Source organism: Achromobacter sp. RW408 (assembly GCF_003184165.1).
GTDB lineage: Bacteria > Pseudomonadota > Gammaproteobacteria > Burkholderiales > Burkholderiaceae_B > Achromobacter > Achromobacter xylosoxidans.
The window spans coordinates 1,298,275-1,344,305 of record NZ_QHHO01000046.1 but is presented as its reverse complement, the minus strand read 5'-3'; the positions used below and the strand labels follow the sequence as shown (position 1 = coordinate 1,344,305).

Sequence of the window (46,031 nt, the reverse complement as noted above, 5' to 3'; positions counted from 1 at the left end):
AGAACCCCACCGCCCCAATGCAAAAAAGGCCTTCCAATAAAGAAGGCCAAAAAAAAATACTCACCCAACCGACAACACACAATCCAACGCCTCAGGCCCACTCAACCGAACCTGAAACACCCGCAACTCATCCCGCCTGAACACATGCACGCTCACGCGATCCCCCACCCGATACTGGCCCAGCAACACTTCGACGCCCGCGGCCCCCTCGACCTTCAAGCCATCGATCGCCACCAGCACATCCCCGGCCGACAGCCCGCCCCTGTGCCCGGCGCCGCCTTCCAGCACGGTCGCCAGCACCAGTGAATCCCCCTGCTTGCGCGTGCGCACATCCAGCGAAGGAATATTGACCGAGGCTTTCCATTGCAGCTTGACGCCTTGAGCGGCCAGCAGCTCCGCCAGCGGCACATCCGCCGTCCCGTAGGCATGCCGCGCAATGAAGCGCCGCGCATCCACCCCGGTCGCCTCCTTGATCAGCGCCGGCAGGCCATCCTCCGCCAACCCCTGCGCCTTGCCGCGATAGAAATCGCGCCCATACCGCTGCCACAACAGCCGCATCACATCGTCCAGCGAATGCGCGCCCGCCGACTCCTGGCGGATCAGCAGGTCCAGCCCCAGCGCCACCAGCGCGCCCTTGGTGTAATAGCTGACCAGCGCATTGGGCGAATTCTCGTCCTGCTTGTAATAGCGCGTCCACGCGTCGAACGAACTTTCCGCCACCGACTGCTTGTGGCGACCCGGCGTGCGCGCCACGCTGGTGATGGTCTTGGCCAGCAGGCGCAGGTAATCGTTCTGCGTGATCACGTTGGAACGCAGCAGCAGCAGATCGTCGTAGTAGGACGTGAACCCCTCGAACACCCACAACAGCCGCGTCAGGTCCGGCTGCGCCAGGTCGTAGGGAACGAACGCCTGCGGCTTGATGCGCTTGACGTTCCAGGTGTGGAAATACTCGTGGCTGACCAGTCCCAGGAAACCGCGATAGCCTTCGCCCTGGCCCTGCTGGCCCAGCACCGGCAGGTCCTTGCGCGCCGTCATCAGCGCCGTGCTGGCGCGGTGCTCCAGGCCGCCGTAGCCGTCGCCCGTCACCATGGTCATGAAGACATAGCGATCGCTGCTGTCCAGGAACGGCGCGCGCCTGCCGCGCGGTTCGAAGAAGGCGATCTGCGTTTCGCAGATCCTGCGCACGTCGTCGGTGATGCGGGCCAGGTCCAGGTTGGGCGCCACGCCCGTGAACACCAGTTCATGCTCGGCGCCATGCGCCGTGAAGCTCGCCACCTGCGGCGTGCCCATTTCAACGGGATGATCGATCAGCGCGTCGTAGTCCGGCGCCAGGTACAGGCCGAAGCCATGGCGGCGCGCCGCGCCCTTGTGGCCGCGGGCCTCGGGCAGGCTGGTGTAGACCTTCCAGCCATCGATGCCGCGCGGCGGCGCCAGGTCCACCAGGCAGGGCAGGTGGTCCTGCCCATGCACCCGCAGGAACACGCTGGTGCCGTTGAAGAAGCCGTGGGTTTCGTCCAGGTGCGCGCCGCGCACCGACAGGTCCCAGGCATACACCGTGTACTCCACCCGCAACGGGCCGTCGCAAGGCGCGGCCTGCCAGGTGTGATTGTCTATTTTGTCGACAGGCACGCGGCGGCTGCCCGCATGGGCCGTCAGCGACTCGATCTGGCGCGAAAAATCGCGGATCAGGTAGCTGCCCGGAATCCAGGCCGGCAGCGACAGGCGCTGGCCATCCGGCGAGGGCGCCTGGACGGTTAGGGTTATCCGGTAGCGGTGCCCCGCGGGGTCGTGGGGCGCGAGGCGGTAAAGTATGGGGAAAGCATCGGTTTTTTCCATGCGTATATCTTATTTCATCCCATCCTCTGGAGACAGGTAATGAGCGAGTCGTTTGTGCTGGTCGAAACCCGCGGCCGCGTCGGTCTGCTGACGCTGAACCGCCCCAAGGCGCTCAACGCGCTCAACGATCAACTGATGAACGAACTCGGGGCGGCGCTGCTGGCTTTCGAGGCGGACGCGGACATCGGCGCCGTGGTCATCACCGGCAGTGAAAAGGCCTTTGCCGCGGGCGCCGACATCGGCGCCATGAAAGACTGGTCGTACATGGACGTGTACGGCAGCGAATACATCACCCGCAACTGGGAAACCCTCAAGCGCATCCGCAAGCCCGTGATCGCCGCGGTCGCCGGCTACGCCCTGGGCGGCGGCTGCGAACTGGCCATGATGTGCGACATCATCATCGCCGCCGACACCGCCAAGTTCGGCCAGCCGGAAATCAAGCTGGGCGTCATCCCCGGCGCCGGCGGCACGCAGCGCCTGCCGCGCGCGGTGGGCAAGGCCAAGGCCATGGACCTGGCCCTGACCGCCCGCATGATGGGCGCCGAGGAAGCCGAGCGCGCCGGCCTGGTGTCGCGCGTCGTTGCGGCCAACAAGCTGATGGAAGAAGCCATGGACGCGGCCACCGTGATCGCGTCGATGTCGCTGCCGTCGGTCATGATGGCCAAGGAATGCGTCAACCGCGCCTTCGAGGGTTCGCTCAACGAAGGCCTGCTGTTCGAGCGCCGCGTGTTCCATTCCCTGTTCGCCACCGAGGACCAGAAGGAGGGCATGGCCGCCTTCACCGAGAAGCGCAAACCCGACTTCAAACACCGTTAATTCTTGTTACGCCCGCTCCGGCCCCCCGGGCCGGGCATGCCAGGACCAGGGCATCCGCGTTCGACGCCCTGTTTCCGACACGCGCCCACCCCGGGCGCGTTTTTCATGGCTGCGCGATTCCGCGCGGGCGTTGCGCCTTGAAACTTTTGGACAGCACCTTGTTGCAGGGATCGGCCCTATCCTGAAAAGGCGTCACTCTGAAAACGAGGTGCCGCGCCAGAGAGGCTTGCCCGAACTGGTAAGCCTCATGCGCGGCGGCTCGTCTGCAAACAATAGCAACAAGGAGCCTTGCATGCGTACTTCCCCCTTCAATCGCCGGTGGTCCGCCGCCGCGCTCGCGGGCGCGTTGAGCGTCTGCTTCGTGACCGCTACGCAAGCCCAATCGCCGCGGTCGACGCTGCGGCTGGTGTCCGAAACGCCGTATCCCGCCGCCGCCGCGCCCGCGCCGCAGATGAGCGCGCAGGAATTGCGCGACACCGCGATCGATGCGTACGTCTACGCCTATCCCATGGTGCTGATGGAACTGGCGCGCCGCAAGGCCACCGCCGTGCAGTCGCCGCTGGATGGCAAGGCGCCGATGAACCAGTTCGGGCACAAGGCCGCGTTCCCCGACCCGCGCGCCGCCGATACGCCGTGGCCCAGCGCCGACGCGCTGTATTCCAGCCTGTGGTTCGACGTGTCGCGCGCGCCGCTGATCGTGCGCTTGCCGGATACCGGCAAGCGCTACACGGTGCTGTCGGCGCTGGACATGTGGAGCGACGTGTTCGCCTCGCGCGGCACGCGCACCAACGGCCCCGGCGCCCAGTCGTTCGCCATCGTCGGCCCGAACTGGCAGGGCGCGCTGCCGCCGGGCATGGACGTGATCCACAGCCCGACCTCGACCGGCTGGCTGATCGGCTGGACCCAGACCAGCGGTCCGCAGGACTACGCCGGGGTCAACCAGATCCAGGCCAACATGACGGCCAGTCCGATGGTGGCGGCGGCGCCGGTGCCCGGCCGTCATCGTGGCGCCGGCAGCGCCTCGCCTTATCCGCAGACCGGCCCGGGCGTCGGCTCGGCCCCGATCGGCAGCGACGTGCCCATGCCGATGCCGGTGAACCTGCCGGAAGGTACGCCGGCCGAGCAGGCCGCCAGCATGGACGCCGCGTCGTTCTTCACCTTGTTCTTCGACGTGCTGCGCAACAACCCGCCGCATGCCAATGACACGCCCATGCTCGATCGCATGCGCCGCATCGGCCTGGATGGCCGCCAGCCGTTTTCGTATGGCCGCCTGAGCCCCACCGTGCAGCAGGCCCTGGCCGACGCGCAGCCGCTGGCCGGCCGCCGCATCGCCGACGGCGTGTCGCGCCTGGCCACGCCGATCAATGGCTGGAACACCGTGCTCACCGGCATCGGCACCTACGGCACCGACTACACGCGCCGCGCCGCCATCGCCTACGCCGGCCTGGGCGCGCCGACGCCGGAAGACGTGCTCTATCCGGTCACGGTGGCCGACAACAAGGGCCGCGCGCTCAACTCGAACGAAGACTACGTGCTGCACTTCGAGAAGGGCCAGCTGCCGCCGGCCAATGCCTTCTGGTCGCTGCATGTCTATAACGACAAGCACGGCTTCCCGGACAACCCCGCCAATCGCTACGCGCTGCGCAGCACCGACGACCTGAAGTACAACGCCGACGGTTCGCTCGACATCTACATCCAGCGCCGCGATCCGGGCGAGCGCAAGCGTTCCAACTGGCTGGCCACGCCGGCCGCCGATGGCCCGTTCCTGCTCAGCATGCGCCTGTACTGGCCGCAGGACGTGGCGCTGGACGGGCTGTGGGCGCCGCCGCCGGTCAAGGAAGACTGACGCGCTGCGCGCGGCCGGGCGGCGTGTGGGCGCCACCGGCCGGGCAGCTCCACGCGGCTCCTTCGGGAGTCGCATTTTTTCGTCCCGCGGGCGCGCGCTTTGGCGCGGTGGCCGACGTCATTCGCGTCCCCAATTTCCGTCCCGATGCGCCGTCCGGCCGGGCCTGTTGTCGCCTTACAAACCCCCTAAAGTTCATTTGCTTGGGCAAAAAAAAACACGCTATACTCTGCGGGTTTGACGCTTGCGGGATAAGAACACAGGGCGATGATTTCGCCGGTTCTGACAGGGGCAAGGCTCGTAATGAACGGCTGTAGGACGGCTAGTGCGCGGCTACTGATACGGCTTTTAATACGACGGCTTTAGGCGGGGAAGTTTGATGCAGCAGAACACAGTGCGGCACGAACCTGCGCGCGGTTGGGGTGGAAAGGCCCGGGACGAGTCCTGTGGAATGAACCAGTCCCTTGCGCAACAGGGCGAGGCACGCCAGGTTCTGGCGGGTCAGGATCCGGTGGACCGGGTGCTGGTTCTCAGTGACGCGGATCGCGCGGCGCTGGATGCTCAGGCGGGCCGCGGTCTCCTGTTGGCACTGGCGGCGCAAGGCGCCATGGGGCTCGCAGCAGCAGTAATAGCGGGGGTTGTCGGAGGGGCGGCGGCAGGTTGGTCGGCGCTGGCGGGGGCAGGAGCGTATTTCATACCCAATGCGTTGTTCGCATTGCGCCTGGCTGTCAGTGTTCGGGCCGGTAAAGCCAGTCCCTTTACCTTTCTCTCTGGTGAGTTGATCAAGCTGTTCGCAACGGCATTGCTGTTGTGGCTGCTTTCGCGTGTGGCGCAGGACAGCCTCGTCTGGCCCGCCGCGCTGCTGGGTCTGATACTCACCCTGAAGGGATATCTCCTGCTTTTGATGTTCCGCAAGTTGTCATAGCGCTGCCGGGTAGGTTACGGCAAACGGAATCGTGGAATCGTCCGGCTCGCAAGGGCTCGGGCATACAGCAAATAGGGTAGGATTCAAATGGCTGCTGCCAGCGACGTGTCGCCTCAGTCCGCTTATATTCAGCACCACCTGGTGCACCTGAACAATACGGGCGAAAAACAGACTGCAATTGCTCAGTTTGACATCATCAACTACGACTCGTTGTTCTGGTCCGGCCTGACGGGCCTGATCGTCATCTTCTTCCTGTGGCGCGCCGCCCGCCGCGCGACCGCCGGCGTCCCGGGCCGCTTCCAGGCCTTCGTGGAAATGATCGTCGACATGGTCGACGACCAGGCCAAGGGCATCGTCCACAATGCCAAGAGCCGCCTCTTCATCGCTCCGCTGGCCCTCACCGTGTTCCTCTGGATCATCCTGATGAACGCGCTGGACCTGCTGCCCGTCGACCTGATGCCGTCGATCTGGCGCCTGACCGGCCTGGGCGCGCACCATGGCGACCCCCTCTACTACCACCGCGTGCTGCCGACCGCCGACCTGAACGTGCCGATGGGCATGTCGCTGGGCGTGCTGCTGCTGATGTTCTACTACGGCATCAAGATCAAGCACCCGGGCGGCTTCGTCAAGGAACTGTTCACCGCGCCGTTCCATGCGCATGGCCTGGGCGCCCTCGTCCTGGCTCCGTTCAACCTGCTGCTGAACCTGATCGAATACGCCGCCAAGTCCGTGTCGCTGGGCATGCGGTTGTTCGGCAACATGTTCGCCGGCGAATTGATTTTCATGCTGATCGCCCTCTTGGGCGGTGCCTGGACCGGTTTCAACGGCGCCAGCATCGGCTTGGGAATCGGCCACGTGCTGGCCGGCTCGATCTGGGCCATCTTCCACATCCTGATCGTGTTGCTCCAGGCCTTCATCTTCATGATGCTGACCCTGGTGTACCTCGGCCAGGCGCACGAAGGCCACTGATCCCCCGAATTTCCGGCGTCGGCCACCCGGCCGGCGCTGGATAGCAAGATCATCTTGCATTGAGCAGTACCCCAATCTTTTTATTTTTTGACTTCAGATTTCTAACCAAGGAGTTGTCATGACCAACGTCGCTTTCGTTGCTCTCGCTTGCGGTCTTATCATCGGTCTGGGCGCTATCGGCGCTTGCATCGGCATCGCACTGATGGGCGGCAAATACCTGGAAGCTTCGGCTCGTCAGCCTGAACTGATGAACGCTCTGCAAACCAAGATGTTCCTGCTGGCTGGCCTGATCGACGCGGCATTCCTGATCGGCGTGGGTATCGCCATGCTGTTCGCCTTCGCCAACCCGTTCGTCGGCTAAGGCACGCCCGCCGGCGAAAAGGCGGGTCATGACGCTGGCGGCGATGCGGGCTTGAGCCCCGTCGCCGGCCGGCAAAGTATCGAGTGCTCCGCGTTGCCCGTCCCGGGCGCCGTCGGAGCCGCAAGGTGTTAAAGGAACGACCGTGAATCTGAACGCGACGATCATTTTCCAGATGCTCGTGTTCTTCGTTCTGGGCTGGTTCACGATGAAATTCGTGTGGCCTCCTCTGACGAAGGCGATGGACGAGCGCCGCCAAAAAATCGCCGACGGCCTTGCCGCCGCGGAGAAGGGCAAGGCCGATCTGGCCCAGGCCCAGGCGCGTGTCAGTCTGATCGAGGCTTCTGCCAAGTCCGAAAACCACGCCCGCATCATCGAGGCCGAGAAGCAAGCCGCCTCCCTGATCGAGCAGGCCCGCCGTGAAGCGGAAGCCGAGCGTGCCCGCATCGTGGCGCAAGCTGCACAGGATGCCGCGCAGGAAGTCCAGCGCGCCCGTGATTCGCTGCGCGACGACGTCGCCGCGCTGGCCGTCAAGGGTGCTGAGCAGATCCTCAAGCGCGAGGTTGACGCCCGCGCCCACGCCGAGCTGCTGAACCAGCTTCGCGCGCAGCTTTAATCCGGGACCGTCATGGCTGAACTTTCCACTGTTGCCAGGCCGTACGCCGAAGCCCTGTTCGCCGCCGCGCGCGACGACAAGGCGGGCCTGCAGGCTTGGGCCGACCTGGTCAGCGAGCTGTCGCAGGTCGCCTCCAACCCCGACGTGCGCGAGGCCATGGCCGATCCGCGTCTGGGTGACAAGCAGCGCGTCGAGCTGTTCACCGGCCTGGTGAAGGCCGAACTGCCCCAGGCCGCCCGCAATTTCATCGAGCTGCTGGTCGAAAACGACCGGTTGCTGCTGCTGCCCGAGATCGCCACGCAATTCGTGGTGCTGCGGAACCGTCACGACGGCACGGCGCAGGCGGAAATCACCAGCGCGTTCGAGCTGAGCGACGCCCAGGTCCAAGAACTGGTCGCCGCCCTCGAGAAGAAATTCGGCCTGAAGCTCAAGCCCGTCGTCACCGTCGACCAGTCGTTGATCGGCGGCGTGCGCGTGGCCGTCGGGGACCAGGTGCTCGATACTTCCGTACAAGCCCAATTGGCCCGCATGCGCGATACGCTCGCCGCTTAAAGGCAGCACTAACAGGATTCCAGGAGTCAATATGCAACTCAATCCCTCCGAGATCAGCGAACTGCTCAAGAGCCGCATCGAGGGCCTGGGCGCTTCGGCTGATGTCCGTACTCAGGGCACCGTCGTGTCCGTGACCGACGGTATTACCCGCATCCACGGCCTGTCCGACGTGATGCAGGGCGAAATGCTCGAATTCCCCAACAACGTCTTCGGTCTGGCGCTCAACCTCGAGCGTGATTCCGTCGGCGCCGTTATTCTCGGTGACTACACCGGCGTGTCCGAAGGCGACGCGGTCAAGACGACCGGCCGCATTCTGGAAGTGCCGGTCGGCCCCGAGCTGAAAGGCCGCGTGGTCAACACGCTGGGCGAGCCGATCGACGGCAAGGGCCCCGTGAACGCCAAGGCCACCGACATCATCGAAAAAGTGGCCCCCGGCGTTATCGCCCGCCGCTCGGTGTCGCAGCCGCTGCAAACCGGCATCAAGGCTATCGACTCGATGGTTCCCATCGGCCGTGGCCAGCGCGAACTGATCATTGGCGACCGCCAGACCGGCAAGACCGCCGTGGCCGTCGACACCATCATCAGCCAGAAGGGCAAGGGCGTCACCTGCGTGTACGTCGCCATCGGCCAGAAGGCTTCGACGATCAACAACGTGGTGCGCAAGCTGGAAGAGCACGGCGCGATGGAATACACCATCGTCGTGGCCGCCTCGGCTTCGGACTCCGCCGCCATGCAGTACCTGGCCGCCTACGCCGGCTGCACGATGGGCGAATACTTCCGCGATCGCGGCGAAGACGCCCTGATCGTCTATGACGACCTGACCAAGCAAGCCTGGGCCTACCGCCAGGTCTCGCTGCTGCTGCGCCGTCCGCCGGGCCGCGAAGCCTACCCGGGCGACGTGTTCTACCTGCACTCGCGCCTGCTGGAACGTGCCGCCCGCGTGAACGAAGACTACGTCGAGAAGTTCACCGATGGCGCCGTCAAGGGCAAGACCGGCTCGCTGACCGCGCTGCCGATCATCGAAACCCAGGCGGGCGACGTGTCGGCCTTCGTTCCGACCAACGTGATCTCGATCACCGACGGCCAGATCTTCCTGGAAACCGACCTGTTCAACGCTGGTGTGCGTCCCGCCATCAACGCCGGTATCTCGGTGTCGCGCGTGGGCGGCGCCGCCCAGACCAAGGTCGTCAAGAAGCTGTCCGGCGGTATCCGTACCGACCTGGCGCAGTACCGTGAACTGGCCGCCTTCGCGCAGTTCGCCTCGGACCTGGACGACGCCACCCGTCGCCAGCTCGAGCGCGGCAAGCGCGTGGTCGAACTGCTCAAGCAGCCGCAATACCAGCCGCTGCAGGTGTGGGAACTGGCCGTCACGCTGTACACGGTCAACAACGGCTACCTGGATGACGTGGACGTGGCCCAGGTGCTGTCGTTCGAAAAGGCGCTCAAGGACCAGCTCAAGGCCAAGCACGCCGCCCTGATCCAGCGCGTCGAAGACACCAAGGAACTGTCCAAGGACGACGAAGGCGAACTCGCCGCCGCCATCCAGGAATTCAAGAAGCACGGTGCTTTTTAAGAAAGTGATGGGTTAGGCGTCAGCTGCGCCTCACCCATCCTTATCGGATGGTTGAGGCGCAAGCGCCAACCCATCGGCCAGTCTTCACAGGAAAGCGCAATGCCCGGAATTAAGGAAATCCGAACCAAGATCAAGAGCGTGCAAAACACGCGCAAGATCACCAAGGCGATGGAAATGGTCGCCGCATCCAAGATGCGCAAGGCGCAGGAGCGGATGCGCGCGGGCCGTCCGTACGCCACCAAGGTGCGCGAGATCGCCGCGCACCTGATGCAGGCCAACCCCGAGTACAGCCACCCGTACCTAGTCGAGCGCGAAGTCAAGGCGGTCGGCGTGGTCATGGTGACGACGGACAAGGGTCTGTGCGGCGGCTTGAACACCAACATCACCCGCGTGGTGCTGTCGAAGCTGAAAGAGTTCGAGAAAAACGGCATCGCCGTTCAAGCGACCGCTTTCGGCAACAAGGGCGTGGGCGTGCTGTCCCGTATCGGCGCCAAGCTGGTTTCCCAGGAAGTGCAACTGGGCGACAAGCCGCAACTGGATCGCCTGCTGGGCGCGATCAAGGTGCAGCTGGACGCCTACCTGGAAGGCCGCATCGACGCGCTGTACGTGGCTTCGACCCGCTTCGTCAACACGATGAAGCAGGAGCCGCTGTTCCTGCGTCTGCTGCCCCTGGCCAGCGGTTTGGAAGATCCGTACCAGACGGGCGCCGAAAGCCTGGCCAAGACTTCGGAAGTGAAATCGGATTACAGCTGGGATTACATCTACGAACCCGACGCTCGTAGCGTGATCGACGACCTGCTGCAGCGTTACGTGGAAGGCCTGCTGTACCAAGCCGTGGCCGAGAACATGGCTTCGGAGCAGTCGGCCCGGATGGTCGCCATGAAGGCGGCGTCGGACAACGCCAAGAAGGTCATCGGCGATCTGCAGCTGGTCTACAACAAGACCCGCCAGGCCGCGATCACCAAGGAAATTTCGGAAATCGTAGGGGGCGCTGCCGCCGTCTGAGGCAGGCAGCATCCCGTCAAAAGCTATCAAGCAAGGAATCGACATGAGCAACGGAACCATCGTTCAGTGCATCGGCGCCGTGGTGGATATTCAGTTCCCCCGCGATCACATGCCCAAGATCTACGAAGCGCTTACTCTGGTCGACGAGGGTTCCTCGTTCGCCGAAAAGGGTCTGACGCTGGAAGTGCAGCAACAGCTGGGTGACGGCGTGGTGCGTACCATCGCCCTGGGCTCCAGCGACGGCCTGCGCCGCGGCATGAAGGTCGCCGGCACCGGCGCCCCGATCTCGGTGCCGGTCGGCACCGGCACGCTCGGCCGCATCATGGACGTGCTGGGCCGCCCGATCGACGAAGCTGGCGAAATCCAGCACGACGAAAAGCGTGGCATTCACCAACCGGCTCCCCGTTTCGACGAGCTGTCGCCGTCGGTGGAACTGCTGGAAACCGGCATCAAGGTTATCGACCTGGTGTGCCCGTTCGCCAAGGGCGGCAAGGTCGGCCTGTTCGGCGGCGCCGGCGTGGGCAAGACCGTCAACATGATGGAACTGATCAACAACATCGCCAAGCAGCACAGCGGCTTGTCGGTGTTCGCCGGCGTGGGTGAGCGTACCCGTGAAGGCAACGACTTCTACCACGAAATGGAAGAGTCGAACGTTCTGGACAAGGTCGCCATGGTGTTCGGTCAGATGAACGAACCCCCGGGCAACCGTCTGCGCGTGGCGCTGACCGGCCTGACGATGGCCGAGAAGTTCCGCGACGAAGGCCGCGACATCCTGTTCTTCGTGGACAACATCTACCGCTACACCCTGGCCGGTACCGAAGTGTCGGCGCTGCTGGGCCGTATGCCGTCGGCGGTGGGCTACCAGCCCACGCTGGCCGAGGAAATGGGCAAGCTGCAAGAGCGCATCACGTCCACCAAGACCGGCTCGATCACCTCGATCCAGGCCGTGTACGTGCCCGCTGACGACTTGACCGACCCGTCGCCCGCCACCACCTTCCAGCACTTGGACTCGACCGTCGTGCTGTCGCGTGATATCGCCGCCCTGGGTATCTACCCGGCCGTGGACCCGCTGGACTCGTCCAGCCGCCAGCTCGACCCGCAAGTCGTCGGCGAAGAGCACTACGCCGTGGCCCGTGGCGTGCAGCAGACGCTGCAGCGCTACAAGGAACTGCGCGACATCATCGCGATTCTGGGCATGGACGAACTGTCGCCGGAAGACAAGCAGGCCGTGGCCCGCGCCCGCAAGATCCAGCGTTTCCTGTCGCAGCCGTTCCACGTGGCCGAAGTGTTCACCGGTTCGCCCGGCAAGTACGTGCCGCTGGCCGAAACCATCCGTGGTTTCAAGATGATCGTGAACGGCGAGTGCGATGCGCTGCCGGAACAGGCCTTCTACATGGTCGGCTCGATCGACGAGGCCTTCGAGAAGGCCAAGAAACTGCAATAAGGAACCGATATGGCTACCCTGCATGTGGATGTCGTCAGCGCAGAGGAAGCGATCTTCTCCGGTGAGGCGAAGTTCGTGGTGCTGCCTGGCGAGGCGGGTGAGCTGGGCATCCTGCCCGGCCACACCCCGCTGATCTCGCGCGTACGCCCCGGGACGGTCAAGATCGTCCGTGCCGACCAAGGCGAGGAGAACATCTTCGTCGCCGGGGGCATTCTGGAAGTGCAGCCGGGCAGCGTGACGGTCCTGGCCGACACCGCCATCCGCGCCGCCGACCTGGACGAGGCCCGTGCCCTGGAAGCGCGCAAGCGCGCCGAAGAGGCCCTGGCCAACGCCAAGGACAAGGCGGACATCGCGGTTGTCGAGGCCGAGCTGGCCATGCTGGCGGCGCAAGCCATCGCGGCGCGCAAGCTGCGCCAAGGCGGCCGCTCGCACTGAGCGCAAGCATGACCTGCCGGGGTTCGCCCCGGATCCGGGAAAAGCGGCCATGGGCCGCTTTTTTCATTTGCGCGGCCACGGCTGCGCAACCCCTCGGTCAGCCGCAGGCCGGCCTGCGTTCGCTACGAATGGCGGCCCGGCTGGCGCGCCGGTAGCCTTCAGGCATTGCAATTCGAAGCTGGAGGGTGGCGTGCGAGAAACCATGGATTGCGGGGTGCTGCTGGCGCCCGGCCACGAAACCGCCATGGGCGACTGGGTCGCGCGCGACCAGCCGCGGCTGGCGCGGGTGCGTTTGCATCTGGTGCACCTGCGGCTGCCGGGCAGCGGTCCGGGTGGTCCGGATACGCACGCGCTGGCGGGGCTGGCGGTGGGGTTGCGCCGCTACGATCACTGCGTCCTGCCGGTCGCGCCGGCTTCGCTGGCGTGGACCCGCATGTCCTTGCAGCAGGCCCGCGGCACGCTTGCCACGCCCATCCTGCTGCTGGTGCACGACATGACCGCGCCCGCCATCGAAGACCTGCTGCGCCTGGGCGCCGCCGATTTCATCGCGTCGCCGTACTGCCTGGAAAGCCTGCGCGTGCGGCTCGGCCGGCTGGCGCGGCGCGCGCCCTTGCCGGGCGGCCTGGTGGAAGAACCCGGCGTGATATACGCCGCCGCCGCGCCACGCGCCGTTGGCGCGGCCGACGTCCGGCCGCGGGTGCCTCGGCAGGTGTTGCAACAGGGGCTGGCGGGGATGCGCTACCAGCCGGGCCGCGAAGCCCAGGAACCCTTCCGGCAGGCCAAGGCGCGCGTGGTCGATGGTTTCGAATCCGACTATATCCGCCTGGCGCTGTCCCGCCACCAGGGCAACGTGGCGCGCGCCGCGCGCGCCTCCAGCAAGCATCGGCGGGCTTTCTGGGCGCTGATGCGCAAGCATGGCATCGATGCCGGACCCTACCGCCGGCAGGCCGAGCAGGCGCGAGACTAGCGCCGGCGGCCCTGCCCGGCAGCGGTTGCGCGGCGGTCGCGGCGCCGCGTGTCGCCAACCCGTGACGAAAGCGCGGCGGCTTGCGTCACGGCAAGCCCGGATCGCGTGCGCGCCGCACCCTGTCAGCTTGGGGCAGTAAAATCACGGCTTCCGATCATCGAGGATAGTCGTGTCCGCTTCCGTCTTGAAGAACGATGTGTTCTTGCGCGCGCTGCTGCGCGAGCCCGTGCCCTACACCCCGATCTGGCTGATGCGCCAGGCGGGCCGCTACCTGCCCGAATACCGCGAGACGCGGGCCCGGGCCGGTTCCTTCATGGGCCTGGCTCAGAATCCGGACTACGCCTCGGAAGTCACGCTGCAGCCGCTGGAGCGTTTCGACCTGGACGCGGCCATCCTGTTTTCCGACATCCTGACCGTGCCGCACGCCATGGGCCTGGGCCTGGACTTCGCCGAAGGCGAGGGGCCGCGCTTTGCCCGTCCGGTGCGTACCGAGGACGACGTGGCGCGCCTGGCGGTGCCCGACATGGACAAGCTGCGCTATGTGTTCGATGCCGTCGGCACCATCCGCCGCGACCTGGACGGCAAGGTGCCGCTGATCGGCTTTGCCGGCAGTCCCTGGACCATCGCCTGCTACATGGTCGAAGGGCAGGGCAGCGACGATTACCGGCTGATCAAGACCATGCTGTATTCGCGTCCGGACCTGCTGCACCGCATCCTGGAAATCAACGCCGAAGCCACGCTGCAATACCTGAACGCCCAGATCACGGCGGGCGCGCAGGCCGTCATGCTGTTCGACAGCTGGGGCGGTGTGCTGGCCGACGGTCTGTTCCAGCAGTTTTCGCTGGCCTACACCCGCAAGGTGGTGGCCGGCCTGACGCGCGAACACGAAGGCCGCCGCGTGCCGGCCATTGTCTTCACCAAGGGCGGCGGCCAGTGGCTGGAAGACATCGCCGCCTGCGGCTGCGACGCCGTGGGCCTGGACTGGACCGTCGACCTGGCGGCGGCGCGGCGCCGCACCGGCGACTGCGTCGCGTTCCAGGGCAACCTCGACCCGATGGCCCTGTTCGGCGGCGCCGACGCCATCCGCGCCGAGGCTCGCCGCGTGCTGGACGCTTTCGGGCCGGTGGGCAAAGGTGGGCATGTGTTCAACCTGGGGCATGGCATTTCGCGCTTCACTCCCCCAGACGCGGTAGCGGAATTGGTGGATGAAGTCCACCGTCACAGCCGTTCGCTCAGAGGGTAAGTGAGTGAACGCTTCGGCCCGCAGGGCCGGGCGTCGAGGCCTCCCGAGCGCAGTTGTGCACAGCAAGATTGCGCTCGGGGAAAACCCTTTATAAGCTATTTTACAATCTTGGAAGTTTGTACAAGTCGTTGTTTTTAATGGAATAAAATAAGTTTTCAACAGGATTGCAAGACTTGATGCAATCTTGCCTTATTCCAATATTTAACGTTGCCCCGGCCTTTTCCCCAAAGTTATCCACAGGCTTCCCCTGGCGTTCTGGAAGGGGTTGAGGCGACAATCCCCTCTGGCCGGCCCGGCCCATTTTCCCGACACCGTTTTCCCGACTTGCGGGCCCGCACCGTCCATGTTCCGTTTTCTCCTCCATGTCTGAAGTCTTCGCGCTGGTCGAATCCACGCCGGCCGCGCCCGCGGCGGTCTGCTGGGTGCGCGTCGCGCTGGACGTGCCCTTGCCCGGCCCATTCGATTACCGCCACCACGAGCCGATCGCCGCCGGCCTGCGGGTGATCGTGCCGTTCGGCCGCCGCAAGCTGATCGGCGTGGTGGTGGACAACCCGGCCGAGCCGTCCTACGAGCCCAGGCAGATCAAGCCGATCGAGGAAGTGCTGCGCGACCTGCCGCCCTTTGACGAAGGCTGGCTGCGCCTGGCGCGCTTTGCCGCCGAGTACTACCAGCGGCCGCTGGGCGAGGTGATGCTGCCGACGCTGCCGCCGCCGCTGCGCAAGCCGACCGCCTACCAGGGCAAGCGCTCGGCCGGCGGCCCGGTGGCGCGGCTGGACGGACGCAAGCGCAAGGCGGTCCGCGACCCGGCCACGGCCGACCAGCCGCCCGAGCTGAACGATGCGCAGCGCCAAGCGGTGGACACCATCGCGGGGCTCGCCAGGTTCAAGCCCGTGCTGTTGTATGGCGTGACTGGCAGCGGCAAGACCGAGGTCTACCTGCGCGCCGCCGAAAAAGTGCTGGCCACGGGCCGCCAGGTGCTGCTGCTGGTGCCGGAAATCAACCTGACGCCGCAGCTGGAAGGCGCGTTGCGCGCCCGGCTGGAAGGCCTGCTGGGGCCGGACGGCCTGGCGGTGCTGCACAGCGGCCTGTCCGATGGCGAACGACTGCAGGCCTGGGCGCGCGCGCAGCGTGGCCAGGCGCGCATGCTGCTGGGCACGCGCATGGCGATCTTCGCGCCCATGAGCGAGCTGGGCCTGATCGTGGTCGACGAAGAGCACGACGCCTCGTACAAGCAGCAGGACGGCCTGCGCTATTCCGCGCGCGACCTGGCGGTGTGGCGCGCCCATGATCTCGACATTCCGGTGGTGCTGGGCTCGGCCACGCCGTCGCTGGAAACCTGGCAGCATGCCGAGCGCGGCCGCTACCTGCGGCTGGCGCTGCCGGCGCGCGCCCGCGCCAGTTCGCTGCCGGCCATGAAGCTGGTCGACACCCGCCGCCTGCAGATGAAGCACGGCATGTCGCCGCAGTTGCTGGAGGCCCTGGGCGAACGGCTGGCGCGCAAGGAACAGTCGCTGATCTTCCTGAACCGCCGCGGTTACGCGCCGGTGCTGCATTGCCAGTCCTGCGGCTGGGTCAGCAATTGCCCGCGCTGCACCGCCTTCACGGTGCTGCACCGCGCCGCCGGCCGCGGCCACCGCCTGCAATGCCACCACTGCGGCTACCAGGCGCCGGTGCCGCATGCCTGCCCCGAATGCGGCGACCAGGACCTGGCGCCGATGGGGCGCGGCACGCAGCGGGTCGAGGAACACCTGGCCGAACTGTTCCCCGAGGCGCGCATCCTGCGCATCGACGCCGACAGCACCCGCAAGAAAGGCAGCGCCGAGGCGTTGTTCGCATCGGTGCATGCGGGCGAGGTCGACATCCTGGTCGGCACGCAGATGGTGTCCAAGGGCCACGACTTCGCGCGGCTCGGGCTGGTCGGCGTGCTCAACCCCGATTCGGCATTGTTCGCGCATGATTTCCGCGCGCCCGAACGCCTGTTCGCCCAGTTGATGCAGGTGGCGGGCCGCGCCGGCCGCCACCAGGGCAACGGCCAGGTCATCATCCAGACCGGCTATCCCGAGCAGCCGGTGTACCAGGCGCTGCTGCGCCACGACTACGCGGGCTTTGCGCGCCATGCGCTGCAAGAGCGCGAAAGCACCGGCCTGCCGCCGTTCGCCTACCAGGCCCTGCTGACGGCCGAGGCGCGCGAGCTGGCGGTGGCGCAGGCTTTCCTGCAACAGGCGCGCGCCCTGCCCGAAGGCGAGTGGGCCGCCGATTTTCCGGGGCTGGACGCGATCATGCTGTACGACCCGGTGCCGTTGCGCGTGGTGCGGGTGGCCAATATCGAGCGCGCCCAGCTGCTGGTGGAGAGCACCAGCCGCCCGGCGTTGCAGGCCTTCCTGGCGTCGTGGTCGCACCACCTGCCGTACCTGGCCAACGAGGCCCGGGTGCGCTGGCAGCTGGAGGTCGACCCGCTGGAAATCTGACCCGCGCGCCGCGCCCGTCCGATTACTCTATGTCGTTCCCCTTTCCCCGAATCCCATGTCCGCACACGAACCCATCGGCCACGGCCTGAACCCCGCGCAGAAAGAGGCGGTGCTGTACCTGGACGGTCCCTGCCTGGTGCTGGCCGGCGCCGGCAGTGGCAAGACGCGCGTCATCACGCAGAAGATCGCCTACCTGCTGCGCGAATGCGGCTACATGGGCCGCAACGTGGTGGCGCTGACCTTCACCAACAAGGCCGCGCGCGAAATGGACGAGCGCGTCAGGACGCTGGTGGACCGCAAGCTGGGCAAGGGCCTGACCATCAGTACCTTCCACTCGCTGGGCGTGAAGCTCCTGCGCGAAGAGGCGCGCAACGCGGGTCTCAAGCCGACGTTCTCGATCCTCGACGCCGATGACGCCATGGCGATCATCCAGGAATTGCTGGCCACCACCGACAAGGGCCGCCTGCGCCACGTGCAGGGCATCATCTCGCTGTGGAAGAACGCGCTGATGGAGCCCGACGATGCCGCGCGTGAAGCCATCACGCCGGGCGACGTCGAGGCAGCCAACGTCTACCGCAGCTACGCCGCCACGCTGGCCGCCTACCAGGCGGTGGACTTCGACGACCTGATCCGCATCCCGGCCATCCTGCTGGCCAACAACGAAGAAGTGCGCACGCGCTGGCAGAACCGCGTGCGCTACCTGCTGGTCGACGAGTACCAGGACACCAACGTCTGCCAGTACCGCCTGGTGCAGCTGTTGACCGGCCCGCGCGCCATGTTCACCGCGGTGGGAGACGATGACCAGGCCATCTACGCCTGGCGCGGCGCCACCATCGAGAACCTGGCCAAGCTGACCACCGACTATCCGAACCTCAAGCTCATCAAGCTGGAGCAGAACTACCGTTCGGTGCAGCGCATCCTGGCCGCGGCCAACCAGGTGATCGAGAAGAACCCCAAGCTGTTCGAGAAGAAGCTGTGGTCGGACCTGGGCGTGGGCGAGCCGATCCTGGTGTCGGCGATGGACGGCGAGGAACACGAGGCCGAGTCCATCGCCATGAAAATCTCGGCCTCGCGCTTCGAGCGCCAGGCGCAGTGGAAGGACTTCGCCATCCTGTATCGCGGCAACCACCAGTCGCGCATCCTGGAGCAGGCGCTGCGCAACCTGAAGATCCCGTACACGATCGCGGGCGGCCAGAGCTTTTTCGACAAGGCCGAGGTGCGCGACATCCTGGCCTATCTGCGGCTGCTGGCCAACGACGAGGACGATCCGGCCTTCATCCGCGCCGCCACCACGCCCAAGCGCGGCATCGGCCAGGCCACGCTGCAGACGCTGGGCCAGTATGCCGCCAGCCGCGAGCTGTCGCTGCTGGCGGCGGTCGACGAGACCGGGCTGGAAAGCCTGCTGGCGCCGCGCCAGCTCGAACCGCTGCGCACCTTCACCGAATTCATCCGCCGCATGCAGTGGCGCGCCGGCCGTGGCGCCACCGCCGGCGCCGATGGCGCGCCGGCCGAACCCGCCGGCGTGATCCTGGACGACCTGGTGCAGGCGATCCAGTACGAACGCCATCTGTTCGAGCTGTTCGATGAGCGGCCGGCGCAGACCCGCTGGCAGAACGTGCTGGAACTGACCGGTTGGCTCAAGCGCAAGGCCGAAGAGGACAACATGTCGCTGTTCGAGCTGGTGCAGCACGTGGCGCTGGTGACCATGCTCGAGCGGGGCGAGGAAGAGGAACCGGACGCGGTCAAGATGTCGACGCTGCATGCCTCCAAGGGCCTAGAGTATCCGCACGTGTACCTGGCGGGCGTCGAAGAAGGCCTGCTGCCGCACCTGGGCAAGGACGACGAAGTCGGCGACCCGGCGCGCGCCGCCGAGAATCTGGCCACCCGCATCCAGGAAGAACGGCGGCTGATGTACGTGGGGATCACCCGCGCCCAGCGCAGCCTCAACCTGAGCTGGTGCAAGCGCCGCCGCCGCGCGCGCGAGGACCTGGTGCGCGAGCCGTCGCGTTTCATCGAGGAAATGGGCCTGGACGCCCCGGGCATCCAGGAAGACGAGGCCACCGCGGCCATGAATCCCAAGGAGCGCATGGCCATGCTCAAGGCCTTGCTGAAGAAATAGCGCCGCAATAAATTACATGACGGGAGGCGCGTCCAGGACCTATACCTGCCGCTTTGCATCATGGCGCCAACGATGAAGGACGATGTGCGTTACCAAGCGGTGTCCGGCACGCCCGGCCTGGTGCTGGGCGTGGCGCGCCTGGTCGACTTCCAGTTCGACCGGCACTACCACGTCGACTATCACGTCGGCCTGGTGACCCAGGGCGTGCAGCGCCAGACCTTCCGTGGCCGCAGCACGCTGCTGGGGCCGGGCGGTATCGCCCTGATGCCTCCCGGCGAGGTGCATGACGGTGCTGGCGTGGCCGACTATGGCCAGTCGTATACCCTGAAGACCTTCCGCATCGCGCCCGAGTTGATGCGCGATTTCATCGCCGAGGTATCGGGCGGCGCGCCGGACGAACGCTTCCTGGGCACCCTGATCGAGGATCGCGCGCTGGCGGCCCGCTTCGTGGCGCTGCACGCATCCTGGATGGCGGACGCGGCCGCCGGACCGCTGGCGCACGAGGCCGCGTCGCTGGCGTTGATGGGCGCGCTGTTCGCGCGCACCGGCACGGTGGCGCCGCAGGCGGTGCGCGGCGGCCTGTCGCCCGCGCACCAGCGGACGGTGCTGGACTACTGCCAGGGCCATCTGGGCGACAAGATCGGGCTGGAAGACCTGGCCCGGCTGTGCGGGCTGAGCCGCTACCAGTTCCTACGCCGCTTCGCGCTGTCGGTGGGCCTGACGCCGCACGCCTGGCTGACGCGGTTGCGCCTGGAACGGGCCTGCGCCGCGCTGGCGCGCGCGCCAGCCACGATCGCGCAGGTCGCGGCCGATGTCGGCTTCTACGACCAAAGCCATTTCAATCGGGCCTTCCGCGCCGCCTACGGGGTGCCTCCCTCGGCCTACCGGCGCGCGGCTTGAGCGGGGCGCAGCCCCGGGGCATCCCTACCGCGCCAGCGCCCGCAATGCCGCCAGGAAATGATCGACATCCTGCTCGCGGGTGCTGAACGAGGTGACCAGCCGCGCCACGCCCGGGCCCCAGCGGTCATGGTAGAAGCGAAAGCCTTGTGCCAGCAGGCCGTCGATGGCCGCGGCCGGCAACTGGCAGAACAGGATGTTGGCCTGGACAGGTCCCTGCAAGGCCACGCCGGGCAGGCCGTCCATGCCGGCCGCCAACCGCGCCGCCATGGCGTTGGCCTGGCGCGCATTGTCCAGCCACAGGTCGTCCGCCAGATACGCTTCCATCTGCGCCGACAGCAGCCGCATCTTCGAGAACAGGTGGCCGCCGCGCTTACGCCGGTAGGCCAGTTCCGTGGCGCGCCCCGGCTCGAACAGCACGATGGCCTCGGCGCCCAGCACGCCGTTCTTGGTGGCGCCGAACGACAGCGCCGCGACGCCTGCCTTCCAGGTCATTTCCGCGGGCGTGCAGCCCAGGCTGACCAGCGCATTGGCGAAGCGCGCGCCATCCATGTGCAGGGGCAGCCCGGCGTCGCGGCAGATGGCGCCGATGGCCTGGATCTCGTCCAGCGAGTAGACGCTGCCGGTCTCGGTGGCCTGGGTGATGCTGACGCAGGCGGGCGGCATCGAATGCACGTCGCCGGCCTTGCGGTGCGCTTCATGCGCCAGCTGCCCGGGGTCGAGCTTGGAGGCGGCGCCATCGAGCAGCGCCAGGCGCGCGCCGCCGCTGTAGAACTGGGGCGCGCCGCATTCATCGTTGGCGATGTGGCTGTGCGCATGGCACAGCACGCTGCCCCAGGGCGGCGTCAGCGCCGCCAGCGACAGCGAATTGGCGGCGGTGCCGGTGGGCACCAGCAGCACGTCGACCTCGTGCTCGAAGATCTCGGCCAGGCGGCGTTCGACCCGCAGGGTGATGTCGTCGGCGCCGTAGGCGGGGGCCTGTCCCTCATTGGCGTGCAGCAGCGCGGCCAGTATCTGCGGGCTGGCGCCGGCGGTGTTGTCACTGGCGAAGCCCAGCTGTGGCGAAGGTGAGGCGGGGGTGTCCAAGGCGGATGCTCCGGCGATACAGACAAGCCTCGGACTATGCCCGGCCCGGACGGCGCCGACTTGTAGAAAATTGCGCCCCGCTCCTACACTGGGACCGGCCCGCCGCCACTGGCCGGGCCGGTTTCCAAGGAGCGCATCATGTGCCGCTGGCTGGCTTATACCGGGAGTCCCCTGCAAATGGAGAGCGTGCTGTTCAAGGCCACGCACTCGCTGATCGACCAGAGCCTGCATGCGCGCATGGGCGCCACCACCACCAACGGCGACGGTTTCGGCCTGGGCTGGTACGGCCGGCCGCCCGAACCGCCGTTCCGCTACCGCAGCGTGCATCCGGCCTGGAACGACCGCAACCTGCGCGAGGCCGCGCGCGCCATCCATTCGCCGCTGTTCGTGGCCCACATCCGCGCCGCCACCGACACGCCGGCGCAGGAAACCAATTGCCATCCGTTCCGCCATGGCAACTGGCTGTTCGTGCACAACGGCGTGATCCGCGACTATCCGCTGCTGCGGCGCGATCTGATGCTGATGATCGCGCCCGCGTATTTCGGTTCATTGGAGGGGTCGACCGATTCCGAGGTGATGTTCCTGCTGGCGCTGACCTTCGGCCTGGAAGAAGATCCGCTGCCGGCGCTGGCGCGCATGGTGGGGGCGGTCGAGGAAACCGGCCGGCGCCACGGCGTGGCACGGCCGATCAACATGACGGTCTGCGCCCTGGACGGCGAGCGCCTGATCGCGGTGCGCTATTCCAGCGAGCGCGATTCGCGCACGCTGTTCCACAACACCTGCGTGCGGCACCTGCGCGAGCTTTATCCCGACGACCCGAAGGTCGCGGCGCTGGACGACGACGCCTTCCTGCTGCTGTCCGAGCCGCTGAGCGAGATGCCGGGCGCCTGGGAAGAGGTGCCCGAATCCACCGCCATCATCGCCGGCCGCGGCCGGGTGGATCACTATCCGTTCGTGCCGGTGCCGCCGGGCGCCTGAAGCCCGTAGCGCGGCGCTGGCGTGTTGCGTGACAGCTCCGGCCCCAGGGCCTGGCGCGCGGCTTCCAGGCGTTCCAGCAGGGCCGGATCGGTCAGCGAAGGAATGGTGATGAACTCACCTTGGTCCAGGCCCGCCAGGGCGCTGCGCACCATGTCGTCCGCGCTCATCACGATGGCGGCCGGCAACTCGCTGGCCGGCCTGCCTGCCAGGTCCCAGAACTCGGTGCCGGTGGCGCCGGGCAGCACCGCCTGGACGCGCAGGCCCTTGTCCGCCAGTTCGTGGCGCAGCGACTGCGAGTAGGCCAGCACATAGGCCTTGCTGGCGCCGTAGACGCCGTTCAGCAGCTCGGGGTGCAGACCGACGATCGACGCAATGTTGATGATGGTGCCGCCACCGCGCGCCACGAAGGCGGGCGCCGCGGCCATGGTCAGGTGGGTGAGGGCGCTGATGTTCAGGTCGATCATGGCCTGCATCTGGCCGGGCTCGGATTGCAGCAGCGGCGCCACCGCGCCGATGCCGGCGTTGTTCACCAGCAGGGTCAGCGTGTCGTCCTCGCGCAGCGCCTGCGCCACGCGTTGCACGCCGTCGGCCCGGGACAGGTCGGCCGGCAGCACGCGCACGTCGCGGCCGGTCTCGGCGCGCAGGCGCGCGGCCAGGGTTTCCAGGCGTTCGACGTTGCGCGCCACCAGCGTCAGATCGTGGCCGCGCAGGGCCAGATGATGGGCGTAGCGCGCGCCGATGCCGGATGAGGCGCCGGTGACCAGGGCGCGGCCGGGAATGTTGCCAAGCGGGGTGTTGCTCATGAGATGTGCTCCGAAAAGAGGGACGGCGGGTTGTGCCGGTACGCTTGCAGAGTAGAGTCGGGATGGAATATCCTCAATGACATAGAAACGTCTTTTTCAGACATACGGCAAGAACGGACGGCGCCGCCATGAAAACCATCGCGATCCTGTTGCACCCTGGGTTCCAGCTCATGAGCCTGGCGGCCAGCGCCGTCTTCGAGATGGCCAACCGGCAGACCGGCGAGCCGGCCTATCGGGTCGTCCTGGTGTCCGAGCATGGCGGCCCCGTGGCCAGTTCGCTGGGGTTCGCGCAGGACACCATCGGGCTGGGGCGACGCACCTTCGACACCTTGATCGTCGCAGGCGACAACACTGCCGAAGGCGCTTCCGACAGCCTGTTGCGCGCGCTGCGCGGCGCCAGCCGGCGGGTGCGCCGCTGCGCCTCGATGTGCACCGGCGCATTCGTGCTGGCGCAGGCCGGCCTGCTCGATGGCCGGCGCGCCACCACCCACTGGTTCTATGCGCGCCGCCTGCAACGCGAGCACCCGCGCGTCAAGGTGGACGAGGACCGCATCTTCGTGGCCGACGGCCCGATCTGGACGTCAGCGGGCATGAGCGCGGGCATCGACCTGGCGCTGGCCATGGTGGAAGCGGACCTGGGGGCGGAAATGGCGCGCGCCGTGGCGCGCAAGCTGGTGCTGACGCAACGCCGCGCGGGCGGGCAGTCGCAGTATTCGGCGTTGCTGGAGCTGGATGCCAAGTCCGACCGGGTGCAGACGGCGCTGGCCTACGCCAAGGCCAACCTGAAGGCGGAATTGTCGGTGGAGGAACTGGCCCGCGCCGCGCACCTGAGCCCGCGCCAGTTCAGCCGCGTGTTCCGCCAGGAAACGGGCCAGTCTCCGGCCAAGGCGGTGGAGCACCTGCGGCTGGAAGCGGCGCAGGACATGATGCAGTCCGGCCGCCACGCGGCCGAGGTGGTGGCGCGCGAAACCGGCTTTGGCGACCGCGACCGCATGCGCAAGGCTTTTCTGCGCGCGTTCGGCCAGTCGCCGCAGGCGATGCGGCGGTTGCTGCACGCCTGACGACGGCGCCGCGCCGCGGGCCCGCCCGATCAGTGCCCCGTGTGCAACGCCGGGTTCAAGGTGCCCCAGGCCGCCGTGCGCACCAGCGTCTCGACCGCGCCGGTCTGCGAGTTGCGGCGGAACAGCAGCCCGTGCTGGCCGGCCAGCTCCACGGCCTTCACCACCGCGCCTTCCGGCGTCAGCACGCGCGTGCCGGCGGTGATGTAGCAGCCGGCCTCAACCACGCAGTCGTCGCCCAGCGAAATGCCGATGCCGGAGTTGGCGCCCAGCAGGCAGCGCTTGCCGATCGCCACGACCTGTTTGCCGCCGCCGGACATGGTGCCCATGATGGAGGCGCCGCCGCCGATGTCGGTGCCGTCGTCGACGATGACGCCGGCGCTGATGCGGCCCTCGACCATCGACGCGCCCAGGGTGCCGGCGTTGAAGTTGCAGAAGCCTTCGTGCAGCACGGTGGTGCCGGCCGCCAGGTGCGCGCCGAGCCGCACGCGGGCGGTGTCGGCGATGCGCACGCCGGCGGGCACGACGTAGTCGGTCATGCGCGGGATCTTGTCGACGCCGCGAATCTCCAGGACCTGCCCGGTGGCGCGCAGTTGCCAGCGCAGCGCCTCGACCTGGTCGACGGCGCACGGCCCGGCCGAAGTCCACGCGACGTTGGCGAGCACGTTGAACAGCCCGTCCAGGTTGACGCCATGCGGCCGGACCAGCCGATGGCTGAGCAGGTGCAGCCGCAGGTAGGCGTCATGCGCGTCGGCGGGCGGGGCGTCGAGCGAGGCGATGGCGGTGCGCACGGCGACGATGTCGACCTTGCGCCGCGTGTCGCGCCCGAGCGAGGTGGGCACGTACTCGCCCAGCGCCGCGCGGGCTTCCTCCGGCGTCAGGTGCCGGGTTCCGCCCGCCGGCGTGTGGTCGGCCAGGGACGGGCGCGGATACCAGGTGTCCAGGATGGCGCCGTCGGCGGCGATCGTGGCCAGGCCGTAGGCGATGGCGCTGCTTGCGGGGTTTTCTTGCATGGCGTGTTTTTCTGCTGGGCCTCTCTCGGCGAACATTTTAGGGCCAGTTGACCGCGGGCAGGGGCCTTGATCGCCTGTCACATTCGCCAGCCACCCTAGCGCAGATCCGGGCGCACGGCGCGTGCGCCGACGACTGAAACGACAATGGGAGGCCGCCATGGAGAATGGGCTCGAACGCGATACGGATGCGTTGCAGCGCCAAATGCGCCTGCAGGAAGACCTGATCGATAGCCTGGACGAAGAGCTGGAGATGGAACTGGACGACTGGCGGGTGGGCAATGGCGCCGCCGGCGGCGACAGCTGGCACGCGCAGCGGCGGCTGTACTTTCGCGAGCTGTTGCGGCTGCAGGGCGAGCTGGTCAAGCTGCAGGATTGGGTGATGCATGGCGGCCACCGCCTGGTGGTGCTGTTCGAAGGGCGCGACGCGGCCGGCAAGGGCGGCGTCATCAAGCGTATCACGCAGCGCCTGAATCCGCGGGTGTGCCGGGTGGCCGCGCTGCCCGCGCCGACCTCGCGCGAACGCACGCAATGGTATTTCCAGCGCTATGCCGCGCACCTGCCCGCCGCCGGCGAGATCGTCCTGTTCGACCGCAGCTGGTACAACCGGGCCGGGGTGGAGCGCGTGATGGGGTTCTGCAGCGATGCCGAGTACGAGGAATTCTTCCGTTCGGTGCCCGAATTCGAGAAGATGCTGGTGCGCAGCGGGATCCAGATCATCAAGTACTGGTTCTCGGTGTCGGACAATGAACAGGAATCGCGCTTCCAGAGCCGTATCGACGATCCGCTCAAGCAATGGAAGCTCAGCCCGATGGACCTGGAAAGCCGGCGCCGCTGGGAGGCCTACACGCAGGCCAAGGAAGTCATGCTGGAGCGCTCGCACATTCCGGAATCGCCCTGGTGGGTAGTGCGCGCCGACGACAAGAAGAAGGCGCGGCTGAACTGCATCAGCCACCTGCTGGAACAGGTGCCCTACCAGGCGGTGTCACATGCCGACGTGGTGCTGCCCGAACGCGTCCATCACGAGGACTACCTGCGCCATCCGGTGCCCGAAGAGATGTTCGTGCCGGAGAAGTACTAGGCGGGCGCCGCCCGCGCTGCGCACCGCGCGGGCGCGTGATGCGGGCGGGCCGTGGCCACGGCCCGCCGCTTCATCGGACCGGCGTTACGCCAGTTCCTTCAACAGCAGCTCCCAGAACTTCAGGCGCTGTTCCAGCGTCGATACCAGGATGTACTCGTTCAGCGTGTGCGCGCCGTCGCCATCGGCGCCCAGGCCGTCCAGCGTCGGAATCCCCATGGCCGAAGTGAAGTTGGCGTCGCTGCCGCCGCCGGTCATCGGCGCGTCTTCCAGCAGGAAACCGGCGCGTTCCGCGTAGCCCTGCACCAGCGCCAGCAGCGCGGCGGCTTCCTCGGTCTTCACCATCGGCGGGCGGTTCAGTTCCACGTCGATGTCCAGTTCCACGTCCGGGCCCACCGCGCACAGCTCGCGCATGCGGCGCAGCACGTCTTCGGCCGCGCCCATGTCGGGCACGCGGAAGTCCACCACGCAGCGGCACAGCGCCGGCACGGTGTTGGTCACGGTGCCGCCGGCGATGGTGCCCACGCTCACGGTGATGCCGCGCTCGTAGTCCGTCATCGCTTCCAGCGCCAGCACCTGGTGCGCCATTTCGCGGATCGCGCTGCGGCCCTTCTCGTGCTGCATGCCGGCATGGGCCGGGCGGCCCTTGACGTTCAGGTTCAGCATGCCGGTGCCCTTGCGCGCCGTCACGCACTTGCCGCCGTTCGGGCGGGCCGGTTCGCACACCAGCGCGTACTTGGCGTTGGCGGCGAAACGCTCGATGTGCGCGCGCGAGGCGTGGCTGCCGGTTTCCTCGTCGGGCACCACCAGGAAGTCCACCGGCAGTTGCGTCGCGCCGGGGCGGGCGACCCCGGCCAGGGCGGTCAGCGCCAGGTAGATGCCGGCCTTCATGTCATAGCTGCCGGGGCCGTAGAGGCGGTCGCCGTCGATGCGCACCGGGTTCTCCAGCAGCGTGCCGACCGGGTGCACCGTGTCCATGTGCGCCAGGATCAGGATGCCGGGGCGGGTGTCGCCAGCGGCGCGGTTGGTGGCGTACAGCAGCGGGCCGGTGGCGGGGCCGAGCGACGACAGTTCCACCGTCAGGCCGGCCGCGGCGGCGTAGTCGGCGATGATGCGGGCCATGGCGGCGATGCCGTCGGGGAAGTTCGAGGGCGATTCGCATTGCAGCCAGCTCTGGATGCCGGCGACGAGTTGTTCAGTGCGGGAAGTGGACATGGCGATTCTGCTAGCGGGAATGAAAGGGAACGTTCAAGCGACCTGCTGGCCGGCCAGGCGCGCCAGCTCGGCGTCGCTCGGCATGCCGCCCTCGAACCAAAGGCTGGCGCAGACCGCGGACATGGCGCGGCCGTCGTGGCCGATGCCGGGCACCACCTGCAGCGTCCAGTTGAACGGCACGCCGCGGCGCTCGGCTTCCTTGCGGCCGGCCTCGAAGTAGTTGTGGGCGCGGGCGAAGCGGTGCGGGCCTTGGCGCATGGCGGCCGGTTCCGACGGCAGGTTGGGGTCGTCGGTGGCGATGTCCTGGTCGCCGGCCAGGATGGTCATCGGATAGGCCAGCAGCTTGACCAGGTGGTCTTCGGTCAGGCCGACGCCGTCCATGCCTTCGGGGAACGGATAATCGAATGTCGGCAGGGTGTACCAGCCGGGGTTGCCCGCGGTCACCGCCTTGAACGGCGCGTGCGACTGGCTGCTCATCAGGCGGTGCACGAACTGGCCGCCGGCCGAGTGGCCGAACAGGTAGACGTTCTCGCCATCGGTGATCTCGGCCGCGATCATGTCGCGGATCACGTTGCCGACCAGCGCATAGGTCCAGCCGTCGATGTGGCGCGGGTTGCCGCCGGCCGAGAACACGCGGCCGTTGTTGTAGCTTTCCACGCCCGGCCAGATCTCGTTGGAGAAGGTCAGCGCCACGATCAGCAGCTTGTGCTTGTCGGCGGCCTCGACCCAGAAGTCGCGGTATTCGTCGCCGTTGCGCAGCACGCCGTGCTGCACGATCACCACCGGGCGGTCCGGGGTGTAGCCGTAGGGGCGGTAGGTCTGCAGCTTGAACGGGCGATCGGAATTGCGATCCTCGTCGATATAGGTGATGGCGTTGCGGCCGGCATGGCCCATTTCGATGGCGATGCGGTCCACGTTGGACATGTCAGAGGGTTTCATGGCGTTCAGGCGGTGGCTTCGTTCAGGTGGCAGGCCGACCAGTGGCCCGGAGAGATTTCCTTCAGCGTCGGCGCCTGCTCGCGGCAGCGCGGCATGGCGTGCGGGCAGCGCGGGTTGAAGGTACAGCCCGACGGCGGGTTCAGCGGCGACGGGATCTCGCCCTTGATCGGCGTGAACTTGCGGCCGCGGCGGGCCACGTCCGGCACCTCGGCCATCAGGGCCTGGGTGTACGGATGGTTGGCGCGCGCGAAGATCTCGGCCGAGGTGGAGATCTCGACGATCTTGCCCAGGTACATGATAGCCACGCGATCCGAGATGTGGCGCACCACGCCCAGGTCGTGGCTGATGAAGAGGTAGGTGAAACCGTGCTGCTCGCGCAGGTCCATGAACAGGTTGATCACCTGCGCCTGGATCGACACGTCCAGCGCCGCCACCGGTTCGTCGCACACCAGGAACTTGGGCGCCACCATCAGCGCGCGGGCGATGCCGATGCGCTGGCGCTGGCCGCCGGAGATCTGATGCGGGAAGCGATCGCGGTATTCCGTGTCCAGGCCCACTTCCTTCAGGGCCTGGTCGATGCGCGCGGGAATCTCGGCCGGCGGCGCCAGCTTGTGCACCTTGAGCGATTCGCCCAGGATCTGGCGCAGGCGCTGGCGCGGATTGAGCGAGGCCTGTGGGTCCTGGAAGATCATCTGCACGCCCAGCGTGTAGGCCAGCCTGTCGGCGCCGCGCAGGCGGCGGGCATCCTGGCCTTGATAGAGCAGGTCGCCTTCGGTCTGGCGGTGCAGGCCGGCGACGACGCGGCCCAGGGTGGACTTGCCGCAGCCGGACTCGCCCACCAGGCCGACGACTTCGCCGCGGCCGATGCGCAGGTCGACGCCGTTGACGGCATACACGGTGCGGCGGTCGATCGGGCGGCCGCCCAGGGCCAGGATGCGCTGGGCCAGGTCGGGACGCTGTTCGAAGCGCTTGTGGACGTTCCTGAGCTCGATGACAGGGGTATCGGCTTGACTCATGCTTGCTCGGCCTCGCGGGCGATCGGGACGTAACAGCGATAGCTGCGCGAACCTTCGGTGGTAACGGTGGGGGCTTGCTCGGTGCAGCGCGTGACCGCGTGGGTGCAGCGCGGCCGGAAGGCACAGCCCGACGGGCGGCCGGCCAGGCTGGGCGCCATGCCGTTGATCTGGTGCAGGCGCGCGCCCGGCGTGGTGGCGCCAGGCATCGAGTCCAGCAGGCCGCGGGTATAAGGATGGCGCGGCGCGTCCAGCACCTGTTCGACCGGGCCGCTCTCGACGATGCGGCCGGCGTACATGACCGCGACGCGGTCGGCCAGCTCGGCCACCACGCCCAGGTCGTGGGTGATCCAGATCAGCGCCGTGTTGTGCTCGCGGCAGATCTCCTGCATGCGGTACAGGATCTGGCCCTGGATGGTCACGTCCAGCGCCGTGGTCGGTTCGTCGCAGATGATCAGGTCGGGCTTGTTGAGCATGGCGATGGCGATCGCCACGCGCTGGCGCATGCCGCCCGAGAATTCGTGCGGGTAGCTCTTCAGGCGCTTTTCCGGCGACGGGATGCCGACCATGGCCAGCGCCTCGCGGCAGCGCTCCAGCGCTTCGGCGCGCGGCACGTCCTCGTGCGTCAGGATGGCCTCCATCATCTGCTCGCCGATGCGCAGCACCGGATTGAGCGTCATCAGCGGGTCCTGGAATATCATGGCGATGCGGTTGCCGCGCAACTGGCGCATCTGCTCTTCGGAGAGCTTGCGCAAGTCGTTGCCCTTGAACTTCACTTCGCCGTCGACGACTTCCCCGGGCGGATCGATCAGCCCCAGCAGTGAAAAGCCGGTGACCGACTTGCCCGAGCCGGACTCGCCGACCAGGCCCACGATCTCGCCGCGGCGCACGGTCAGGTCGACGCCGTCGACCGCCAGCCAGGCGCCGGCCTCGGTATGGAATGCGGTGCGCAGGCCGCGCACTTCTAGAAGCGTGTCATTCATATCATTTGTCCATTGCGCCAGCCGCCAAGCATGCGGGAGGCCTTGCCCAATCGGGATGCCGCGGAGCCGGCTCCGCCGGTCCGCTGGCATGCCCCCTTGAGGGGGAAGCGCGCAGCGCTTCGGGGGTGGGTCATTTCCTCGGATCCAGGCTTTCGCGCAGGCGGTCGCCGACGATATTGATGGAAAGGATAAGCAGCAACAGCGCAATGCCCGGGAACAGGCTGATCCAGTAGTCGCCCGACAGCAGGTACTGGAAGCCGTTGGAGATCAGCAGGCCCAGCGACGGTTCGGTGATCGGCACGCCGACGCCCAGGAACGACAGCGTCGCTTCCAGCGCGATGGCGGTGGCGATCTGGATGGTGGCGAACACCATGACGGGGCCCAGGCAGTTGGGCAGCAGGTGGAACACCATGATGCGCCAGGCCGGGAAGCCCAGGTTGGCGGCGGCCTCGACGTACTCCTTGCGCCGCTCCTGCAGCGCGCGGCTGCGCATGATGCGGGCATAGTGGCCCCATTGCACCAGCACCAGCGCCAGGATCACCTTGTCGACCCCGCGCCCCAGCACCACCAGCAGCACCAGCGCCACCAGGATGGTCGGGAAACCCAGGATGAAGTCGACGATGCGCATCAGCACGGTATCGACCAGGCCGCCGACGTAGGCGGCCACCAGGCCGACCGCGCCGCCCACGGCGGTGGCCAGCACCACCGCCGACAGGCCCACCATCAGGCTGATGCGCAGGCCGTACAGGATGGCGCTGAGCATGTCGCGGCCCTGGTCGTCGGTGCCGAGCCAGGCGATGCTGCCGTCCATCAGCGCCTGGCGCGGCGCCAGGCGGCCGTCCATCAGCGACAGGTTGGCCAGGTCATAGGGGTTCTGCGGCGCGAAGTAGGGCGCGAACACCACCAGCAGCACCAGGATGGCCAGCGCGATGACCGAGCCGCGCACGGTCGGGCGGGCCCGCAGTTTCTTCAGGATCGAGGCGCGCTTGGGCGTATCGGCCAGGGGCTGGACGGTACGGGTGCGGCCGGTATTGGGAGATTGAGCCATGGCGATTATTGAGCGGGGGTCACGAGCTGCACGCGCGGATCGAGCGCGGCGTACAGGATGTCCACAACCAGGTTGATGACCACGAAGATCAGGGTGACCAGCATCACGTACGCGACCACCACGGGCCGGTCGAGCTGGTAGACGCTGTCGATGAGCAGCTTGCCCATGCCGGGCCACGCGAACACGGTCTCGGTGATGGTGGAATAGGCGATCAGGCTGCCGAATTCCATGCCGATGACGGTGACCACCGGGATCAGGATGTTGCGCAGGATGTGGCGGCGCACGATGCGGCCGGGCTTGATGCCCTTGGCGCGCGCGAACTTCACGTAGTCCTGGCTGCGGGCCTCGACCACGCCCGAGGCGGTCAGGCGCAGCACCAGCGCGATGTTGGCCAGCGCCAGGTTGATGGCCGGCATGATCAGGTGCGACCAGCCGTCGGCCGTCAGGATCGACAGGCGCACGCCCAGCACCGTCACGGTGTCGCCGCGGCCGGTGGCGGGCAGCCAGCCGAGCCACACCGCGAACAGCAGGATCAGCATCATGCCCTGCCAGAAGTTGGGCAGCGAGAAGCCCAGCACCGACGACGCCATGATGCCGCGGCCCAGGGGCTCATCGCGGTACAGGCCGGCCACCAGGCCCAGCGGAATGCCGATCACACAGGTCAGGCCGATGGCCACGATCACCAGTTCGAAGGTGGCGGGGATGCGCTGCACGATCAACTCGATGGCCGGGATGCCGTGCACGAACGAGGTGCCCAGGTCGCCGTGCAGCGCGCGCCACAGGAACCCTGTGTATTGCTGCCACACGGGCAGGTCCAGGCCGAGGCGGGCGATCATCGCCTCGCGCGCCGCCTGGCTGGCTTCGGGGCTGACCAGCAGTTCGATCGGGTCGCCCACGGCATACACCGCGAAGAAGACCACGACCGAGACGGCCAGCAGCACGAACAGACTCTGGATCAGTCTGCGTAGGATGAAAAGGGCCACGTGATATTTCCTTGGTGGGCTCGGGGTTGCAGGCGCCGCAAACGGCGATCTTAATTGGCGGGCTTGGCCGACATGGCCAGGGTGTATTGGTCGGCGCGGCCTTCGTACGTCAGGCCCTTGCGGAATGCCCAGATGCTGCTTTCGAAATGCAGCGGAATGCTGGGCAGGTCGGCCAGCGCCAGCGTCAGGGATTCCTGCAGCAGCTTCTCACGCACCGCCGGATCGACGGTGGTCAGCGCGCGCTCGAAGACCTTGTCGAAGGCCGGATTGTCATAGCCGCCGTAGTTGCTGGTGCCCAGGCCGTGCTCCTTGTCGAAGGCGCTGACCCAGTACTGCAGGAACGACGAGGCTTCGCCGGTTTCCGACGACCAGCCGCCCATGGCGAAGCTGAACTCGCGCTTGGCGCGCTTGGGGAAGTAGACCGAGCGCGTCATGGCGTCCACGGTCGTCTTGATGCCCACGCGCGACAGGTACTGGGCCACGGCCTGCGAGATCTGCGCGTCGTTGATGTAGCGGTCGTTGGTGGACGAGATGGTCAGCTCGAAGCCGTCCGGGTAGCCGGCCTCGGCCAGCAGCTTCTTGGCGGCGGCCGGATCGTACTTCAGTTCTGGCGGCGGTTGCAGCGTGCCGAACATGCCATCGGGCAGGAACTGGTTGGCCGGCGTGGCGGCGCCGTCCATGATGCGGGCGGCGATGGCCTTGCGGTCGATCGCCATCGAGATGGCGCGGCGCACGCGCACGTCCTGCAGCGGGTTCTTGCCGTCGGCGGCGCGCACCATTGGGCTGGGGCTGCGCGCCACGTCGAACTGGAAGTACACCACCCGCACCGACGGCGTGATGACGTAGCCGAAGCCCGGCGTTTCCGAGATACGCTTGACGTCGCGCGCGGCGGGGTTCTCGATCAGGTCGAAGTCGCCGGCCAGGAGGCCGGTCAGGCGCGGGCCGGCGGCCGGCACCGGAATCAGCCGCACGTTCGGCCAGGCCGGCTTGTCGCCCCAGTAGGCGTCGTTGCGCGCCAACTCGATGGCGCTGCCCTTGACGTACGACTTGAGCGTGTACGGGCCGGTGCCGATGGCGGACTTGCCGTTGTTGAAGTCGCTGATGGTGGGCCAGGGGCCGGTCACGCCGCAACCATTCTTGGGATCGAAGCGGATCGGGCCGTGCTCGACGATGCCGCTCCACAGCATGGCGTTGCGGGTCAGGTCGTTGGGCAGCAGCGGGTAGGGCAGGTGGGTCTTGATGACCAGCACGTTGCCGTCGCGCACGTCGATGCTGGCCAGCTTCTGCACCACGCTGGCATACGAGCCGCCGATCGATTGTTCGTTGTGCAGCGCGCGGCACAGCGTGAAGATCACGTCATCGGGCGTGAACGGCTGGCCGTTGGAGAACTTCACGCCGTCGCGCAGGGTGAATTCCCAGGTGGTGTCGTCCACCGCCTTCCAGGCGGTCGCCAGCCGCGGCACCAGGTTCATCTTGGCGTCCTGGCCGACCAGGGTCTCGAAGATATGCGAGGTCATCGCGTCGTTCGGCGTGACCTGGTGGTAGTGCGGGTCCATCGCCGTGGGTTCGGACGACAGGCCGATGCGCAGCGTCTGCGGGGCCGACTGGGCCTGGGCCATGGCGCCAGCGGCCAGGGCGGCCGCCAGCGTACAGGTCGATAACGCGCTGCGGATGAAAACGTTTGCGGACATGCTGCTTCCCTTGGTGTTTTTTTATATGAGGCGCCGCGCCATCGAGGGCGCGCCGCGCGAAGAATCAGACGATGGGCTGGGCCAGCCGGACCACGGTGACGCCGGCCCGCAGGTTGGCGGTCGACGGCATGATCAGCACGCAATCATCGTAGGGCGTGGTCACGGCCTCGCCCTCGGACCAGCCGATTACGCTGCCGGCGCGCGCCAGCGTCTCCAGGCCCTTCCAGGGCTCGGCGAAACGGAAGTCGGCGCTCTTGGCGGCGATCGCGTGGGTCACGCGCAGCGCGCGCTGGGCGCTGGCCTGGGGGGCGAACCAGGCGGCGGGCAGGTCGGCCTCGTCCACCGTGCCGGCCGCCACCAGGAAACGCGCCATCTGGTCGAGCGCCACGCCGCGCGCCTCGGGCGCGCCATGGAAGCCGCATTCGATCAGCAGCGAGCGGGTGCCGTTGTCGCCGGCCTCGCCGAAGCGGCCGTAGTCACGCATGCGCACGCCGGCGGCATGGCCGGCGTCGGCGATGATGGTGGCGGGGTTGCCCAGCGACAGGGCCAGGTCGATGTTGCGCTGTTCCATGCCGGTCAGTTGCAGCGGCACGTCGGAATTGCTCATCGAGTGGAAGTCCAGCAGCCAGTCGGCCTGCGCCACCCAGGGCTGGATGGCGGCGGCGCGGCGGCGTTCCTGGCTGATGGGCTGGGCCAGCTTGTCGTCGCTCCAGACCCGGTTCATGTCTTCGTCGACGAAGCGCGCCGGCGCGTAGTTGGCCGGATCGAAGCGGTCGAACGCGGCCAGGTTGCAGAATGCCAGCGTCAGCGAACCACGGCGCGGGCGCAGGCCGGCGGCCAGCGCGTCCTTCAGGGCCCAGGCGCCGCACAGCTCGTTGCCGTGGACCAGGGCGCTGAGCATCACGCGCTTGCCCGGCACGCCGGAGTCGAAATGCCAGACGCCGGGGGTATCCGTGTTGCCCACGCGCTCGGCCGCCAGATCCGGACAGGCGAGCAAAAAGGGGCGCGGACGGGACGCGGTAGGGGACGAGGACATGGGAACTCCGATCAAGCGAGGGGGATTGTATAAGGGATGGCGCCCGAAGGCGGTCAGGTGGCGGTCAGGCGCTCGCGTTGCGCGGCCACGGCCGCGCCCTGTTCGCCCAGGTCCCAGAACAGGCCGGCCATCACCGCCGCGCCTTCGCGCGCCACGGAGGCGAGCAGGTGTTCGTCGGGGCCGTGCTGGCAACAGGCGGGATAGGAATGCGGCACCCAGATGGTGGGCAGCCCCAGCACTTCCGAGAAAGCGTCGTTGGGCACCGTGCCGCCCAGGTTGGGCAGCAGCGCCGGAGTCTTGCCGGTGGTGGCGGCCAGCGAGGCCACGGCCCAGCGCGCCCACGGATCATCCGGGTCCAGCCGGGTGGCCGGCGTGCCGCGCCGCACGCGGACATTGACCTGCTGCAAGCCCCGCGCGTCCAGGTGCCGCCGCAGGATGCCCTCGGCCTGGCGCCAGTCGGTGCCGACCACGAAGCGCAGGTTGCAGGTGGCGCTGGCGCGTGGCGGGATCGCGCCCACCGGGTTGTCGGGGTTGCCGGTCTTGTAGGCCAGCACTTCCAGCGTGTTCCAGCCGAACAGGCGTTCGGCCAGCGACAGGCCGGGCTCGCCCCAGTCCGGGTCGACGTCGGGCGCGTCGTCGTCCTGGCCCACCTGGATGTCCGCCAGCGCCTGGCGCACCGCGGCCGGAATGGCCGGGGGGCGCAGGCCATCAACCAGCAAGCGGCCGCGCGAATCCACCAGGCTGGCCAGCGCGTTCGCCAGGATGGTGCCGGGATTGGGCAGCACGCCGCCCCAGTTGCCAGAGTGGTGGGCGTGGCCGCGCAGGTCAACCGTCAGGTCGAACAGCAGCGTGCCGCGCGATCCCAGGAACAGCGTCGGCAGGTCTGCCGCCAGCCGCGGTCCGTCGGAGGCGATGAAGACGTCCGCCGCCAGCGCTTCGCGCCAGGCGGCGCAGGCCTGGTGCAGACCGGGCGAGCCGACTTCCTCGCCGCATTCCACCAGCATGCGCAGGTTGAAGCCCAGGCGCCCGCCGCGTTCGGCCCGCACCTGTTCCAGCGCGGTCATGTTGACGCAGTACTGTCCTTTGTTGTCGGCGGTGCCGCGGCCGTACCAGCGATCGCCCTCGGCCGTCAGGCGCCACGGCGCCAGGCCGGCGCGCCACTGTTCGTCGTAGCCGCGCACCACGTCGCCATGGGCGTACATCAGCACGGTGGGCAGGGCCGGGTTCTCGATGCGTTCCGCCAGCAGGAACGGCGGGCCGCCTGCGACCGGGTTGTCCTCGACGCGCCAGGCACAGCCCAGGCTTTCCAGGCGCGGCGCGATCGCCGCGCGCAGGTAGTCGTACAGCGCCTCGCGCTGGTCGGGGTTCTGGCTTTCGGTGCGATGGGCGACCAGCGTTGCCAGGTCGCGCTGCAAGGCGCCGCTCTCGGCATAGGCGGTCGCGCGGCCGACGGCCGCGGCGCGGCTGGCGCTCGGGATTGCTGCTGACACGGACTTCCCCTTTTCTGGCCGGACGCGTCAGGGGGGCGTCCGGCTGGATCGTTGCGCAAATTCTAGGATCAGGGAAGCTTTCTCTACAATTAGAATATTTATCGGAAGCCTTGCAAAAAAGGCAAAGCTTCCTCCTTCATGGATTCACCCCCAACGAGGCGCGAACATGCACGGCATCGCCCTGCGGTACTTTGTCGAAGTGGCCCAGGCGGGCAGCCTGAGCGGCGCGTCCGAACGCCTGCACGTGGCGGTGTCGGCCATCAGCCGGCAGATCGCCAAGCTGGAGGAAGAGGCGGGCGCGCCCTTGTTCGAGCGCGCCGCGCGCGGCATGGTGCTGAGCGAGGCCGGCCGACTGCTGCTGGCCCACGCGCGCCGCACATTGCTTGAATCGGACTCGGTGCTGCAGGAGATCGCCGCGCTCAAGGGCATGGCGCGCAACGAGATCCGCATGGCGGCGGTGGAGGGCGTGGCGCGCATTTTCCTGCCGTCGGCCATGGCGCGGTTCCGCCGTGATTGGCCCGATGTGCGTTTCGACCTGCACGTGGGCACGCCGGCCGACGTCGCGCGCCGCGTTGCCGAGGGCAGCGTCGAGCTGGGCATGACCTTCAACGTCGAGCGGCTCAGCGGCGTCAGCGTGCGTTATTCGCGGCGCGCGCCGGTACACGCCGTCATGGCCGCGGGCCATCCGCTGGCCGGCCGCAAAAGCGTCAGCCTGCAGGAACTGGGCCGCTACCCGCTGGCGCTGACCGGCCCGGGCACCACCACCCGGCATCTGTTCGAGATGGGCTGCCTGCTGGAGTCGGTGCAGCTTGAACCGACCTTCACCTGCAACGATTCGTCGCCGCTGCACGGCTTCGTGTTCGGGTCCGACGCCATCATGCTCAGCGGCTACATCTCGGTGGCCTGGAGCCTGAAGCGCGACGAACTGGTGGCGGTGCCGATCTCCAACGCGCAGTTGCAGTCGCGCACCTTGCAGCTGCACGTCATGCAGGGGCGCCAGCTGCCGTCCAAGACGGAGGCCTTCATTGCCCTGCTGTCGCGCGAGCTGGACGTGCTGCTGGAGGACGGCCCGGGCGCTTGAGGCAAGACGCGCGGACGCTGGCACAAACAAAAACGGCTGCCCCGAGGGCAGCCGTTTTCATGTCCCGCGCCGGATTACTTGGCGTCGGGCTTGACCGAGGTGGCCAGCGTGAACTGGTCGCGGCGGCCTTCGTAGGAGATGCCCTTGCGGAAGGCCCAGATGCTGCTTTCGAAGTGCAGCGGGATCAGCGGCACGTTGTCCAGCGCGATCTGGGTGGCTTCCTGCAGCAGCTTCTCGCGCTTGGGCGCGTCGACCGTGACGATGGCCTGCTTGTAGACCTTGTCGAAATCGGCGTTGGTGAAGCCGCCGTAGTTGCTGGTGCCCAGGCTCTTGGGCGAGTCGAGCGAGGCGACCCACAGCTGGAACAGCGCCGAGGCTTCGCCCGTTTCCGCCGGCCAGCCGCCCATCGAGAAGCTGAACTCGCGCTTGGCGCGCTTGGGGAAGTAGATCGAGGCGGTCATGGCGTCGACGTTGGTCTTGATGCCGACGCGGGCCAGGTACTGGGCCACGGCCTGCGCCACCTGGCCGTCATTGACGTAGCGGTCGTTGGTGGACGAGAGGGTCAGCTCGAAGCCGTTGGGGTAGCCGGCTTCGGCCAGCAGCTTCTTGGCGCCTTCCGGGTCGTACTTGATTTCCGGGGCCTTGGGCAGCGCGCCGAACATGCCGTCGGGCATGAACTGGTAGGCCGGGGTGGCCATGCCGTCCATGATGCGGGCGGTGATGGTCTTGCGATCGATGGCCATCGAGATCGCCTTGCGCACTCGCAGGTCCTGCAGCGGGTTCTTGCCGTCGGCGCTCTTGACGAACGGGCTCGGGTTGCGCGCCACGTCGGGCTGGAAGAACACCAGGCGGGTCGAGGGCGTGGCCACGAAACCGAACTTGGGGTTGTCCTTCAGGCGTTGCAGGTCGCGCGCGGCGGGGTTTTCGATCATGTCGAAGTCGCCCGACAGCAGGCCGGTCAGGCGCGGGCCGGCGGCCGGCACCGGCACGAACTTCACTTCCTTCCAGTAGGGCTTCGGGCCCCAGTAGTTCTCGTTGCGCACCAGTTCGATGCCGGTGCCCTTGACGTACGACTTCAGGGTGTACGGGCCGGTGCCGATGGCGTCCTTGCCGTTGTTGAAGTCGGCCACCGTGGGCCACGGGCCGGTCACGCCGCAACCCTTCTTCGGGTCGAAGGTCAGCTTGCCGTGCTCGACGATGCCGTTCCAGATGATCGGCAGCGAGCGCGCCATTTCGGCGGGCATCAGCGGGAAGGGGGCGCCGGTCTTGATGATGACGGTGTGCGCATCCGGCGTCTGCACGTCGGTGATCAGCTTGGTCGTGTCCATGTAGGACTGCGACACGTTGGTCTCGTTGTTCAGCGTGCGGCAGATCGTGAACAGCACGTCTTCGGACGTGAACGGCTTGCCGTTGGAGAACTTGACGTCGTCGCGCAGCTTGAATTCCCAGGTCAGGTCGTCCAGGTTCTTCCAGGACGTGGCCAGCGCGGGCACCAGCTTCATGTCGGCACTGCGGCCTACCAGCGAACTGTAGACGTGCGCGGAGAACGCGTCGTTCTGCGTCATCTTGTGGTAGTGGGGGTCGGCCGAGGTGGGTTCGGCGGACAGGCCGATCTTCAGCGTCTGGGCCTGGGCAGCGGCCAAGGGAATGGCGGCGGCCACGAGGGCCAGGGTGGTGCGCAACTTCATGGTGACAACTCCGGATGGGGAACGAACCGGATCGTGCTGGCGGCGCGGAACAGGGGCGGGCCTACCGGGGAAACGCAACGTCGGCCGGGGGGCTTGCGGTGTTTTTGGCGCCAGGCACGACGGCAAGGGGCCGATTATCGGTAGGGGCTTCGCGCGCTGTCAATGCGCGCCGGGCCGACGTCAGGGTAAACGCCGAGAGGGGGAATAGCCGGCGAAGCCGCGCGAAAAATGCCAATCGCCCCAGTTCGAGGCGGTCCCGCTTCGGGACGGCTTCGCACTGGGGCGACGGGGGAATTGCGTCGTGGAGGGCGTCGCGGGGCCCCGCAAGTGGGGCCGGCGCGGCGCGATGGCGCCCGGTGAGGGGAAAGGCCAAAGGCCCCGGACGCCGGGTCCGATGCAACGGGCGCCGCATCGGCGGCGGGCGTCACAGCGGCAGCGCGCCAGGCTGAATCGCGGGAGATCGGTCGCGACTCAGTCCGGCACGGCTGTTCTTACCACTGCGAACCGGAGAAGCGCGAGCTGGCGGCGCGGGCCTTGTTCATCGACTCGTTCACTTCGTCGATGAAGGCGAACACGGCGGCGACAGCGGCGGCGATCGACTTGCCGGCCTTCTTCAGGTTGGTCAGCGGGTGGGAATTCGGTTGGTTCTCGAGGGCGCCGCGGAGCAGGTCGCGCTCCAGCGCGTCGGTCAGGCGGGCAGTGTGGTTCAGGGTCAGTTCGCTCATGGTTTTCTCCAGTCCGTTTCGTCTTGGGGTAAACCATTATAGGGATAACCCTAAATCAAAAGCAACGCGTTTTTAGGGGAAAACCCTAGTATGTTGTAAAAATGTATTTGCCGCCGGGGACTTAGGCTGTCGGTCCACCGTTGCGCAGGCCCCGGGCGGCATCCGCCAGCTCGCCCGCGGTCAGCCCGATCGGCCCGATGCCCCGGGCCACCAGGGCGTCGGCGGCCGCGCCATGCAGCCAGACCGCGCCGGCCACGGCCTGCTCGAGGGGCAGGCGCTGAGCCAACAACGAGCCCAGCATGCCGGCCAATACGTCCCCGGTTCCGGCCGTGGCCAGCCCCGGGTTGCCGCTGGTGTTGCGGCGCCACGTGCCGTCGGGGGCGCAGATCAGCGTGCCGGCGCCCTTCAGGACCACCCAGGCGCCGAAGCGCCGCGCCAGCGCCTGGGCGGCGGCGCCGCGGTCGGCCTGGACGCGGGCGGTGTCCTGGCCCAGCAGGCGGCCGGCCTCGGCCGGGTGCGGGGTCAGGACCACCGGGCCGTCGCCCCAGTTGGGCCGGATGCCGCCGTTGGCCAGCAGGTTCAGGCCGTCGGCATCCAGCACCAGCGGCGCGCCGTGGCGTAGCACGAACAGTTCCGACAGGGCGTTGGCGGCCGTCGCGCCGGTGCCGATGCCACACCCGGCGACCCAGGCGGTCACGCCCCAGTCCGCGTCCAGCAGCGAGCGGGCGTCGCGCAGCATCAGTTCGGGTTGCAGCGGATCGCAGGGCAGCGGCGCGGCGTCCTGGGCGAAGCCCACCAGCACCTTGCCGGCGCCGGTCTTGAGCGCGGCGCGCGCGGCCAGCAGCGCCGCGCCTTCCATGCCGCGCCCGCCTCCTACCACGCCGACGGTGCCGAAACTGCCTTTGTGGGTGTCCGGGCCGCGCGCGGTGAACAGGGCGGGCAGATCGTCGCGGCGGATCTCGGCGGCAAAGGAGGAGTCGGGGGTGTTCATGGGCTGAGGCTCCGGGATCGTCGGGGCAGGGGCTATCCACTATAGTGCCCCAAAACGCGCGGCCTTCCGCCCGCGCCACCGGAGACGACGATGACCGATATCACGCTGGAACACTATTCCGCCTACGAGTCCCTCAAGCTGCGCCGCCATCCCAACGGCGTGCTGGAGCTGATCATGGGCTCCAAGGACGGCAAGCCGGGCAAGCTGTCCACCGCCGACGACCGCATGCACCGCGAGCTGGCCGACATCTGGCGCGATATCGATACCGACCCGGACACCCGGGTGGTGGTGATCCGCGGAGAGGGCAAGGGCTTCTCGGGCGGTGGCGACCTGGACCTGGTGCAGCAGATGGCCGAGGACTTCGACGTGCGCACCCGCGTCTGGCGCGAGGCGCGCGATCTGGTCTACAACATCATCAACTGCAGCAAGCCGATCGTGTCGGCGATGCACGGCGCCGCCGTGGGTGCGGGGCTGGTGGCCGGCTTGCTGGCCGACATCTCGATCGCCGCGCGCGATGCCCGCATCATCGACGGCCACACCCGCCTGGGCGTCACCGCTGGCGACCATGCCGCCATCGTCTGGCCGCTGCTGTGCGGCATGGCGCGCGCCAAGTACTACCTGATGCTGTGCGAAACCGTGAGCGGCGAAGAGGCCGAGCGTATCGGCCTGGTGTCGCTGTGCGTGGACGAGGCCGAGTTGATCGGCCGCGCCTTCGAGGTCGCCAACCGCCTGGCGGCCGGCTCGCAGACCGCGATCCGCTGGACCAAGTATTCGCTGAACAACTGGCTGCGCATGGCCGGCCCGACCTTCGATACGTCGCTGGCGCTGGAATTCATGGGGTTCGGCGGCCCGGACGTGCGCGAAGGCGTGCAGTCGTTGCGCGAGCGGCGGGCGCCGAACTTCCGGCCCGACTCGCCGTTCTGACAAGGGCGGCTGCCGGCCGCGTCCGGCCCCGCGCCGGGCGGGATCTGGCCAAGCGCGCCGGCCCAGGCGTCGCATGCGGCGCGGCGGGCGCCCAAGGCGCCCGGCCGTGCCGGATTCACTTCTTGAAGAACGCCGCGAACGCGGCCTGCGCCTCTTCCGTCTGCAAACGGGCGCGGAACTGCTGCGCCTCGTAATCGAGCGTGTCCTGGATCGCCTGCCGCTCCGGGCGCTTGAGCATGGCCTTGGTCAGCCGCAAGGCGGCCGGCGGTTGCTTGGCCAGGCTGGCGGCGGTGGCCTGCGCGGCCGCCAGGGCGCCGCCCTTGGCGGTGACCGCGGTGGCCAGGCCGGCCTCGCAGGCTTCCCGCGCCGAGAACGCCTTGCCCTGCAACAGCCATTCGGCGGCGCGGCGGGCGCCGGCCAGGCGCGGCATCAGCAGGCTGGACGCGCCCTCCGGGCACAGGCCCAGCGCCACGAACGGCATGCGCAGCGTGGCGCCTTCGCCGATGTAGACGAAGTCGCAATGCTGCAGCAGCGTCACGCCGATGCCGATGGCATAGCCCTCGACGGCGGCGATGACCGGCACGTCGGCCTGCGTCAGGGCGCGCAGGAAGGTCAGTCCGGCGCTGTCGCCGGCGCCGCGCTCGGCCTGGAAGTCGCGCAGGTCATTGCCGGCGGTGAAGTGTTCGCCGGCGCCGGCCAGGATCACCGCCGACACGCTGGTGTCGGCGCTGGCCAGCGCGAGCTGTTCGGTCAGCGCGGCGTAGGTGGCCGTGTCGATCGCGTTGCGGCGGTCCTGGCGGTCGATCACCAGCGTCAGCACCGCGCCTTCGCGCGTGACCCGCAGCCCGGCGCTCATGCGAAGGTCCTGGCGGCCAGCTGGGTCTTGGCCTCGGCGTACTCGCGGCGCAGCGTGTCGACGATCTGGCGCGTCGGCTGCACGCTGCCGATGTTGCCCACGCCCTGGCCCGCGCCCCAGATGTCCTTCCACGGCTTGACGCGGCTGGAGCCGAAGTTGGAGGCGCCGCTGTCGGGCTGCGGCAGGTTGGCCGGATCGAGGCCGGCGGCGGCGATGCTGGCCTTCAGGTAGTTGCCGGGGATGCCGGTGAAGAACGGGGTGTAGAGAATGTCCGAGGCGCTGGCCTCGACGATGGCGGACTTGTAGCCTTCGCTGGCGTTGGCTTCCTCGCTGGCGATGAAGCGCGTGCCCATGTAGGCGAAGTCCACGCCCATGGCGAGTGCGGCCAGCACCTGGGCGCCCGAGGTGATGGCGCCCGACAGGATCAGCGGGCCGTCGTAGAAGCGGCGCACTTCGGACACCAGCGCGAACGGGCTGAGCGTGCCGGCATGGCCGCCCGCGCCCGCGCACACCAGGATCAGCCCGTCCACGCCCGCTTCCAGCGCCTTTTCGGCGTGGCGGATGGTGGTGACGTCGTGGAACACCTTGCCGCCCCAGTCGTGGATGCCCTTGACCAGGTCGCCGGGGGCGCGCAGGCTGGTGATGATCAGCGGCACGCGGTGGCTGGCGCACACCGCCAGGTCCTGTTCGAGCCGGTCGTTGGACTGGTGGATGATCTGGTTGACGGCGTAGGGCGCGACGGTGGCGCCCGGATTGGCCTCGCGGTACGAGGCCAGCCCCGCCTGGATCTCGTCCAGCCAGTCGGTCAGCAGGCTCTGCGGACGCGCGTTGAGCGCCGGAAACGAACCGACGATGCCGCTCGTGCATTGCGCGACGACCAGCTTCGGGTTGGACACGATGAACATGGGGGCGCTGATGACCGGCAGGGACATCTGGCCATACAGATCTGTCACGAGGGAGTGGGGCATAACGGCGTCACGTGTGGTTTCGGGTTGAGCGCCCAAGCCGCGCTTGCATGGCGGAAAGGGATGTGCCTACAATTACCTACCGACCGTCCGGTAATTAATTAATCTTTATTTAACGGCAAGCGCCGAACCGCTGTCAATGGAACGGGACCGCCCGCGGTCCGGCATTGCCTGCCTCGACGCCGCCTCACCAGGTTCCCTCATGGCGACTTCCGCAGCCCCCGCCACCAAACGCGCCCGCGCCGGCCGCCCGCCGACCCTGGCGGCGCCGCGCGAACGCATCCTGGCCGAAGCCGCCAAGCTGTTCGCGCGCAGCGGCTACGACGGCAGTTCGGTGTCGGACCTGGCCGCCGCCATTGGCGTGTCCAAGGCCGCCATCTATCACTACTTCACCACCAAGCAGGACATCTACGACGCCATCATCCTGGCGGTGTTGAGCGGCCTGAACCAGAGCGTCGGCCAGGACGTGGCGCGCGCCGAGGGCGGCGCCGCCCGCCTGCGCGCCTTCATGGTCGGCCACGCCCGCTATTTCGAGCAGCACCACGCCGAGTTCGTCACCATGCTGATCGGCTATTCCGGCATGGCGCTGCCCGAGCGCGAGGACGCCGCCCGGCTGCGCGACGGCTACGAGAAGCGCCTGCGCGACCTGATCGCGCAGGGCGTGGCCGAAGGCGCGTTCCGGCCGCTGGACGTGCCCGCCACCGGCCGCGCCGTGCTGTCGATGCTGAACTGGATGGTGCGCTGGTACAAGCCCGGCCAGGGCGACAGCGCCGAGACCATCGCCGCCGGCTATTTCGATTTACTGGTTGGCGGCATGCGCCCCTGAGCGCCGCCGCCCCGCACTCCCGAGAGACTGACATCATGGCCCTGGACACCGAAACCCTGACCCTGTTGCTGGACGCCGTGCGCCGCTTCGTGCACGAACGCCTGATTCCCGCCGAGGACGAACTGGCCGCCAGCGGCCAGGTGCCGCCGGACATCGTCGCCGAAATGCGCGAGCTGGGCCTGTTCGGCCTGTCGATCTCGCCCGACCACGGCGGCCTGGGCCTGACGATGGAAGAAGAAGTGAAGGTGGTGTTCGAACTGGGCCAGACCTCGCCCGCGTTCCGTTCGCTGGCCGGCACCAACATCGGCATCGGCTCGCAGGCCATCGTGCTGGCCGGCACCGACGAACAGCGCGCCCGTTACCTGCCGCGCCTGGCCAGCGGCGAACTGATCGGCTCGTTCGCGTTGACCGAACCCGACGCCGGCTCCGACGCCATGGCGCTGCGCCTGTCGGCCGAACGCGACGGCGACCACTACGTGCTCAACGGCACCAAGCGCTACATCACCAACGCGCCCATCGCCGGCCTGTTCTCGGTGATGGCGCGCACCGCGCCCGAACGCCGCGCCAATTCCATTTCGTGCTTCCTGGTCGAAGCCGGCACGCCTGGCCTCATCATCGGCAAGCCCGACAAGAAAATGGGCCAGGCCGGCGCGCTCACCAGCGACGTGGTCTTCGACAACTGCCGCGTCCCCGCCTCGGCCCTGCTGGGCGGCGAGGAAGGCAACGGTTTCCGCACCTCGATGCGCGTGCTGGACAAGGGCCGCCTGCACATCTCGGCCCTGTGCGTCGGCATCGCCGACCGCCTGCTGCGCGACGCCGTCAAATACGCCACCGAACGCAAGCAGTTCGGCCAGCCCATCGCCGAGTTCCAGCTGATCCAGGCCATGATCGCCGACAGCCAGGCCGAACTCTACGCCGCCCGCTGCATGGTGCTGGACGCCGCCCGCCTGCGCGACCGCGGCGAGAACACCACCATGCAGGCCGCCTGCTGCAAGCTCTACGCCACCGAAATGGTCGGCCGCGTCGCCGACCGCGCCGTCCAGATCCACGGCGGCGCCGGCTACATGTCCGAATACGCCGTGGAACGCTTCTACCGTGACGTGCGCCTCTTCCGCATCTTCGAAGGCACCTCGCAAATCCAGCAACTGGTCATCGCCCGCGAGGTCATCAAGGCCAATAGCTAAGCCGTGCGAAGGCGTGGCGGGCATCCACCCGCCACCCCCCGATGCCGACACCTCAACACTGGAGCAATAGGGCAGGTCGCCATGCATCGTCTGCCGCCAGGCGCCCATGCAACGTGAAGGTCCTCCACCCCCGCGCAGCGTCACCAGAATGCCAAGCACACCGTCCGTCCCAGCACCCGCGATGAGCCTTCAGCGCAGCCCTTTGCGGTGTGGCGTGGGGAATGGGGGGCGTGTAGATGCGCCCGACGGAATCCGAAGGAGTCGCCGCAGGCGAGGACGAGGATGAGTAAGGGGCAGTCCGGAGCGAACGCTCC

General features: G+C 67.8%; 41 protein-coding genes. 23 read left to right on the top strand and 18 right to left on the bottom strand.

What is annotated here, in order from left to right; all coding sequences use genetic code 11:
* Nucleotides 1–60 precede the first annotated feature (60 nt).
* A complete protein-coding gene (locus tag DK459_RS16300; RefSeq protein ID WP_065423239.1) occupies nucleotides 61–1,836 on the bottom strand; it encodes a M61 family metallopeptidase in 1,776 nt (591 codons plus the stop codon).
* A 39-nt stretch (nucleotides 1,837–1,875) separates the two neighbouring features.
* On the opposite strand from DK459_RS16300, the gene DK459_RS16295 reads away from it, so the two are divergent.
* From DK459_RS16295 to DK459_RS16220, 16 genes are all read left to right on the top strand, one after another.
* Nucleotides 1,876–2,652 (top strand): enoyl-CoA hydratase, encoded by a 777-nt coding sequence (locus DK459_RS16295; RefSeq protein ID WP_110134866.1) that lies wholly within the window; start codon nucleotides 1,876–1,878, stop codon nucleotides 2,650–2,652.
* A gap of 292 nt (nucleotides 2,653–2,944) precedes the next feature.
* A complete protein-coding gene (locus tag DK459_RS16290; protein WP_049050859.1) occupies nucleotides 2,945–4,498 on the top strand; it encodes a DUF1254 domain-containing protein in 1,554 nt (517 codons plus the stop codon).
* Between the two features lie 508 nt (nucleotides 4,499–5,006).
* On the top strand, nucleotides 5,007–5,420 hold the full coding sequence (locus DK459_RS16285; RefSeq protein ID WP_110134900.1) for an ATP synthase subunit I: 414 nt from the start codon (nucleotides 5,007–5,009) through the stop codon (nucleotides 5,418–5,420).
* Nucleotides 5,421–5,507: 87 nt separating this feature from the next.
* Entirely contained in the window at nucleotides 5,508–6,389 is an 882-nt protein-coding gene (gene atpB / locus DK459_RS16280; protein WP_006386764.1) for a F0F1 ATP synthase subunit A, read from the top strand.
* 118 nt (nucleotides 6,390–6,507) lie between these two features.
* Entirely contained in the window at nucleotides 6,508–6,750 is a 243-nt protein-coding gene (gene atpE, locus DK459_RS16275) for a F0F1 ATP synthase subunit C (protein ID WP_003815363.1), read from the top strand.
* A 142-nt stretch (nucleotides 6,751–6,892) separates the two neighbouring features.
* Nucleotides 6,893–7,363: a F0F1 ATP synthase subunit B gene (locus DK459_RS16270; RefSeq protein ID WP_006227275.1), complete on the top strand. Its 471-nt coding sequence runs from the start codon at nucleotides 6,893–6,895 to the stop codon at nucleotides 7,361–7,363.
* A 12-nt stretch (nucleotides 7,364–7,375) separates the two neighbouring features.
* Nucleotides 7,376–7,915, top strand: coding sequence for a F0F1 ATP synthase subunit delta (locus DK459_RS16265; RefSeq protein ID WP_006386765.1), 540 nt, complete (start codon nucleotides 7,376–7,378; stop codon nucleotides 7,913–7,915).
* Nucleotides 7,916–7,946: 31 nt separating this feature from the next.
* Nucleotides 7,947–9,488, top strand: coding sequence for a F0F1 ATP synthase subunit alpha (gene atpA / locus DK459_RS16260; protein ID WP_006386766.1), 1,542 nt, complete (start codon nucleotides 7,947–7,949; stop codon nucleotides 9,486–9,488).
* 99 nt (nucleotides 9,489–9,587) lie between these two features.
* On the top strand, nucleotides 9,588–10,493 hold the full coding sequence (gene atpG / locus DK459_RS16255; RefSeq protein ID WP_006386767.1) for a F0F1 ATP synthase subunit gamma: 906 nt from the start codon (nucleotides 9,588–9,590) through the stop codon (nucleotides 10,491–10,493).
* 43 nt (nucleotides 10,494–10,536) lie between these two features.
* Complete coding sequence (gene atpD / locus DK459_RS16250) at nucleotides 10,537–11,937, top strand: F0F1 ATP synthase subunit beta (protein WP_006386768.1); 1,401 nt, start codon at nucleotides 10,537–10,539, stop codon at nucleotides 11,935–11,937.
* 9 nt (nucleotides 11,938–11,946) lie between these two features.
* A complete protein-coding gene (locus DK459_RS16245; protein ID WP_006386769.1) occupies nucleotides 11,947–12,372 on the top strand; it encodes a F0F1 ATP synthase subunit epsilon in 426 nt (141 codons plus the stop codon).
* A gap of 190 nt (nucleotides 12,373–12,562) precedes the next feature.
* Nucleotides 12,563–13,339, top strand: coding sequence for a hypothetical protein (locus DK459_RS16240; RefSeq protein ID WP_026385149.1), 777 nt, complete (start codon nucleotides 12,563–12,565; stop codon nucleotides 13,337–13,339).
* 169 nt (nucleotides 13,340–13,508) lie between these two features.
* Nucleotides 13,509–14,582 (top strand): uroporphyrinogen decarboxylase, encoded by a 1,074-nt coding sequence (gene hemE / locus DK459_RS16235; RefSeq protein ID WP_054443749.1) that lies wholly within the window; start codon nucleotides 13,509–13,511, stop codon nucleotides 14,580–14,582.
* Between the two features lie 362 nt (nucleotides 14,583–14,944).
* On the top strand, nucleotides 14,945–17,050 hold the full coding sequence (locus DK459_RS16230; protein WP_024067548.1) for a primosomal protein N': 2,106 nt from the start codon (nucleotides 14,945–14,947) through the stop codon (nucleotides 17,048–17,050).
* Between the two features lie 55 nt (nucleotides 17,051–17,105).
* A complete protein-coding gene (locus tag DK459_RS16225) occupies nucleotides 17,106–19,169 on the top strand; it encodes a UvrD-helicase domain-containing protein (RefSeq protein WP_006386773.1) in 2,064 nt (687 codons plus the stop codon).
* A 72-nt stretch (nucleotides 19,170–19,241) separates the two neighbouring features.
* Nucleotides 19,242–20,069 carry an AraC family transcriptional regulator gene (locus tag DK459_RS16220; protein ID WP_024067549.1) on the top strand — a complete coding sequence of 276 codons (828 nt, stop codon included), beginning with the start codon at nucleotides 19,242–19,244 and terminating at the stop codon, nucleotides 20,067–20,069.
* 24 nt (nucleotides 20,070–20,093) lie between these two features.
* Here the strand turns inward: DK459_RS16220 and DK459_RS16215 are convergent, their stop codons facing one another.
* Complete coding sequence (locus tag DK459_RS16215) at nucleotides 20,094–21,152, bottom strand: low specificity L-threonine aldolase (RefSeq protein ID WP_026385151.1); 1,059 nt, start codon at nucleotides 21,150–21,152, stop codon at nucleotides 20,094–20,096.
* Between the two features lie 138 nt (nucleotides 21,153–21,290).
* On the opposite strand from DK459_RS16215, the gene DK459_RS16210 reads away from it, so the two are divergent.
* Nucleotides 21,291–22,130, top strand: a complete 840-nt coding sequence (locus DK459_RS16210) for a class II glutamine amidotransferase (RefSeq protein ID WP_006386776.1) — start codon at nucleotides 21,291–21,293, stop codon at nucleotides 22,128–22,130.
* Here the strand turns inward: DK459_RS16210 and DK459_RS16205 are convergent.
* Complete coding sequence (locus tag DK459_RS16205) at nucleotides 22,097–22,933, bottom strand: SDR family oxidoreductase (protein ID WP_006386777.1); 837 nt, start codon at nucleotides 22,931–22,933, stop codon at nucleotides 22,097–22,099. The two genes, DK459_RS16210 and DK459_RS16205, sit on opposite strands and share 34 nt — an antisense overlap.
* A gap of 128 nt (nucleotides 22,934–23,061) precedes the next feature.
* On the opposite strand from DK459_RS16205, the gene DK459_RS16200 reads away from it, so the two are divergent.
* Nucleotides 23,062–23,994: a GlxA family transcriptional regulator gene (locus DK459_RS16200; RefSeq protein WP_054443751.1), complete on the top strand. Its 933-nt coding sequence runs from the start codon at nucleotides 23,062–23,064 to the stop codon at nucleotides 23,992–23,994.
* A 29-nt stretch (nucleotides 23,995–24,023) separates the two neighbouring features.
* On the opposite strand, the gene dapD is transcribed toward DK459_RS16200, so the two are convergent.
* On the bottom strand, nucleotides 24,024–25,004 hold the full coding sequence (gene dapD, locus DK459_RS16195; RefSeq protein WP_006386779.1) for a 2,3,4,5-tetrahydropyridine-2,6-dicarboxylate N-succinyltransferase: 981 nt from the start codon (nucleotides 25,002–25,004) through the stop codon (nucleotides 24,024–24,026).
* Between the two features lie 157 nt (nucleotides 25,005–25,161).
* Between dapD and ppk2 the strand changes: the two genes are divergently transcribed.
* Nucleotides 25,162–26,082 (top strand): polyphosphate kinase 2, encoded by a 921-nt coding sequence (gene ppk2 / locus DK459_RS16190; protein ID WP_006386780.1) that lies wholly within the window; start codon nucleotides 25,162–25,164, stop codon nucleotides 26,080–26,082.
* Between the two features lie 84 nt (nucleotides 26,083–26,166).
* Here the strand turns inward: ppk2 and DK459_RS16185 are convergent, their stop codons facing one another.
* The 9 genes from DK459_RS16185 to DK459_RS16145 form a co-directional block, all read right to left on the bottom strand.
* Nucleotides 26,167–27,294 carry a M20 family metallopeptidase gene (locus DK459_RS16185; RefSeq protein WP_047993053.1) on the bottom strand — a complete coding sequence of 376 codons (1,128 nt, stop codon included), beginning with the start codon at nucleotides 27,292–27,294 and terminating at the stop codon, nucleotides 26,167–26,169.
* Nucleotides 27,295–27,327: 33 nt separating this feature from the next.
* Nucleotides 27,328–28,233, bottom strand: a complete 906-nt coding sequence (locus tag DK459_RS16180) for a hydrolase (RefSeq protein ID WP_026385153.1) — start codon at nucleotides 28,231–28,233, stop codon at nucleotides 27,328–27,330.
* Nucleotides 28,234–28,238: 5 nt separating this feature from the next.
* Nucleotides 28,239–29,249, bottom strand: coding sequence for an ABC transporter ATP-binding protein (locus tag DK459_RS16175; protein WP_053499008.1), 1,011 nt, complete (start codon nucleotides 29,247–29,249; stop codon nucleotides 28,239–28,241).
* Nucleotides 29,246–30,229 carry an ABC transporter ATP-binding protein gene (locus DK459_RS16170; protein WP_006386784.1) on the bottom strand — a complete coding sequence of 328 codons (984 nt, stop codon included), beginning with the start codon at nucleotides 30,227–30,229 and terminating at the stop codon, nucleotides 29,246–29,248. Before DK459_RS16170 ends, DK459_RS16175 begins: the two co-directional genes overlap by 4 nt.
* 130 nt (nucleotides 30,230–30,359) lie before the next feature.
* On the bottom strand, nucleotides 30,360–31,277 hold the full coding sequence (locus DK459_RS16165) for an ABC transporter permease (RefSeq protein WP_026385154.1): 918 nt from the start codon (nucleotides 31,275–31,277) through the stop codon (nucleotides 30,360–30,362).
* A 5-nt stretch (nucleotides 31,278–31,282) separates the two neighbouring features.
* On the bottom strand, nucleotides 31,283–32,260 hold the full coding sequence (locus DK459_RS16160; protein ID WP_006392551.1) for an ABC transporter permease: 978 nt from the start codon (nucleotides 32,258–32,260) through the stop codon (nucleotides 31,283–31,285).
* 50 nt (nucleotides 32,261–32,310) lie between these two features.
* Nucleotides 32,311–33,951 carry an ABC transporter substrate-binding protein gene (locus DK459_RS16155; protein WP_054499522.1) on the bottom strand — a complete coding sequence of 547 codons (1,641 nt, stop codon included), beginning with the start codon at nucleotides 33,949–33,951 and terminating at the stop codon, nucleotides 32,311–32,313.
* Between the two features lie 64 nt (nucleotides 33,952–34,015).
* Entirely contained in the window at nucleotides 34,016–34,987 is a 972-nt protein-coding gene (locus DK459_RS16150) for a succinylglutamate desuccinylase/aspartoacylase family protein (protein ID WP_049054790.1), read from the bottom strand.
* A 53-nt stretch (nucleotides 34,988–35,040) separates the two neighbouring features.
* The gene (locus tag DK459_RS16145) at nucleotides 35,041–36,477 is read right to left on the bottom strand and encodes a M20 family metallopeptidase (protein ID WP_054499523.1); all 1,437 of its coding nucleotides are present in this window, start codon (nucleotides 36,475–36,477) and stop codon (nucleotides 35,041–35,043) included.
* Nucleotides 36,478–36,643: 166 nt separating this feature from the next.
* On the opposite strand from DK459_RS16145, the gene DK459_RS16140 reads away from it, so the two are divergent.
* Nucleotides 36,644–37,558: a LysR family transcriptional regulator gene (locus DK459_RS16140; protein WP_024067556.1), complete on the top strand. Its 915-nt coding sequence runs from the start codon at nucleotides 36,644–36,646 to the stop codon at nucleotides 37,556–37,558.
* A 74-nt stretch (nucleotides 37,559–37,632) separates the two neighbouring features.
* Here the strand turns inward: DK459_RS16140 and DK459_RS16135 are convergent, their stop codons facing one another.
* From DK459_RS16135 to DK459_RS16125, 3 genes are all read right to left on the bottom strand, one after another.
* Entirely contained in the window at nucleotides 37,633–39,246 is a 1,614-nt protein-coding gene (locus tag DK459_RS16135) for an ABC transporter substrate-binding protein (protein ID WP_006386791.1), read from the bottom strand.
* Between the two features lie 491 nt (nucleotides 39,247–39,737).
* Nucleotides 39,738–39,971: a hypothetical protein gene (locus DK459_RS16130; RefSeq protein ID WP_006386792.1), complete on the bottom strand. Its 234-nt coding sequence runs from the start codon at nucleotides 39,969–39,971 to the stop codon at nucleotides 39,738–39,740.
* Nucleotides 39,972–40,092: 121 nt separating this feature from the next.
* Nucleotides 40,093–40,962: an NAD(P)H-hydrate dehydratase gene (locus DK459_RS16125; RefSeq protein WP_054499525.1), complete on the bottom strand. Its 870-nt coding sequence runs from the start codon at nucleotides 40,960–40,962 to the stop codon at nucleotides 40,093–40,095.
* A gap of 90 nt (nucleotides 40,963–41,052) precedes the next feature.
* On the opposite strand from DK459_RS16125, the gene DK459_RS16120 reads away from it, so the two are divergent.
* A complete protein-coding gene (locus DK459_RS16120; RefSeq protein ID WP_020925438.1) occupies nucleotides 41,053–41,886 on the top strand; it encodes an enoyl-CoA hydratase/isomerase family protein in 834 nt (277 codons plus the stop codon).
* Nucleotides 41,887–42,001: 115 nt separating this feature from the next.
* Here the strand turns inward: DK459_RS16120 and DK459_RS16115 are convergent, their stop codons facing one another.
* The gene (locus DK459_RS16115; RefSeq protein ID WP_054443755.1) at nucleotides 42,002–42,742 is read right to left on the bottom strand and encodes an enoyl-CoA hydratase-related protein; all 741 of its coding nucleotides are present in this window, start codon (nucleotides 42,740–42,742) and stop codon (nucleotides 42,002–42,004) included.
* A complete protein-coding gene (locus DK459_RS16110; RefSeq protein WP_049055011.1) occupies nucleotides 42,739–43,710 on the bottom strand; it encodes a nitronate monooxygenase family protein in 972 nt (323 codons plus the stop codon). Before DK459_RS16110 ends, DK459_RS16115 begins: the two co-directional genes overlap by 4 nt.
* Before the next feature lie 199 nt (nucleotides 43,711–43,909).
* On the opposite strand from DK459_RS16110, the gene DK459_RS16105 reads away from it, so the two are divergent.
* Both DK459_RS16105 and DK459_RS16100 read left to right on the top strand, forming a co-directional pair.
* Nucleotides 43,910–44,533: a TetR/AcrR family transcriptional regulator gene (locus tag DK459_RS16105; protein WP_006386796.1), complete on the top strand. Its 624-nt coding sequence runs from the start codon at nucleotides 43,910–43,912 to the stop codon at nucleotides 44,531–44,533.
* Nucleotides 44,534–44,568: 35 nt separating this feature from the next.
* A complete protein-coding gene (locus tag DK459_RS16100) occupies nucleotides 44,569–45,717 on the top strand; it encodes an acyl-CoA dehydrogenase family protein (RefSeq protein WP_006386797.1) in 1,149 nt (382 codons plus the stop codon).
* Nucleotides 45,718–46,031: the final 314 nt, after the last annotated feature.

What these genes read in the sequence shown, in the direction of transcription:
- DK459_RS16155 (WP_054499522.1), bottom strand. Translation starts at nt 33,951, where the DNA reads ATGTCCGCAAACGTTTTCATCCGCAGCGCGTTATCGACCTGTACGCTG.
- DK459_RS16290 (WP_049050859.1), top strand. Translation starts at nt 2,945, where the DNA reads ATGCGTACTTCCCCCTTCAATCGCCGGTGGTCCGCCGCCGCGCTCGCG.
- ppk2 (WP_006386780.1), top strand. Translation starts at nt 25,162, where the DNA reads ATGGAGAATGGGCTCGAACGCGATACGGATGCGTTGCAGCGCCAAATG.
- DK459_RS16120 (WP_020925438.1), top strand. Translation starts at nt 41,053, where the DNA reads ATGACCGATATCACGCTGGAACACTATTCCGCCTACGAGTCCCTCAAG.
- DK459_RS16115 (WP_054443755.1), bottom strand. Translation starts at nt 42,742, where the DNA reads ATGAGCGCCGGGCTGCGGGTCACGCGCGAAGGCGCGGTGCTGACGCTG.
- DK459_RS16185 (WP_047993053.1), bottom strand. Translation starts at nt 27,294, where the DNA reads ATGTCCACTTCCCGCACTGAACAACTCGTCGCCGGCATCCAGAGCTGG.
- DK459_RS16100 (WP_006386797.1), top strand. Translation starts at nt 44,569, where the DNA reads ATGGCCCTGGACACCGAAACCCTGACCCTGTTGCTGGACGCCGTGCGC.
- DK459_RS16170 (WP_006386784.1), bottom strand. Translation starts at nt 30,229, where the DNA reads ATGAATGACACGCTTCTAGAAGTGCGCGGCCTGCGCACCGCATTCCAT.
- atpD (WP_006386768.1), top strand. Translation starts at nt 10,537, where the DNA reads ATGAGCAACGGAACCATCGTTCAGTGCATCGGCGCCGTGGTGGATATT.
- DK459_RS16150 (WP_049054790.1), bottom strand. Translation starts at nt 34,987, where the DNA reads ATGTCCTCGTCCCCTACCGCGTCCCGTCCGCGCCCCTTTTTGCTCGCC.
- DK459_RS16180 (WP_026385153.1), bottom strand. Translation starts at nt 28,233, where the DNA reads ATGAAACCCTCTGACATGTCCAACGTGGACCGCATCGCCATCGAAATG.
- DK459_RS16175 (WP_053499008.1), bottom strand. Translation starts at nt 29,249, where the DNA reads ATGAGTCAAGCCGATACCCCTGTCATCGAGCTCAGGAACGTCCACAAG.
- DK459_RS16130 (WP_006386792.1), bottom strand. Translation starts at nt 39,971, where the DNA reads ATGAGCGAACTGACCCTGAACCACACTGCCCGCCTGACCGACGCGCTG.
- DK459_RS16230 (WP_024067548.1), top strand. Translation starts at nt 14,945, where the DNA reads ATGTCTGAAGTCTTCGCGCTGGTCGAATCCACGCCGGCCGCGCCCGCG.
- DK459_RS16125 (WP_054499525.1), bottom strand. Translation starts at nt 40,962, where the DNA reads ATGAACACCCCCGACTCCTCCTTTGCCGCCGAGATCCGCCGCGACGAT.
- atpA (WP_006386766.1), top strand. Translation starts at nt 7,947, where the DNA reads ATGCAACTCAATCCCTCCGAGATCAGCGAACTGCTCAAGAGCCGCATC.
- DK459_RS16205 (WP_006386777.1), bottom strand. Translation starts at nt 22,933, where the DNA reads ATGAGCAACACCCCGCTTGGCAACATTCCCGGCCGCGCCCTGGTCACC.
- DK459_RS16265 (WP_006386765.1), top strand. Translation starts at nt 7,376, where the DNA reads ATGGCTGAACTTTCCACTGTTGCCAGGCCGTACGCCGAAGCCCTGTTC.
- DK459_RS16105 (WP_006386796.1), top strand. Translation starts at nt 43,910, where the DNA reads ATGGCGACTTCCGCAGCCCCCGCCACCAAACGCGCCCGCGCCGGCCGC.
- DK459_RS16140 (WP_024067556.1), top strand. Translation starts at nt 36,644, where the DNA reads ATGCACGGCATCGCCCTGCGGTACTTTGTCGAAGTGGCCCAGGCGGGC.
- atpG (WP_006386767.1), top strand. Translation starts at nt 9,588, where the DNA reads ATGCCCGGAATTAAGGAAATCCGAACCAAGATCAAGAGCGTGCAAAAC.
- DK459_RS16245 (WP_006386769.1), top strand. Translation starts at nt 11,947, where the DNA reads ATGGCTACCCTGCATGTGGATGTCGTCAGCGCAGAGGAAGCGATCTTC.
- dapD (WP_006386779.1), bottom strand. Translation starts at nt 25,004, where the DNA reads ATGCAAGAAAACCCCGCAAGCAGCGCCATCGCCTACGGCCTGGCCACG.
- DK459_RS16165 (WP_026385154.1), bottom strand. Translation starts at nt 31,277, where the DNA reads ATGGCTCAATCTCCCAATACCGGCCGCACCCGTACCGTCCAGCCCCTG.
- DK459_RS16295 (WP_110134866.1), top strand. Translation starts at nt 1,876, where the DNA reads ATGAGCGAGTCGTTTGTGCTGGTCGAAACCCGCGGCCGCGTCGGTCTG.
- DK459_RS16300 (WP_065423239.1), bottom strand. Translation starts at nt 1,836, where the DNA reads ATGGAAAAAACCGATGCTTTCCCCATACTTTACCGCCTCGCGCCCCAC.
- DK459_RS16225 (WP_006386773.1), top strand. Translation starts at nt 17,106, where the DNA reads ATGTCCGCACACGAACCCATCGGCCACGGCCTGAACCCCGCGCAGAAA.
- DK459_RS16135 (WP_006386791.1), bottom strand. Translation starts at nt 39,246, where the DNA reads ATGAAGTTGCGCACCACCCTGGCCCTCGTGGCCGCCGCCATTCCCTTG.
- atpB (WP_006386764.1), top strand. Translation starts at nt 5,508, where the DNA reads ATGGCTGCTGCCAGCGACGTGTCGCCTCAGTCCGCTTATATTCAGCAC.
- DK459_RS16210 (WP_006386776.1), top strand. Translation starts at nt 21,291, where the DNA reads ATGTGCCGCTGGCTGGCTTATACCGGGAGTCCCCTGCAAATGGAGAGC.
- DK459_RS16200 (WP_054443751.1), top strand. Translation starts at nt 23,062, where the DNA reads ATGAAAACCATCGCGATCCTGTTGCACCCTGGGTTCCAGCTCATGAGC.
- atpE (WP_003815363.1), top strand. Translation starts at nt 6,508, where the DNA reads ATGACCAACGTCGCTTTCGTTGCTCTCGCTTGCGGTCTTATCATCGGT.
- DK459_RS16110 (WP_049055011.1), bottom strand. Translation starts at nt 43,710, where the DNA reads ATGCCCCACTCCCTCGTGACAGATCTGTATGGCCAGATGTCCCTGCCG.
- DK459_RS16220 (WP_024067549.1), top strand. Translation starts at nt 19,242, where the DNA reads ATGAAGGACGATGTGCGTTACCAAGCGGTGTCCGGCACGCCCGGCCTG.